Origin of the sequence: Streptomyces sp. NPDC087310 (assembly GCF_044744405.1) — a bacterium.
Classification (GTDB): Bacteria; Actinomycetota; Actinomycetes; order Streptomycetales; family Streptomycetaceae; genus Streptomyces.
The window spans coordinates 29,706-86,831 of record NZ_JBIUYF010000002.1 but is presented as its reverse complement, the minus strand read 5'-3'; the positions used below and the strand labels follow the sequence as shown (position 1 = coordinate 86,831).

Sequence of the window (57,126 nt, the reverse complement as noted above, 5' to 3'; positions counted from 1 at the left end):
GGTCGCCACCAGCCGCTCGATCGCGGCCCGGTCGTCCCCGACCGCCAGGATCACCCCGCCGTCGCGCGGGACCTTGCGGCCGGAGGCGATGAAGACGCCCGTCGCGTACGCGGCGTCCAGCCAGGCGACATGCGCGCCGAGGAGCGGCTCGACGCGTTCGACGGGGGCGCTGTAGGTCAATTCCAGTACGAACATGATCGCCAGGGTAGTCACCGTGACCGCCGCATAGGCTGTGGCCATCATGGAGACGATCAGGACACCCGCCGACGAGGCCGAGGCCCGCGCCGTCCAGGACGAACTGCGCGGGCGTGTCGTGCTCGGCGAAGCCGGTCCGCCGCCCGGAACGGGGCTGGTGACCGGCGTGGACGTGGCCTACGACGACGAGCGGGACATCGTCGCCGCCGCGGCCGTCGTCCTCGACGCCGCCACCCTCGCCGTGGTCGACGAGGCCACCGCCGTCGGCCGTGTCGCCTTCCCGTACGTCCCCGGACTGCTCGCCTTCCGGGAGATCCCGACCGTGCTCGCCGCCCTCGGCGCGCTCACCGCCGGACCGGGACTGATCGTCTGCGACGGTTACGGCCGGGCCCACCCCCGCCGCTTCGGGCTCGCCTCCCACCTCGGCGTGGTCACCGGGCACCCGGTGATCGGCGTGGCGAAGAACCCGTTCACGTTCTCGTACGCGCAGCCCGGCGCCCGGCGCGGCGACTCCTCGCCGCTCCTCGCCGACGACGGCGAGGAGGTCGGCCGCGCGCTGCGCACCCGGGAGGGCGTGAAGCCGGTGTTCGTCTCGGTGGGCCACCGCGTCGACCTCGCCACCGCCTGTGCGCACACCCTGCGGCTGGCCCCCGACTACCGGCTGCCGGAGACCACCCGGCGGGCCGACGCGCTCTGCCGCGAGGCCCTGCGCGAGGCGGTCGCGCGGGAGGCCGGCGGGAGCACGGCGGACGCGGGAAACCGAGCACGCGGAAACTGAGCACGCGGGAAACCGAGCGCGCGGAAACTGAGCACGCGGGAAACCGAGCACGCGGAAACTGAGTACGCGTACGGATACCGTCGCCCGCTCGCGGTCGACAGGATCTGATCATGACAAACAGCCGAACCGCGCTCAGGACGCCCCACGCCCCCGCCCGTACCTCCTCCGCCCCGTCCCCCGCGCGCGGCAGGTCGGCCGTGCTGCTGGTGGCCACGGTCGTCGGGGTGATCTGGCTCGGCTCGATGATCTACACCATCGCCGACTGGGCAGCCGGTCTCTAGGTCCTGTCCGCCACGCGGCCCGTCCGCCGCCCCCGTGGCCGGGAGCGGTGCCTCGCGCCGCACCGGCTTGGCCGAACACCCGGTGTACGGCATAGGCTCGGCACAGGGCTAAGCGCTTGCTCTGCCCCCCTCCGCGCAGGGCCCTGCGCGGAGCGGACGTGTTCTCGGCATCACCGGGTGTCTCCTCGGTGACGCCTCACCACTGGGGGTCGGATGACAGGGACGACGGACGGTCCGCTGACCGGCGTACGCGTGGTCGAGCTGGCCGGGATCGGGCCGGGCCCCTTCGCCGCGATGACACTGGCCGACCTCGGCGCGGACGTCGTACGGATCGACCGGCCCGGTGGCGCGGGGCTCGGTATCGACCCGGCGTACGACCTCACCAACCGCAACAAGCGGTCCGTGCTGATCGACCTCAAGGCCGAGGACGGCGCCGCCCGCGTCCTCGATCTGGTCGAGCGCGCCGACATCCTCGTCGAGGGGTACCGCCCCGGCGTCGCCGAGCGCCTGGGCATCGGCCCGAAGGAGTGCCTCGGCCGCAATCCCCAGCTGGTGTACGGCCGGATGACCGGCTGGGGCCAGGAGGGGCCGCTCGCCGACCGGGCGGGGCACGACATCGGCTACATCGCCGTCACCGGCGCCCTGTCCATGATCGGCAAGGCCGAGGAGGCGCCCGCGCTCCCCGCGAACCTGCTCGGGGACTACGCGGGCGGCGCGCTCTACCTGGTCATCGGCGTCCTCGCGGCGCTCCAGCACGCCCGTACCCCGGACGGCGCGGGACAGGTCGTGGACGCGGCGATCGTGGACGGAACCGCCCATCTGACCACCATGATCCACGCCATGATGGGCGCGGGCGGCTGGCAGGACCGGCGCGGCGCGAACCTGCTGGACGGCGGCAGCCCCTTCTACGGCTCGTACGAGACCTCCGACGGCGCGTACATGGCGGTCGGCGCGCTGGAGAAGCGCTTCTACAACGAGTTCATCGACCTGCTCGGGCTCTCCGGGGAGGTCCCCGACCGCCGGGACTTCGCGCGCTGGGACGAGCTGCGGGCCGCCGTGGCCGCCCGGTTCAGGACACGGACGCGCGAGGAGTGGACCGCCGTCTTCGCCGGCTCCGACGCCTGTGTGGCCCCCGTACTCTCGCTGCGCGAGGCGCCCGACCACCCCCACCTCGCGGCCCGTGGCACCTTCACCGACCACGCGGGGCTCCGCCAGCCCGCCCCGGCGCCCCGCTTCTCCGCCACCCCGGGGTCGGTGCGCCGCCCGCCCGCGCGGCCGGGGGCGGACGCCGCCGAGGTCGCCCGCGACTGGGACCTGCCCGACCCGTCCGACCCGTCCGACCTGCCGGAACGGCCGGGCGGGCACGAACCGGCCTGATCCGGCAGGACCAGGCCCGGTCCGCCGGACGGGCCCCGCCCCTCGCACTCCCCGCAACGGAAGGCAGCCGCCGTGAGTACCGAAGCGTTCGTCTACGAAGCGATCCGCACCCCGCGCGGTCGCGGCAAGGCCGACGGGGCCCTGCACGGCACCAAGCCCATCGACCTCGTCGTCGGCCTCATCCACGAGCTGCGCCGCCGGCTGCCCGGACTTGACCCGGCAGCCGTCGACGACATCGTCCTCGGCGTGGTGAGCCCGCTCGGCGACCAGGGCTCGGACATCGCCCGTATCGCGGCCCTCGCCGCCGGACTGCCCGACACGGTCGCCGGGGTCCAGGAGAACCGCTTCTGCGCCTCCGGCCTCGAAGCCGTCAACCTGGCCGCCGCCAAGATCCGCTCCGGCTGGGAGGACCTGGTCCTCGCGGGCGGCGTCGAGTCGATGTCCCGCGTGCCGATGGGCTCCGACGGCGGCGCCTGGGCGATGGACCCGATGACCAGCTTCGCCACCGGTTTCGTGCCCCAGGGCGTCAGCGCCGACCTGATCGCCACCCTCGGCGGCTACAGCAGGCGCGACGTGGACGAGTTCGCCGCACTCTCCCAGGAGCGGGCCGCCGCCGCCTGGAAGGAGGGCCGCTTCGCCCGTTCCGTCGTCCCCGTACGCGACCGCAACGGGCTCACCGTCCTCGACCGTGACGAGCACCCGCGCCCCGGCACCACCGCAGACTCGCTCGCCGCGCTGAAGCCGTCCTTCGCGGGCATCGGCGAGCAGGGTGGCTTCGACGCCGTCGTCCTGCAGAAGTACCACCGGGTCGAGCGGATCGACCACGTCCACCACGCGGGCAACTCGTCCGGCATCGTGGACGGCGCGGCCCTCGTCGCCATCGGCTCGGCGGAGACGGGGGAGCGGTACGGGCTCACGCCGCGCGCCCGGATCGTCTCCGCGGCGGTCTCCGGGTCCGAGCCGACCATCATGCTGACCGGACCGGCCCCCGCCACCCGCAAGGCCCTCGCCAAGGCCGGACTGACCATCGACGACATCGACCTGGTCGAGATCAACGAGGCATTCGCCGCCGTCGTCCTGCGCTTCGTCGACGAGATGGGGCTCTCCCTCGACAAGGTCAACGTCAACGGCGGCGCCATCGCGCTCGGCCATCCCCTCGGCGCCACCGGCGCGATGATCCTCGGCACCCTCGTCGACGAACTGGAGCGCAGGGACCAGCGGTACGGCCTCGCCACGCTGTGCGTCGGCGGGGGCATGGGTGTCGCCACCGTCGTCGAGCGTCTCTGACCGCCCGTCCCTTCTCTCCCGCTACGGATCTCTCCCGCCAGGGATCCCTCCCCCCTACGGATCTCTCCCGCTACGGAGCAACGGAGCAGCAGCATGAGCGAGCCCACCACCGCCCCTCCGCACCCCACGCCCGCCTCGAACCCCGCGCCGGCCGCCATCCGCTGGGAGCGGGACGCGAGCGGCGTCGTCACCCTTGTCCTGGACGACCCCGACCAGTCCGCGAACACCATGAACCAGGCGTTCAGGGACTCCGTCACGGCCGTCGCCGACCGCGCCGAGGCGGAGCGCGACACCATCCGCGGCATCATCGTGACCTCCGCCAAGAAGACGTTCTTCGCGGGCGGCGACCTCAAGGACATGATGGAGCTGGGCCCCGGCGACGCCCGGCGGGTCTTCGAGAGCGGCATGGCCGTCAAGCACGCCCTGCGCCGGATCGAGACCCTCGGCAAACCGGTGGTCGCCGCCATCAACGGCGCGGCGCTGGGCGGCGGTTACGAGATCGCCCTCGCCTGCCACCACCGCATCGCCCTCGACGCCCCCGGATCCCGGATCGGGCTGCCCGAGGTCACCCTCGGACTGCTGCCGGGGAGCGGCGGGGTCACCCGTACCGTACGGCTGATGGGCCTCGCCGACGCCCTGCTCAAGGTGCTCCTCCAGGGCACCCGGTACTCCCCGCGCCGCGCCCTGGAAAGCGGCCTGATCCATGAGGTCGCCACCACCACCGAGGAGATGCTGGCGCGGGCGCACGCCTTCATCGACGCACACCCCGAGTCCCACCAGCCCTGGGACGTCAAGGGGTACCGGATCCCCGGCGGCACGCCGTCCAGCCCGGGTCTCGCCGTCCAACTCCCCGCTTTCCCCGCCACCTTGAAGAAGCAGCTCGCCGGCGCCCCCTACCCGGCGCCGCGCAACATCCTCGCGGCGGCCGTCGAGGGCGCGCAGGTCGACTTCGGGACCGCGCAGACGATCGAGGCGCGCTACTTCACCGAACTGGTCACCGGACAGACCGCCAAGAACATGATCCAGGCGTTCTTCTTCGACCTCCAGGCCGTCAACTCCGGGGCGAGCAGGCCCCGGGGCATCGCACCGCGCGAGGTCCGCAAGGTCGCCGTGGTCGGCGCCGGGATGATGGGCGCGGGCATCGCCTACGCGTGCGCGCGTGCGGGGCTCGACGTCGTCCTCAAGGACGTTTCCGCCGAAGCCGCCGCCCGGGGCAAGGCGTACGCGGAGAAGCTGCTCGCCAAGGCGCTCGCCCGGGGCCGTACCACCGAGGCGGACCGCGACGCGCTGCTCGTCCGGATCACCCCCACCGCCGACCCGGCGCGCCTGGCCGGCTGTGACGCCGTGATCGAGGCGGTGTTCGAGGACACGGCGCTCAAGCACCGGGTGTTCCAGGAGATCCAGGGGATCGTCGAACCCGACGCGCTGCTCTGCTCCAACACCTCCACCCTGCCCATCACCGGGCTCGCCGAGGGAGTGTCGCGCCCGGCCGACTTCATCGGACTGCACTTCTTCTCGCCGGCCGACAAGATGCCGCTGGTCGAGATCGTCAGAGGGGAGCGGACCGGCGACGAGGCCCTCGCCCGCGCCTTCGACCTGGTGCGCCGTATCAAGAAGACCCCGATCGTCGTCAACGACTCGCGCGGCTTCTTCACCTCCCGGGTCATCGGGCACTTCCTCAACGAGGGCGTCGCGATGATCGGCGAGGGGCTGGAGCCCGCCTCCGTCGAACAGGCCGCCGCGCAGGCGGGCTACCCGGCCAAGGTGCTCGCCCTGATGGACGAGTTGACGCTCACCCTGCCCCGCAGGATCCGCGAGGAGACGCGGCGCGCGGTCGAGGAGTCCGGGGGGAACTGGACCGGACACCCCGCGGACGCGGTCGTGGACCGGATGGTGGACGAGTTCGGGCGCACGGGTCGCGCGGGCGGCGCGGGCTTCTACGAGTACGGCGAGGACGGCGCGCGCCTGCGGCTCTGGCCGGGGCTGCGGCAGCACTTCGGCACGGGCGACACCGACGTCCCGCTGCGCGACATGGAGGAGCGGATGCTCTTCGCCGAGGCGCTGGAGTCCGTCCGCTGCCTGGACGAGAACGTCCTGACCTCGGTCGCCGACGCCAACATCGGCTCCGTCCTGGGCATCGGCTTCCCGGGCTGGACCGGGGGCGTGCTCCAGTACATCAACGGGTACGAGGGCGGCCTGCCCGGCTTCGTGGCGCGCGCCCGCGAGCTGGCGGAGCTGTACGGCGAGCGGTTCGCGCCGCCGGCGGCGCTGGTCGCGAAGGCGGAGAAGGGTGAGACGTTCAGCGACACGTAGCGGGCCGCGCGAGCCGGGCCGGGCCGTGAACGAGCCGGGCCGTGAAGGCCCGGCCGTCGGGCGTCCGGCGTGGGCCGTCGGACGCCGGGGGTCACACCTCGGCCGTCAGATAGGCGATGACCATGTCGCCCAGCATGGTGCGGTAGTGCTCGCGCCGGTCCGGGGCGGTCAGGTCACGGCCGAAGAGGGTGCCGAAGGTGTGCCGGTTGGCGACCCGGAAGAAGCAGAACGAGCTGATCATCGCGTGCAGGTCGAGGGCGTCGACATCGGCGGTGAAGACCCCCTTCGCCCGGCCCTCCCGAAGGATGCGGCGGATGACGTCGATGGCGGGGGAGTTGAGCGAGCCGAGCGTGGCCGAGGCCCTGATGTGCTCGGCCTCGTGGATGTTCTCGATGCTGACCAGCCGGATGAAGTCCGGATGCGCCTCGTGGTGGTCGAAGGTGACCTCGGCGAGCCGCCTGATCGCGGACTCCGGGTCGAGATGCTCGACGTCGATGCCCTGCTCGATCGCGCGGATCACCCCGTACGCCCGCTCCAGGACGGTCGTGAAGAGCCGCTCCTTGCTGCCGAAGTAGTAGTAGATCATCCGCTTGGTGGTGTGGATGTGCGCCGCTATCTCGTCCACCCGGGCGCCCGCGAAGCCGACCCGGGCGAACTCCCGCGTCGCCGCGTCGAGGATCTCCTCGCGGGTCCGTGCCGCGTCCCGGGTCCGTGCGACGGGCGGGGGCGGCGGGGGGACGGCGGCTGCCATACGGCTCCTCGTGGCGTCGGGCCCGCGTCGGGCACGGTGCCCCCCAGTCTACCGAGACGCCCGTGCGCCGCCGGGGACCGTACCGGCCCGCCCTACCCGGTGGGGGCCCCGACGAGGTCGGCGAGATCGTCGAGCATCCGCTCCGTGTGCGGCTCCCGTCCCGTGAAGAGCCGGAAGGCGTCGGCCGCCTGGAAGACGGCCATGGCGCCGCCGTCCAGCGTCGGGCAGCCGATCTCCCGGGCCAGCCGCAGCAGTTCGGTGTCGAGCGGCCGGTAGACGACCTCCGCCACCCACATTCCGGGACGGAGCAGCCCGGCGGGCAGCGGCAGCCCCGGGTGTCCGGCCATGCCGGTGGGCGTGGCGTGGACGAGACCATCGGCGTCGGCGAGGCGCGCGGCGAGCCACGGCAGCGCGACGGCGCTCGCCCGCCCGGCGCCGAAGCGGCGGTTCAGCGCGTCGGCGAGCACGGTGGCCCGGACCGGGTCGGTGTCCGCCAGGGAGAGCCGGTCCACGCCGAGGGTGAGCAGGGCGTGCGCGACGGCGGCGCCCGCCCCGCCCGCCCCGAGCTGCACGACCCGCCGGGTGGCGACGCCGGGCAGGCCCCGGGCGAAGGACCGGGCGAAGCCGGTGACGTCCGTGTTGTGACCGGTCGCCCGGCCGTCGCGCAGGACGACGGTGTTGACCGCGCCGAGCGCCGCGGCGGCCGGATCCACCTCGTCCAGGTGCTCGATCACCAACTGCTTGCAGGGATGGGTGATGTTGAGCCCGTCGAAGCCCAGCGAGCGCGCCGCCCGCACCAGTTCACCGACCGCCTCGGGCCCGACCCCCAACGCGTCGATGTCGATGGTGCGGTAGAGCAGGCGCAGACCGTGCCGGTCGGCCTCCCGCTCGTGCAGCGCGGGGCTGAGCGAGGGGCCGATGCCCGCGCCGATCAGACCGGTGAGGTACGAGGTCCCGGTCATCGGGCGGCCTCCACCAGGTGGGCCAGGTGGGCGAGTCCCAGCGCGTAGCCGTGCGCCCCGGCCCCGCAGATCACGGTGTCGGCGACGGCCGAGACGTACGAGTGGTGCCGGAACGCCTCGCGCCGGTGGATGTTGGACAGATGCACCTCCACGACCGGCAGGTCCACGGCGGCGAGCGCGTCGCGCAGCGCCACCGAGGTGTGGCTGTAGCCGGCCGGGTTGATCAGGATCCCGCGGTGCGCGGTACGCGCCTCCTGCACGGCGTCGATGAGCACGCCCTCGTGGTTGCTCTGCCGGAAGTCGACCCGTAGGCCGTGTCCGGCCGCGGTGGTGCGGCACAGCGCCTCGATGTCGGCGAGCGTGTCCGTGCCGTACACCGCGGGCTCCCGCAGGCCGAGCAGATTGAGATTGGGACCGTTGAGGACGAGTACGGAGTGCTCCGGAGTCCGGTCGGACGAATGCGGCATCGTGTTCTTTCTTCCGGTGGGGGAGGGGGGTCAGGCATTGACCGACGTGGTGGCCTGTGGCTGCTCCGGGGCTGTCTCCCGCGGGGCGCCGAGTTCGGTGGTGGGCACCTTGAACGTCTCCCGGCCGGTCACGACCGCGAGCGAGCTGAGGGCGCAGAAGACCGCCGTGAAGATCGCGACACCGGCCCAGTTGTCCCCGTCGGGCCCCGCGATCCGCGCCGCGAAGCTGACGGCGAACCCGGCGACGGCGAAGCCGATCTGCGTACCGATCGCCATGCCCGAGAGCCGGACCCGGGTGGAGAACATCTCCCCGTACAGGGAGGGCCAGATCCCGTTGGCCGCGCTGTAGACCACACCGAAGAACGCGATACCGGCGAGGAGCACCAGCGGGTAGGAGCCGGTGGAGATCGCCCACAGATAGACGAAGATCATCACACCGGAGCCGAGCGAACCGATGAGGAAGACGGGCTTGCGGCCGATCCGGTCCGAGAGCCTCGCCCAGAGCGGGATGGCCAGCAGGGCCACGGCGTTGGCGGCGACACCGACCCAGAGCATGGCCGTCTTGTCCATACCGACGGCGTCGCTGGTCGCGTACGACAGCGCCCAGACGGTGAAGATGGTGGAGACGGTCGCGATCGTCGCCGCGGCGATCACACGCAGCACGTCCGCCCAGTGGTGGCGCAGGAGATGGACCAGCGGCAGTTCGGCCGGCGCCCGGCCCGCGGACTCCCGCTGGAAGACGGGGGTCTCCTCCAGGTTGCGCCGGATGAGATAGCCGGCCACCGCGACGAAGGCGCTCAGCAGGAACGGGATCCGCCATCCCCAGGTGTAGAGCTGGTCGTCGGGGAGAGCGGCGACCGGGATGAAGATCAGAGTGGCGAGGATCTGGCCGGCCTGCGTCCCGTTCAGGGTGAAGCTGGAGTAGTACCCGCGCCGGTCCTCCGGTGCGTGTTCCAGTGTCATCGAGCTGGCGCCGGCCTGCTCACCCGCGGCCGAGATCCCCTGGAGCATGCGCATCAGGACCAGCAGGACGGGGGCGGCGGCCCCGATCTGGTCGTACGTGGGCAGACACCCGATGAGGAACGTGGAGACGCCCATCAGGATCAGCGTCAGGACCATGACCCGGCGCCGGCCCACCCGGTCGCCGATGTGCCCGAGGAACAGCGCGCCGAGCGGCCGGGTCGCGTACGCCACGCCGAAGGTGCCGAGCGAGATCAGCGTCGCGGTCGCGGGGTGGTCGGGGTTGAAGAAGACCTTGGGGAAGATCAGGGCCGCGGCGCTGCCGTAGATGAAGAAGTCGTAGTACTCCAGCGCGCTGCCGATCCAGGCGGCCACGGCCGCCTTGCGGGGCTTGCCCTGCGGCGTCGGGGACGGTTGCGAGGCGTCGAGCGAGTGAGCGGACACGCGTGCTCCTCTGCGGGAGGGATCGGGCGGGGGCGAGGGATGGGACGGGGGGATGGGACGGGGGAGAAAGGACGGGTGGTCCGGCGCGCTAATTAACGCACTAGGTAGTTAATTACGTTGCCGAGGATCCTGGGACCGGCGTCCGTAACTGTCAAGACATCGCGCGGAAACTCCCCGCCGCCGCACACGCCCCGCACCCCCGGAAACGCGCTCACCCCCCGGACGGGTGGGTCCGGGGGGTGAGCGCGATGGGGCCGGAGAGGCTCAGGAGGGGGAGGCTCAGCCGATGCCGCCGCGCCCGATGACCTGCGCGTACCAGCGCGCGCTGTCCTTGACCGTACGGCGCTGTGTCGCGAAGTCGACATGGACGATGCCGAAGCGCTTGCTGTAGCCGTAGGCCCACTCGAAGTTGTCCAGCAGCGACCAGAGGAAGTAGCCGCCCACCGGCGCGCCGTCCGTGATCGCCCGGTGGACCGCGCTGAGATGGGAGTGGAGGTAGGCCACGCGCTCGGGGTCGTGGACCTCGCCGGACGGGTCCGCGTAGTCGTCGTACGCCGCCCCGTTCTCGGTGACCATGAGCGGGGTGCCGGGCAGTTCGTCACGGAGCCGGGTGAGCAGTTCGTACAGCCCGTCCGCGTCGACCGGCCAGTCCATGGCCGTACGCGGCCCGGGAGCCGGTACGAAGCGGACGCGGCCCTCGGCGGCCGGCCACGGCGACGGGGTCTCCGAGGAGCCCGCGGCGACGACGGTGGGGGAGTAGTAGTTGATCCCCAGCGAGTCGATGGGCGCGGAAATGGTCTCCAGGTCGCCGTCCTGGACGAACGACCAGTCCGTCAGCCCGGCCGTGTCGGTGACCAGGTCCTCCGGCAGCCGCCCGTGGAAGACCGGGTCGAGGAAGATCCGGTTGCCCACGGCGTCGATCCTGCGCACCGCGTCGAGGTCGGCCGGTGTGTCGGTGAGCGGCCGCAGCGCGTGCAGGTTGAGCGTCAGCGAGATCTCGGCCTTGCGCGGCAGTGTGTCGCGCAGCGCCCGGACGCCCAGGCCGTGGGCCAGGTTCAGGTGGTGCGCGGCGCGCAGCGCGGCGACCGGATCCGTACGCCCGGGGGCGTGCACCCCGGAGGCGTAGCCCAGGAAGGCCGCGCACCACGGCTCGTTGAGCGTGGTCCAGGTGGAGACGCGGTCGCCGAGCGCCTCGCCGACGAGGCGCGCGTACTCCGCGAACCGCCCGGCCGTGTCCCGCTGCGGCCAGCCGCCCGCGTCCTCCAGCTCCTGCGGCAGATCCCAGTGGTAGAGCGTGGCGACGGGCCTGATGTCCGCCGCCAGCAGGGCGTCGGTCAGCCGCCGGTAGAAGTCGAGGCCGCGCTGGACGGCGGGGCCGCGCCCGGTGGGCTGGACGCGCGGCCAGGACACCGAGAAGCGGTAGTCGGTGACGCCCAGCTCCTTGAGCAGTGCGACGTCCTCGTCCATCCGGTGGTAGTGGTCGGCGGCGATGTCACCGGTGTCGCCGTTGCGGACCCGGCCGGGCGTCCGGCTGAAGGTGTCCCAGATGGACGGGGTACGGCCGTCCTCGGTGGCGGCGCCCTCGATCTGGTACGCGGCGGTGGCCGTACCCCACCGGAAGCCGGCGGGGAAGCGGGCCTCCACGGCGGTCTGAGGGCGAGCGTCGACAGCGGTCATGAAGAAGGGCTCCCGTGAGTGAGCGACGGAACGGTGGGGGTTCGGGTGGTGCGGTGGGGGGATACGGGTGGTGGTGCGGGGCGGCGGTCCCGGCGGGTGCGGGTACGGATGCGGGTACGGATGCGGATGCCGGGGTGCCGGGCGGGGCTCAGCCCTTGACGGCGCCCTGCATGATGCCGCCGACGATCTGACGGCCCAGCAGACCGAAGACCAGCAGCACCGGCAGGGTGCCGAGCAGGGTGCCCGCCATGATCACGGACTGGTCGTGCACATAGCCGCCGCCGAGCTGGCGCAGCGCCACCTGGACGGTCGGGTTCTGCGAGGAGAGCGCGATGATCGGCCAGAAGAAGTCGTTCCACGCGGCCATGAAGGTCAGCATCCCGAGCACGGCCATCCCCGGCCTGGCGATCGGCACCACGACCGACCAGAAGATCCGCGCGGTGGACGCGCCGTCGACGCGGGCGGCCTCGATCAGCTCGTCGGGCAGCGACTGCACCAGGTACTGCCGCATGAAGAACACACCGAACGCGGAGACCAGTCCGGGCAGGATGACGGCCTGGAGTTGGTTCACCCACTGGAGCTCGGCGATCAGCATGAACAGCGGGATCACCCCGAGCTGCGGCGGGATCATCATCGTGCCGATGGTGACGGCGAGCAGCACACCACGGCCGCGGAAGCGCAGCTTGGCGAAGGCGAACCCGGCCAGGGTGCAGCACAGCACCGTCCCCACCGTGATCGACCCGGAGACGATCAGCGAGTTGAGGAGCGCCTTGCCGATGTCGGCCTCCTCCAGCACCGCCTGGAAGTTGTTGATGAGATGGGGGCCGGGCAGCAGGGTCGGCGGCACCTTCGCCAGATCGGCGTTGGAGCGGCTGGCCGCGACGATCGTCCAGTAGAACGGGAACGCGGAGAAGAGCAGCGCGACCGTCAGGATCGTGTACGAGAGCCATCCGCCGTGCATGGTGCGCCCGGCGCGGCTCCGGCGCCGTACCGGAGCGGGCCGCGGCTCCTTCCCGGCGGGCGGGGACGGTGGGGTCGGCGGCGCGGTGAGTGTGGTCATCGGCCGGCCTCCTTACGCGAACGGCGGCGCGCGACCAGGGCGTTGATGCCGACGAGGATCAGGATGAGCAGGAACATCACCCAGGCGATCGCGGCGGCCCGGCCGAGGTGGAAGAAGCCCCAGCCCTGCTCGTACAGGTAGAGGCCGAGCGTCTGGTACTGGTGCGAGATGCCGCCCGAGATGGACCCCTCGAAGAGCAGTGGCTCACCGAAGAGCTGGGTGGCCCCGATGGTCGAGACGACGACCGTGAAGACGATCGTGGGGCGCAGTCCCGGCAGGGTGATGTGGATGAACTGCCGCCAGCGCGAGGCCCCGTCGACCTCGGCGGCCTCGTACAGCTCGCCCGGGATCGACTGCATGCCCGCCAGATAGATCAGCGCGTTGTACCCGGTCCAGCGCCAGATCACGATGGTCGACACGGCGATCTGCGAGGCGACGGTGCCGGTCTGCCAGTCCACCGGGGAGACACCGACCAGCCCCAGCACGTAGTTGACCAGACCGAAGTCGCGGCCGAAGAGCTGGGCGAAGACCAGGGTCGCGGCGGCCACGGATGTCGCGTACGGCAGCAGCATCGCCGTACGGATGAAGGTCCGCCCGCGAAGCTTGTAGTTGAGGAGATGGGCCAGTCCCAGCGCCATCACGAGCTGCGGCACGGTGGAGAGCACACCGATGGTGAAGGTGTTGCGCAGCGCGGTCCAGAAGTACGCGTCGGTGAAGATCGCCGTGTAGTTGCCGAGGCCGCGCCACTCCATGTCGCCCGGCGTCTGCAACTCCACCCGGTAGAGCGAGACATACGCCGTGTAGAGCAGCGGGAAGAGCCCGAAGGCGGCGAACAGGGTGAAGAACGGGGCGAGATAGGCGTACGGCGAGAACGCGCGCCAGGAGCGGCGCAGGGCGGACGCCCGGGACGCCGGAGGGCCCGGCGCGGGCGGGGGCGCCGCCTTCGCGGTGGCGGTGAGGGTCATGGATCGGCCTTCGCAAGCGGGGGAGAGGAGAACCGGGGTGGGGGCGGAGGACCGGTCCCGGCCGGCCCCGGTCGGGACCGGCCGGGGAACCGTGTCAGCCGATGACGTTCTCGACGCCCTTCTTCGCCGTCGACCACGCCTTGTCGGACGCGACGCCCTTGCGTTCCACCTCGCTCAGCGCGTTGGTGATCTGCTGGGCGACATTGGCGTCATGGACACCGAGGACCTGGACGGGCGCGGCCTTGGCGGCGTCACCGAAGATCTGGCCGGTCGGCGCGCCGGAGAAGTACGGGTCCTTCGTGTCCGCGATCTGCTCGATGGCGCCGGTGGACGACGGGAAGATGCCCTGCTTCCGGAAGAGTTTGGCCTGCTGCTCGGGGGCGGTGAGCCACTTGATCAGCTCGTACGCCTCCTTCTTGTGCTCGGCGGCACGCGGCACGGAGAGGTACGAGCCGCCCCAGTTGCCGGCCCCGCCGGGCAGCGCGGCGATGTCCCACTTGCCCGAACCGGTCTCGCCCGCCTGGCCCTTGATGTAGCTGAGCATCCACGCCGGGCACGGAATGGTGGCGAACGAGCCCGCCGCGAACGCCTGGTTCCACTGCGGCGACCACTGGTCGAGCTTGGCGCTCAGCCCGGAGTCCGCGGCCTTGACCGAGGTGTCCCAGGCGGTCTTCACGGCCGGGTTCTGCTCGTAGACCAGCTTGCCGGAGGCGTCGTAGTACCGCTCCTTCTCCTGGCCGATCATGATCGAGTAGAGGCTGCCGACGCTGTCGAGCCAGGCGCTCTTCGCGGGCGCCTTCGCCATGTACTCCTTGCCGAGGGCGAGATAGCCGTCCCACGTGGACCACTTCTTCGCCAGCTCGGCGCGGTCGGTCGGCAGCCCCGCCTTCTTGAACAGGTCCGAGCGGTAGCACATCGCCTCGGGCCCGACATCGGTGCCGAGGCCCAGGATCCGGCCGTCCTGCGTCGTCGCCGCCGACCACTTGGCCTCGGCGAACTGGTCCTTGAGCGTGTCCGCGCCGTACCGCTTCAAGTCTTCGAACTTGTCGGACTGCTGCTGGGTGACCGAGGCGATCCGCCCGACCTCCACGCCCTGCACATCGGCGAGCCCGCCCCCGCCGGCCAGCCGGGTCTGGAGGGACTTCCAGTAGTCGGCCTCGTCCTCGGTGTCGCTCTGCTTGATCGTGATGTCCGGGTGGAGCTTCTGGTACTCCGCGTAGAGCCCGGCCTCCTTGTAGCCGAACGATCCGAAGAGGTCGACGGTCAGCGTGACCTTGCCTCCCGCGCTGTCGGAGGTCCCTGAGGAACCGGACCCGCAGGCGACGAGCAGTGCCCCGGAGAGCACGACCGCACCGAGACGGACCGCGGCCCTGCTGGCGGCTCGGGCGATGGGCATGAGAAGCCTCCCTTGGCTTCGGAGTACACACGAGAGCCGGTTGAGAGCGCTCTCAGAATCTGGGGTGGAGCGTGCCCCGGAGCGCACCGCCCCGTCAAGACTCGAACGCGTAACGGATGCCCGGGAGCGTTAACTCGCCTCTGTGTCCGACGTATTGACACTTCTGTTTCAGAAGTTTTACGTTTCCTGGCGTCTGAGAGCGCTCTCGAACGCTTGACGTCCCACCCCCACCCTCTCTGTCCCGTCACGACCATCCCCACGTCCCCCCACCACCCCCGTGAGGTGCCGCCCATGTCCGTCTCCCGTGCCAGACCAGCCGCCGCGCTGGTCCTGGTCAGCACCCTGGCCGCCATCGGCCTCGGCCCCGCCGCCTCCCCGGCCGTGGCCGCCAACGTTCCTGTCGGAGCGGGCAGTTACTCGGACACCCGGCCCGCCGGCACGTCCGGACCGACCACCAACACCGGCACCCCCGTCACCCCCAAGGTGACTGAGGCCGCCCGGGACAAACCGGTGCCCACCAACGACTGGTGGTCCTCCCTCGCCTTCCAGCGGTACGGCGACAACCCGTACTCCACCCCGATGTACGGCCACCCCCTCACCTACCAGGCGACCTCGGGCGGCCTGGAGGTCGGTTACCCGACCACCCCGGCGATCGTCGGCGAGGGCCGCCAGTACGAGTACGCCCACAAGGCCGATCTCACCCTGGGCCTGACCGGGCTCAACTCGCCCGACACCAAGGCCGACGACTGGTCGGACTGGACGGTCACGCCCTACTGGTCGGACGGCGCCCGCACCCTGCGGACCACCATCGGCCACGGGCTGCCCTACGTCTACGCCAAGGGCTCCGGCGGCGACGCGCGCATCACCACCGCCGCCGCGCCCACCGTCTTCGCCGACGACGGCAACGTCCTCGGCATCACCGTCGCCGGCCACCACTACGCCCTGTTCGCGCCCACCGGCAGCGACTGGTCGGTCGCCGGCTCCACCATCACGGCAGGGCTCGGCGCCAAGGACTACTTCTCCCTCGCCGTCCTGCCCTCCACCGACGCGCTCGCGACGTACCGGAAGTACGCGTACAGCTTCGTCACCGGCTCCCAGGTGAGCTGGAGCACCGACGCCGGTACGGTCAAGGCGACCTACCGGCTCACCACCGAGCCGAAGGAGGGCACCGAGACCGGCACCCTCCAGGCCCTTTACCGGCACCAGTGGCTGAACACCACCGACGCGCTGACCCCGTACACGTACGTCTCACCGCGCGGCACGATGAAGGTCCGCGAGGCCACCTCCTTCACCACGAGCCAGCGCTCCTCCGGGGTGCTGCCCGCACTGCCCGCCTCCAGCGGTGTGGACCGGGCGCGGCTCAAGGGATATCTGGACGAGGCGGCGGGTGCGGCCGATCCGTTCTCCGGCGCGACCGACACGTACTGGACCGGCAAGGCGCTGGGCCGGCTCGCCCAACTGGTGCCCATGGCCGACCAGATCGGTGAGACCGCGACCCGCGACAAGCTCCTCGGACTGCTCAAGGGCAGGCTGGAGGAGTGGTTCACGGCGGGCGGCGCGAGCGAGTTCAGCTACGACAAGCAGTGGAAGACACTGACCGGCTACCCGGCGTCGTACGGCAGCGACACCGAGCTGAACGACCACCACTTCCACTACAGCTACTACGTCTACGCGGCGGCGATCGTCGCCCAGTACGACCAGGCGTGGGCCGCCGACGGGGCCTGGGGCTCGATGGTGAAGACGCTGGTACGCGACACCGCCAACCCCAGCCGCACCGACACCGAGTTCCCGTTCCTGCGCGGCTTCGACGTGTACGCGGGCCACAGTTGGGCCTCCGGGCACCAGGGCTTCGCCGCGGGCAACAACCAGGAGTCCTCCTCGGAGTCCACCAACCTCAGCGCCGCCCTGGTGCTGTGGGGCTCCGCCACGGGCAACGCCGAACTGCGCGACCTGGGAAGCTACTTGCTGGCCACCGAGTCCGAGGCGATCGCCCAGTACTGGTTCGACGCCGACCAGGAGGTCTTCCCGTCCTCCTTCGGCCATGACACGGTCGGCATGGTGTGGGGCAGCGGTGGCGCGTACTCCACCTGGTGGACCGCCAACCCCGAGGAGATCCACGGCATCAACGTCCTCCCCGTCACCGGTGGTTCGCTCCACCTGGGCCGCGAGAAGGACGCCATCCGGCGCAATCTCGCCGAGATGGAACGGGAGAACGGCGGCCCCGCCGTCGAATGGCGCGACATCCTCTGGGAGTTCGAGGCGCTCGCCGACCCCGCCGCGGCCAAGGCCAAGTGGGACGCGGGCGGCGCGAACTACACACCGGAGGCCGGTGAGTCCAAGGCCCACACGTACCACTGGATCGGCACACTGGACGCGCTGGGCGCCCCCGACGCGACGGTGACCGGCTCCCTGCCCACCTCGGCCGTCTTCAGCAAGAACGGTGCACGGGTCTACGCGGCGCACAACTTCGGCGCCACCGCCACCACCGTCACCTTCTCGGACGGCACGACGCTCGACGTGCCGGCCCGGTCCACCGCGACGAAGTAGCGGTACGAGGAAGCCGCGGTCACGAGGAAGCCGCGGGCCCGACGAAGCCGCGGGCCCGACGAAGCCGCGGTCACGACGAAGCCGCGGACACGACAAAGTAGTGGACACACCGCCGGCGGACCTCACCGTCCGCCGGCGGATCCACCGGTACGGCCGGTTCGCCGGTGCGGCGGATCCACCGGTACGGCGGGACACGGCTCAGGCCGAGTCCCGCCGTACCAGTGTGGTCGGTGTGATCACCGAGGCGGGGGCGGCTGAGCCCTCCCGCTCCCGGTCGAGACCGCGCAGCAGGAGCCGCGCCATCAGCCGTCCCTGCCCGTCGACGTCCTGCTGGACGGTGGTCAGCGCGGGATCCGTGACGCCCACCACCGCGTCCATGTCGTCGAAGCCCACCACCGCCACATCACCGGGCACCGAGCGGCCCCGCTCCTTGAGCACCCGCAGCGCGCCCGCCGCCATCAGATCGTTCGCCGCGAACACCGCGTCCAGACCGGGGCAGCGGTCCAGCAGCTCCGCCATCGCCCGCGCCCCGCTCTCCTCGGTGAACGCGCCCGCCGCGACCAGCGCCGGATCCTCGTCCATCAGCACGTCCCGGTAGCCGTCGAGCCGGTCCGTGGCCGAGGTCTGGTCCAGCGGCCCCGCGATGTGCGCGATCCGCCGCCGCCCCAGGTCCCGCAGATAGCGCACGGCCTCCCGGGCGCCGCCGCGGTTGTCGGCGTCCACGTACGGCACGACCCGCTGGTCCGCGGCCGACGTCCAGCTCGGCCGGCCCCCGTACACCGTCGGGATCCCGGCCCGCTGGGTGATCGCCGGGATGGGGTCGTCGGTGTGCAGGGAGAAGGCGAGCGCGCCGTCGACATGGCCGCCCGCCAGATAGCGGGCGATCCGGTCGTAGTCGCCGGGCCCCTCCAGCAGCAGAAGCACCAACTGGGTGTCGTGTGCGGTCAGTTCCTTGCTGATCCCGCGGATCTGCTGGGAGAAGAACGGATCGGAGAAGATCCGGATCTCCGGCTCCGCGATGATCACGGCGACCGCGCCGGTGCGCCGGGTGACCAGGGAGCGGGCCGCGTGGTTCGGTACGTACCCCAGCTCGTCGACGGCCCGCCGCACCTTCTCCACCAGCGGGCTGCGCACCCCCGCGCCGCCGTTGACGACCCGGGAGGCCGTGGCCCGGGAGACGCCGGCGCGCGCCGCGACGGCTTCCAGCGTGGGGCGTGCCCCAGGGGTCGGCTCGGACACGACGTGCGCTCCTCGTCGGTGGATACGGCGGACCGTACGGCGGTGGCCGCCCGCGCGCAGGCGCGGCGCGGCAGCCGGACGGCCCCCAGAGTAGCCGCTGACCATGGCGTCTGAGAGCGCTCCCATTCGCCCACCGGTCCCTGATATTTCCCCCGGTGTCCTCCTGATGTCTCCCTGATCCCAGGACTGCCCTCTTTTGAACGGGAGTTGACCGGGGTAGCTTCCGCCCCATGGAGATCCGGTCGCGGGCTGCCCGCAGATCATTCGGACGCCGCTCGCGCGGAGCACTCGCCGCGGCGGCCTCCGCCGCGCTGTTCGGGGTCCTGCTCACCCCCGCCTCGGCGCAGGGCGCGGAGCCGGGCACACCACCGGCGGTGAGCGGTCAGCGGGTGCAGGAGAGCCGGCCGGTCCACTCCTACGAGGACGCCGTCAGGGAGTCCGTCTGGGTCGACACCGGCCTCGACGGCGACGAGGACGGCAGGACGGACCGCGTCGCCGTCGACATCGTCCGCCCGCACGAGCCGGCGCTCCGGGGCCGCAAGGTCCCCGTGATCATGGACGCCAGCCCCTACTACTCCTGCTGCGGACGTGGCAACGAGAGCCAGAAGAAGACCTACGACGCCCATGGCGACCCGACCGGCTTCCCCCTGCACTACGACAACTACTTCGTCCCGCGCGGCTACGCCTTCGTCGCCGTCGACCTGACGGGCACCAACCGCTCGGACGGCTGCGTGGACACCGGCGGGCGCTCCGACGTCCAGTCCGCCAAGGCCGTCGTCGACTGGCTGAACGGCAGGGCCCGCGCGTACGGCAGCCGCACCGGCACCGATGCCGTACGGGCGGAGTGGACCACCGGCGCCACCGGCATGATCGGCAAGAGCTACGACGGCACCATCGCCAACGGCGTGGCCGCCACCGGTGTCGAGGGGCTCAGGACCATCGTCCCGATCGCCGCCATCTCCTCCTGGTACGACTACTACTTCGCCCAGGGCGCGCCCCTCTACGGCTCGGGCCCCGACTGGCTCTCGAACTACGTGGAGAGCCCCGAGGCCCGCACCCGCTGCCAGGCGGTCCAGCAGCGGCTGGTCGACGGCGCCCCGCGCAGCGGCGACATCACCCCGCTGTGGACCGAGCGCGACTACGTGAAGGACGCGTCCAAGGTGAAGGCCAGCGTCTTCGCCGTCCACGGCATGCAGGACCTCAACGTCCGTACGAAACACCTCGGCCAGTGGTGGGACGCGCTCGGCGACGCGGGCGTGGAGCGCAAGATCTGGCTCTCCCAGACCGGCCACGTCGACCCGTTCGACTTCCGCCGCGCCACCTGGGTCACCACCCTGCACCGCTGGTTCGACCACTACCTCCTCGGCTACGAGAACGGCATCGACCGCGAACCCATGGCGGACATCGAGCGCGCCCCCGACCGGTGGACCACCGACCGGGTCTGGCCGCCGCGCACCACCGCCACCACCACCCTGCGCCCGGCGAGCGGGGCGCTGCCCGGCGTGGGCACGCTCGGCCGTACCCCCGCCGCGCCCGGCTCCACCGAGACCTTCACCGACGACCGGCGCCTCGGCGAGGGCGACTGGGCCGCCGCCGTCGACCGTTCCACCCCGGCCAAGACCGGCTTCATCACCCGGCCCCTCAGCCAGGATCTGCGGCTCTCCGGCTCCTCCGAGGTGACCGTCACCGCCACCCCGTCCACCTCGACCGCCCATCTCTCCGCCGTACTGGTCGATCTCGGCCCCGACACCATCCGTGACTACGGCGCGTCCGGCGAAGGCATCACCACCCTCACCGAACGCACCTGCTGGGGCCCGAGCACCACGGCGGACAGTTCCTGCTACCGGGAGACCGCGGCCCACACCGCGGACGTGGACCACAACGTCGTCAGCCGCGGCTGGGCCGATCTGGGCACCTACGCGTCGGCGGAGCAGGGGCGTCCGCTCACCCCCGGCACGCCGTACACGATCACTCTCGAACTCGCCGCGACCGACCATGTCGTCCCGGCCGGGCACCGGCTCGCGCTGATCGTCGCCGGTACCGACCGGGGTCTCATCGACCCGCCGTCCACCACGCCCACCCTCACGGTCGACCTGGCCCGCACGGCCGCGTACGTTCCGTTCGTCGGCGGCGCCAAGGCGTTCGCCCGCGCCACCACCGGCGCCGTACCCCCGCACAGTGCCCCGCGTGAGCCCCTGCGCGGCGGCGTGACCGAGCTCCGCCCGACCCCTCCGATCCCGGGAGACCACATCCGATGAGGACGACGATGGAGATGAAGACGGCCGCCCAGGCGGCCACGCGGACGACGCCCCGTTCCGTCCCCCGTACGCGCCGCGCCGCCCTGCTCCGCCGCGTCGTCGCGCTGCGCGCCCTCGTCCTGGCGGCGTCCTCGGTGGCCCTGGTCCTTCCGATGACCACCGTCCCCGCGCACGCCGTACCCACCGCCGCCGCCTCGGTCGCCTCCATCGCGCCCCGTACGGGCTTCGAGATCAGCGACGGCGCCGACTGGACCAGCCAGCCCCAGGAGCGGGAGTTCCTCTCCGCCGTCGCCCGGGGCGGCGACCGCGTCTCCCTGCGCACGATCGGCACCACCAAGCAGGGCCGCCCGCTCCAGCTCGTCGAACTCGGCGCCCGGCGCGCCCCCGTCACCGTCCTCCTGGTGTGCAGCCAGCACGGCAACGAACCGTCGGGGCGCGAGGCGTGCCTGACCACCGTCCGCGACCTCGCTTACGCCAAGGACCGGGAGACGCGGCGCTTCCTGGACCGTACGAGCGTCCTCGTCCTGCCCACCGCCAACCCGGACGGCCGGGCCGCCGACACCCGTGGCAACTCCGACGGCATCGACATCAACCGCGACCACATCGAGCTGGTCACCGCGGAGGCCCGCGCCATGGCGGCCGTCATCCGCGACCGCACCCCGGACATCGTCTACGACCTGCACGAGTACGGCGCCACCCCGCCCTACTACGACAAGGACCTCTTCGACCTCTGGCCGCGCAACCTCAACACCGCCCCCGGTGTCCACGACGCCTCACAGAGCCTGTCCGAGCGGTACATACGCCCCGCGGCCGAAGCCGCGGGCCACTCCACGGGCACCTACGGGATCTGGACCGACCCGGTGACCGGTGACCCCATCCGGCAGACCGCGGGCGACGGCCAGGAGCGCATCCTGCGTAACGCGGCGGGCGTCAAGCACTCCGTCAGCCTGCTCATCGAGAGCCGGGTGAACCCGCTGACCGACGCCGAGAAGGCCGACCCGTCCCTCAACAACCGGCGCCGGGTGACCAGCCAGCTCGACTCCCTGGGCGGCCTGTTCTCCTTCACCGACGAGCGCCGGGCGCGGATCGCGGCGGCCACCGCCTCCGCCCGGCTGGCCGGACTGAAGGACCGGGGCCCGATCTATCTCGGCGGCGCCGACAACGAGCCCGCGGCCCCCGACCGGATCATCCAGAACCCGCCCTGCGGCTACCGGCTCGACGCCGCGCAGTACGCGGAGGTCAAGGACGAACTCGCGCTGCACGCGGTGGTGGCGCTGCCCACCGGGAAGGGCGCGTTCGTCCCCCTGCGCCAGTCCCAGCGGGCCCTGGCGGCGCTGCTCCTCGACGAGCGGGCCGACTACCACCTGACCGCGGCCACCCCCGCCGCCTGCTGACCCCGTGAGCCGGGGGCCGTGAGCCGGGGCCGGGGGGTCGGCACGCGCCACAGGCCCCCGGCTCCGGCCCGGCTTCCGGCTCCCGTTCGGCCCCGCTCAGCCGACGGCCAGCGCCGCGGCCTCCTCGGCGCACCCCCAGGCCACGGTGACGCCCGCGCCCCCGTGCCCGTAGTTGTGCACCAGCCGCCCGCCGCCGGGCAGCGGTACGGCCTCCAGCCGCACCCGGGGGCGGGCGGGCCGCAGCCCCACCCGGTGCTCCAGCACCCGCGCGCCCGCCAGCGCGGGCACGGCCCGCGCGCAGTGCGCCACGATGGTGTCGGCCTCCTCCTGGTCGGGGCCCAGGTCCCAGGAACCCTCGGTCGCCGTCCCGCCGAGCAGCACGCCGTACGGCTGCGGCAGCACGTACGTCATCTCGCTCGCGCCCGGCAGCGCGCCCACGAACCACTCCTTGATCCCCGGGTTCTCCACGATCACCACCTGCCCGCGCACCGGATGGACCGACACGTCCGGCACCAGCTCCCGGGCGCCCAGCCCCGTGCAGTCCACCACCACGGGCGCCACGGCGGCCGGTTCGCCGAAATCCGTGACCGAGCGCCGCTCGACCGTGCCGCCCGCCGCCCGCAGCCGCGCCTTCAGGTACCGCAGATAGACCGGCATGTCGATCAGCGGGACCGCGGCCCGCAGCCCCTGCCCGACCCCCTCGGGCAGCTCGTCGGGGCGGGCCTCGCGCAGCCCCCGCACCCGGGACGTCCAGCTCCCCAGCCCGTCGAGCGGGGTGTGCGCCATCAGGCCCGGGACGATCCGTACCCCCGTACGCCCCGCGTCCCGCGCGAGCCCTTCGTACCGCTCCAGCGACAGCTCCAGCCAGGGACCGACCTGCCGGGCCGGCTCGATGCGGTACGGCCAGACGAGCGCCCCGGCCACCGCCGACGTGGTCCTGGCCACCGGATCACGGGTCCACAGCCCCACCCGCCGGCCGCTCTCCGCCAGCACCACCGCCGTCGTCAGCCCGATGACCCCACCGCCGACCACGACCACATCGCACGTTCCGCCACTCATGCACCGACCCTATAAGGCCGGAGGAGGGCCCTCGGACCCTTCAATATCCGCTGGACGGCGCCGTGTTGCCCGCGAGACCCTGCTTCCCCCCGCCCCCACCTGCGGGAGCGCCGCCCGGCGACGGCCCGGGGCGAGCCGCGACGGCGGGTCTGCCACGACCGGCACTCCGCTACGATCGGACGCTCTGATGACTGCCACACTTGTAGCCAAGAACCTCGCCGCGGGGCACGGCGACCGCTCGCTCTTCTCCGGGCTCGACCTCGTCGTCGCGCCCGGAGACGTGATCGGGCTCGTGGGCGCCAACGGCGCCGGGAAGTCCACCCTGCTCCGGCTGCTCGCCGGACTCGACACGCCCGAGGACGGGGAGCTGCGCCTCTCGCCGCCCACCGCCGCCGTCGGCCACCTCCCGCAGGAGCCGGAGCGGCGCGCCGGGGAGACCGTACGGGACTTCCTGGGCCGCAGGACCGGTGTCACCGCCGCGCAGACCGCCCTGGACGAGGCCACGCAGGCGCTCGTCGACGGCGCGCCGGGCGCGGACGACGCCTACGCCGCCGGCCTGGAGCGCTGGCTGGGCCTCGGCGGCGCCGACCTCGACGAGCGCGCCGAGGAGACCGCGGCCTCGCTCGGCCTGACCGTCGGACTCGACCAGCCCATGACCACCCTCTCCGGCGGCCAGGCCGCCCGCGCGAGCCTCGCCTCGCTGCTGCTCTCCCGGTACGACGTCTTCCTGCTGGACGAGCCGACCAACGACCTGGACCTCGACGGCCTCGAACGCCTGGAGAAGTTCGTCACCGGGCTGCGGGCCGGCACGCTCGTCGTCAGCCACGACCGCGAATTCCTCGTCCGTACGGTGACCAAGGTCCTCGAACTCGACCTGGCCCAGCAGAAGATCACCCTCTTCGGCGGCGGCTACGAGGCGTATCTGGAGGAGCGCGAGCGGGCGCGGCGCCACGCCCGCGAGGAGTTCGAGGAGTACGCGGACAGGAAGGCGTCCCTGGAGACCCGGGCCCACACCCAGCGCGCCTGGATGGAGAAGGGCGTCAAGAACGCCCGGCGCAAGGCGACCGACAACGACAAGATCGGCCGCAACCTCCGTACGGAGTCCACCGAGAAGCAGGCCGCCAAGGCCCGCCAGACGCAGCGGATGATCGAACGCCTCGACGTGGTCGAGGAGCCGCGCAAGGAGTGGGAACTGCGGATGGAGATCGCCGCGGCGGACCGCTCCGGCGCGGTCGTCGCGACCCTGAACGGCGCCGAGGTCACCCGCGGCGGCTTCCACTTCGGCCCCGTCACGCTCCAGGTCGACCGGGCCGACCGCGTCGCCATCACCGGCGTCAACGGCAGCGGCAAGTCCACCCTGCTCGCCGCTCTCCTCGGCCGGCTGCCGCTGGACACGGGCCACGCCACCCTCGGCTCCGGCGTGGTCGTCGGCGAGGTCGACCAGGCCCGCGCGCTCTTCCACGGCCCCGGGACCCTGCTGGACGCCTTCCGCCCGGCCGTCCCCGACACCGAACCCGCCGAGATCCGTACGCTGCTCGCCAAGTTCGGCCTCAAGTCGGACCATCTGCTGCGCCCCGCGACGACCCTCTCCCCGGGCGAACGCACCCGGGCGGCCCTCGCGCTCCTCCAGGGCCGGGGCGTGAACCTCCTCGTCCTGGACGAGCCGACGAACCATCTCGACCTGCCCGCGATCGAACAACTGGAGTCGGCTCTGGACTCCTACGACGGCACCCTCCTGCTGGTGACGCACGACCGCAGGATGCTGAACGCGGTCCGCACGACACGCCGTCTCGACGTGTCGGCGGGCCGCGTCACGGAGATCTGACCGCGGACCTCCGCCGTGGGGTGCCGGGCCCCGGCACCCCGCCGGGCGTCAGCCCCGCCGGCCGCCCCCGCCGCCCTTCGGGTCCGTCAGCCCGGCCCGCCGCAGGGCGTCCGCCATCGCGCTGTTCGCCGAGGGCGGCGCCGCGGCCTGGCGTCCGCCGCCGCTCCCGCCGGAGCCGCTCCTGCCACCGCCGCTCCTGCCACCGCGCTCGCCACGGCCGCCCTGCCGCTGCTGCGGCGGCCGGCCGCCGCCTCCCGACCGGTCCCGCTCCGGCTTCGCGGCCCCCGCCTCGTCGTCCAGACGCAGCGTCAGGGAGATCCGCTTCCGCGGGATGTCGACGTCCATCACCTTCACCCGGACCACATCGCCCGGCTTCACCACCTCACGCGGGTCCTTGACGAAGTTCTTGGACATCGCGGACACATGGACCAGCCCGTCCTGATGCACCCCGATGTCCACGAACGCGCCGAACGCCGCCACATTCGTGACCACGCCCTCCAGCACCATCCCCGGCGCCAGGTCGCCCAGCTTCTCGACGCCCTCCTTGAACGTGGCCGTCCGGAACGCGGGCCGCGGGTCCCGGCCCGGCTTCTCCAGCTCGCGCAGGATGTCCGTCACGGTCGGCAGCCCGAAGGAGTCGTTCACGAAGTCGGCGGGCCGCAGCGACCGCAGCACGGACCCGTTCCCGATCAGCGACGCGACCTCGCCGCCCGTCGCCTTCACCATGGACCGCACCACGGGGTACGCCTCGGGGTGGACGCTCGACGCGTCCAGCGGGTCGTCGCCGCCGAGGATACGGAGGAAGCCCGCGCACTGCTCGTACGCCTTCGGGCCGAGCCGGGCCACGTCCTTGAGCGCCCGCCGCGACCGGAAGGGGCCGTTCGCGTCGCGGTGGGCGACGATGTTCTCGGCGAGTCCCGCGCCGATCCCCGACACCCGCGAGAGCAGCGGCGCCGACGCGGTGTTGACGTCCACCCCCACCCCGTTCACACAGTCCTCCACGACCGCGTCGAGCGAGCGGGACAGCTTCACCTCGGACAGGTCGTGCTGGTACTGGCCGACGCCGATCGACTTGGGGTCGATCTTCACCAGTTCGGCGAGCGGGTCCTGGAGCCGGCGCGCGATCGAGACCGCGCCGCGGATCGACACGTCGAGATCCGGCAGCTCCTGCGAGGCGAACGCGGACGCCGAGTACACCGAGGCGCCCGCCTCGGAGACCATCACCTTCGTGAGCTTCAGCTCCGGGTGCCGGGCACACAGGTCGGCGGCGAGCTTGTCGGTCTCGCGGGACGCCGTGCCGTTGCCGATGGCGATCAGGTCGACCGAGTGCCGCTCGGCCAGCTTCGCCAGCTTGGCCAGGGACTCGTCCCACTTGTTCGCGGGGACGTGCGGATAGATCGTGTCGATGGCGACGACCTTGCCCGTCGCGTCGACCACGGCGACCTTCACACCCGTACGGAACCCGGGGTCGAGGCCCAGCGTGGCGCGCGTCCCGGCCGGCGCGGCCAGCAGCAGGTCGCGGAGGTTCGCCGCGAAGACCCGTACCGCCTCGTCCTCGGCGGCCGTCCGCAGCCGCAGCCGCAGATCGATGCCGAGATGGACCAGGACCCGGGTGCGCCACGCCCAACGGACCGTGTCCCCGAGCCACTTGTCCCCGGGGCGGCCCCGCTCCGCGATGCCGAAGCGCCGCGCGATCATGTTCTCGTACATGGTCGGGCCCGGCAGCTCGGAGGGCTCCTCGGGCTCCAGGACCAGATCGAGGACATCCTCCTTCTCGCCGCGGAGCATCGCCAGCACCCGGTGCGAGGGCAGCTCCGTGAAGGACTCGGAGAACGCGAAGTAGTCCGCGAACTTGGCGCCCGCCTCCTCCTTGCCGTCCCGTACCTTCGCCGCGAGCCGGCCCCGCGTCCACATCCGCTCGCGCAGCTCACCGATGAGATCGGCGTCCTCCGAGAACCGCTCCGTGAGGATGGCGCGCGCGCCCTCCAGCGCGGCGGCCGGGTCCGCGACGCCCTTGTCGGCGTCCACGAACGCGGCGGCGGCGGCGAGCGGCTCCACCGAGGGGTCGCTCAGCAGGCCCTCGGCCAGGGGTTCGAGACCGGCCTCGCGGGCGATCTGCGCCTTCGTCCGCCGCTTGGGCTTGAACGGCAGATAGATGTCCTCCAGCCGCGCCTTGGTGTCGGCGGCCCTGATCCGCGCCTCCAGGGCGTCGTCCAGCTTGCCCTGCTCGCGTACGGACTCCAGGATCGCGGTCCGCCGCTCCTCCAGCTCCCGCAGGTAGCGCAGCCGCTCCTCCAGGGTGCGGAGCTGCGCGTCGTCGAGCGATTCGGTGGCCTCCTTGCGGTAACGCGCGATGAACGGCACCGTCGATCCGCCGTCGAGCAGCTCGACGGCCGCCCTCACCTGCCGCTCGCGTACGCCGATTTCCTCGGCGATCCTGCCTTCGATGGACGTCGTCACGATCACGCTCCGCTGTTCTGTGGTCCGGCGCCTGCATTGTGGCAGGTGGCGCCGACATCGGCGGGCAGGCCGGAGCAGTCGTACGGCGGCGGGCGCGGCCCTGGGCACGGTCCGGGAGGGCGCGGAGGGGCGGGGGAGGGGCGAGGGAGCGGCGGCGGAGAGATGGCGGAGCGGCGGCGGGCAGGGCGCTGCGATGGCAGGAAAGGCGGGGTATTCGTCATTGCGGACATCCGCTCCCGGGCGAAGGATGAGCACCATGACAGAGCGATCCGTCCTGGTCGTCCTCTTCGACCAGGTGCAGAGCCTTGACGTGACAGGCCCCGTGGAGGTGTTCGCCGCGGCGAACACCTCGGCCGGCGACCCCGCCACGTACCGGATCCGTACGGCCACGCTCGACGGCGCGCCGGTCCGCACCTCCAGCGGGCTCACCCTCGTCCCGGACACCACGCTCGCCGCCGCCCCCGACCCGCACACCCTCCTGGTGCCCGGCGGCGCGGGCACCCGCGGCCCCGACCCGCGCCTGATCGACTGGGTGCGCGAGCACGCGCCCCGCGCGCGGCGGCTGGTCTCGGTCTGCACCGGCGCCCTGCTGCTCGCCGAGGCGGGGCTGCTCGACGGGCGCCGCGCCACCACCCACTGGGGCGCGACCGACCTCCTGGCCAGGAACCACCCGGCGGTGGACGTCGACCCGGACCCGATCTACGTACGGGACGGGGAGCTCTTCACCTCCGCCGGGGTCACCTCCGGCATCGATCTCGCCCTCGCGCTCGTCGAGGAGGACCTCGGCCGCGACGTGGCGCTCTCCGTCGCCCGCCATCTCGTGGTCTTCCTGCGCCGCCCCGGCAACCAGGCGCAGTTCAGCGCGCAGTCCACCGCCCGCACCGCGCTGAGCGCCCCGCTGCTGGAGGTGCAGAGCTGGATCGGCGAGCACCCCGGGGACGATCTGTCGGTCGAGGCGCTGGCCGGCCGCGCCCGCCTCTCGCCGCGCCACTTCGCCCGCGCCTTCCGCTCCGAGACCGGCACGACACCGGGCCGCTACGTCGAGCACGTACGGCTCGAACACGCCAGGCGGATGCTGGAGGAGAGCGCCGACGGGGTCGAGGCGATCTCCCGCTCCTGCGGCTACGGCACCCCGGAGGCCATGCGCCGCGCCTTCGTGAAGACCCTCGGCACGGCCCCCGCCGAATACCGCCGCCGCTTCCGCGCGGCCCCCTGACCTGACCTGACCTGTCCGACCTGACCTGTCCGACCTGTCGACCAAGAAAGCCGGCCCCCATGCAGATCGCCATCCTCCTCTTCGACGGCTTCACCGCGCTGGACGCCGTCGGCCCGTACGAGATCCTGCACCGGATCCCCGGCGCCGAGACGGTCTTCGTCGCCGAACGCACCGGACCCGTGCGCGACGAGCCGGGAACGCTCTCCCTCGTCGCGCGCAAGACGCTCGCCGAGGTCACCGCCCCGGACGTGGTGGTCGTGCCCGGCGGCCCCGGCCAGAGCGGTCAGATGACGAACGAGTCGCTGCTCGGCTGGTTGCGCGCGGTGGACGCCACCACCACCTGGACCACCTCCGTCTGCACCGGCTCCCTGCTGCTCGCCGCCGCCGGGCTGCTCACGGGACGCCGGGCCACCTCCCACTGGCTGGCCCTCGACACACTGCGCGCGTACGGCGCCGATTCCGTCGGGGAACGCGTCGTCACCGACGGGAAGTACCTGACGGCGGCCGGTGTCTCCGCCGGGATCGACATGGGGCTCACCCTGGTCGGTTCGCTCGTGGACGAACGGTTCGCGCAGTCGGTCCAGTTGATCACGGAGTACGATCCGCAGCCGCCCTACGACGCGGGCTCGCCCGCGAAGGCCCCCGCGGCCCTGGTCGAGGAGGCGCGCGGCAGGAGCCGCTTCACGGCCCGGCCGGCCAGGTGAACTCCGGCGCGCGGCGCTCCAGGAAGGCGGCGATGCCCTCCGCGGCGTCGCCGCTGCCGCGCGCCTGTTCCGCCCAGTACGGGGCGCGGCCGGCGCGGCCCGAGGTGAACTCCTTGGCAGCCGCCTGCGTCAGCCGCGAGCGGGAGAGCAGGACCCGGGTGAACTCGGCGACGCGCTTGGCCAACTGCCCGGCAGGCAGCACCTCGTCCACGAGCCCGGTACGCAGGGCCCGTTCCGTGTCGATCAACTCGGCCGAAAAAAGCAGGTATTTGGCCGTCGCCGGCCCCACCAGCGCGGCCAGCCGCCGGGTCGAGGACTCCGGATAGACGATCCCGAGCCGCGCCGGGGTCACCCCGAACGAGGCGCCCGCCTCCGCGAACCGCAGATCGCACGCGGCGGCGAGCTGACAGCCGCCGCCCACGCAGTGGCCGCGTACGGCGGCGAGCGTCGGCCTGGGGAAGGCCGCCAGCGCCTCCTCGGCCCGTACGGCCAGCGCCTGCGGGTCCTCGCCGGGCAGGCCAGGACCGCCCGGCAGCCCCGGCCCCCGCAGGGAGGAGATGTCGGCGCCCGCGCAGAACGTGTCGCCCGCCCCGGTCAGCACCAGCGCCCCGACGGCGGGGTCGTCCGCCAGCCGCCCGAGCAGCGGCGGCAGTTCCCGCCACATCGGCGCCGTCATCGCGTTGCGTTTGGCGGGGTGATGGATCACCACGGTCGCGACGCCGTCCTCGACCGTGTGCACAAGCTGGGGCTCCATGAGCCGGATGCTATCCCCGCGATCACCGGGAGCGCCGCGAGCCGATCTTCGACCGACAACGAGCGATCAGAACCGCGCACATGGTCAGCTTTCCGGCTCTCAGGTGATCACACTCCACCAAGTAGGGCTGACTTTTGTTCAGTAATCCGGTGCGGGGCACTTCCCTGCCAAGACTTGTCATCGATGAAGAACGACGGAGAGCACACCGGTCGATCCGAAGGTGGGAGCCACGGAATGGAGAGCCGCGGAAGTGTTCCGGTCAGGACCCGGTCGTACGAAGGGGTCTGGCGCTTCACCGTCCCGGCGCTCGACATCTCCGTGCCCCGGGCCAGACGCACCGTACGCGAACTGCTGGTGCGCCAGCGCGTACCCGTCAGGGGCGACACCGTGCACGGGGTGCTGCTCGTCCTCTCCGAGCTGGTCACCAACGCCGTACGGCACGCCGCCCTGCTCTCGCCCGAGATCGCCGTGGAGGTCGCCGTCGGCGCCGGCTGGATCCGGGTGTCGGTCGAGGACAACCACCCCTACCGCCCCACGGCGCTGGAGACCGACCACGCCAGGACCGGCGGGCGCGGGCTGCTGCTGGTCCGGGAGATCACCCGGGAGGCGGGTGGGGGATGCGCCGCCGAGCACACCGCCGGGGGCGGGAAGATCGTCTGGGCGGTGCTCCCCTTCGACGGGGGGCGGCCGGGCCCGGCGGACCGGAAGGACCGGGGCGACGCGGGAGACCCGGGAGACCCGGGAGACCGGGCGGGCCGGACGGATCCGGCCGGGCCCGGCGGTGTCACCAGCCCGCGGCCGGCCCCGTGAGCTCCCGTACCGCCGGACGGGCGGCGTCCAGCACGGTCATGAACCAGGCGGAGAACGGCGCCGCGCTGTGCCGCTCCGTCAGCTCCGCCGGGGTGACGAAGACGGTCTCGCAGACCTCCTCCGGGTCGGGCAGGGGCGCGGACTGCGCCAGCCCGACGAAGAGGTGGTTGTACTCGTGCTCGACCAGCCCCGAGGCAGGGTCCGGGTGGTTGTAGCGGACGGTGCCGGCCTCCGCGAGCAGGGAGGGCGAGATGCCCAGCTCCTCGTGGGTACGGCGGGCCGCCGCGGCGAAGGGCGCCTCGCCCGGGTACGGATGGCCGCAGCAGGTGTTCGACCAGACACCGGGGGAGTGGTACTTGCCCAGCGCGCGGCGCTGGATCAGCAGCCGCCCGCGCTCGTCGAAGAGGAAGACGGAGAACGCCCGGTGCAACTGTCCTGGCGGCTGGTGGGCCGAGAGCTTCTCGGCCGTGCCGATGGTGTTGCCGTCCTCGTCTACCAGTTCCAGCATGATCGTTTCTTGTGCGGCGGTCGACGAGCTGTTCGCCGCGGTGACTGGTGTGGTCGGCATAACCATCCTTCGCTTCGGGACTCGGCTGCCAAGTCTGCCGCACGAAGGTCCCGTGTCCGCACTCCGGGAGCGTGGCATGTCCGTTCCATGCCACGCCCCACGGTGTGAGCGGCGGACGGCTCAGTGGCAGAGCTTCGCCTCGTGCTCGGCGTGCCCGCGGGGTTCGAGCTGGAAGGTGCAGTGTTCGACGTCGAAGTGATGGCCGAGGCATCCTTGCAGGTCATGGAGCATCTTCTCGTGCCCCACCGCGTCCAGCGCGTCCTGGTCCACCACCACGTGCGCGGAGAGGACCGGCATCCCGGACGTGATCGTCCAGGCATGGAGGTCATGGACGTCCGCCACCCCGGGCAGGGCGAGCATGTGTGCGCGTACCTCACTCATGTCCACATCCTTGGGCGCCGCTTCCAGCAGGACGTTCAACGTCTCCCGCAGCAGCTTCACCGTACGTGGAACGATCATGAGCCCGATGAGCAGCCCCGCGATCGGGTCGGCGAGCTGCCACCCGGTGGCCAGGATGATCCCGGCGGAGACCAGCACGGCGAACGAGCCGAGCGTGTCCGCGAGGACCTCCAGATACGCGCCGCGCACATTGAGGCTCTCGCTCTGCCCCCGCGTCAGCAGGGAGAGGGAGACGAGGTTGGCGGCCATGCCGATCAGGGCGAAGACGATCGTCAGCCCGCCCCTGGTCTCGGGCGGCGTGATGAAGCGCTCGACGGCCTCGTAGAGCAGATAGCCGCCGACACCGAGCAGCAGCAGACAGTTGGCGAGGGCGGCGAGGATCTCGGCCCGCGCGTAGCCGAAGGTGCGGCTCTCGTCGGCGGGTCTGGCCGCGAAGTGGATCGCCAGCAGGGCCATGCCGAGCCCCACCGCGTCCGTCGCCATGTGGGCCGCGTCGGCGATCAGGGCGAGGGAGTCGGAGACGACGCCGCCGATGATCTCCACCACCATCACGGACAGCGTGATCCCCAGCGCGATCCGCAGCCGGCCGCGGTAGGCCGCGGTCGCGGTGCCGGCCGGCGGTCCGTGGCTGTGCCCGTGGTTGTGCCCTGCCCCCATGAGGACGCCTCCCGGTCGTCTGGACGAGTGCTGACCACGTCAGTGAACTACGGGTGGGGGGTATCCGGCAACACGGCAGTGAACACCGTTGTCATATGCTCTGACCTGCGGAAATGATGCCAGGTCAGAGCGGTGCGCCAGACGATGACCGCAGGATCGCCCAAGACGACGAGACCGTCCGAGACGACGAGACCGTCCGGGGCGACGACCGGATCATCCGATCGGGGCCACCGGGTGGTGCAGTCGCCAGCCCGCCCAGGCCGACGCGACCATCGCGCGTACGTCGCGGGTCGCCGTCCACCCCAGTTCCCGGGTGGCCAGCTCGACCGAGGCGACGGCCCGCGCGGCGTCCCCGGGGCGGCGGGCCTCGGTCACCGGCTCCGTACGGTCCCCGGTGACCTCCGCCACCAGATCGGCCAGCTCGCGCACCGAGACGCCCTCGCCGCGGCCGATGTTCACCGTCAGGTCCTGGCCGCCGGGGTGCCCGGTCAGATGGCGCGCCGCGGCGAGATGGGCCTCGGCGAGATCGGCGACATGGATGTAGTCACGGACACAGGTGCCGTCCGGCGTCGGATAGTCCGCGCCGAAGATCCGCGGCGCCTCGCCCCGGCTGATCCGGTCGAAGAACATCGGGATGATGTTGAACACCCCGATGTCCGACAGCTCGGGCAGGGCCGCGCCCGCCACGTTGAAGTACCGCAGGCAACCCGTGGAGATTCCGTGCGCCTTGCCGGCCGCCCGGACCAGCCACTCGCCCGCGAGCTTGGTCTCGCCGTACGGATTGATCGGGACCGCGGGGGTGCGCTCCGTGATCAACTCCACATCGGGCACCCCGTACACGGCCGCCGAGGAGGAGAAGAGGAAGCGCCGCACCTTCGCCGCCACGACGGCGTCCAGCAGCACCGTGAGCCCGTGCAGATTCTCCCGGTAGTACGTCAGCGGCTGCTCGACGGACTCACCGACCTGCTTCTTCGCCGCGAGATGGACCACACCGGTGACCTCGTGCTCCCTCAGGACCCGGTCGACGGTCTCCCGGTCCAGCAGCGACGCCCGGACCAGCGGGACCCCCTCCGGGAGCCGTTCGGCGAAGCCGCTCGACAGATCGTCCAGCACGACGACCCGTTCCCCCGCCGCCGTCAGGGAACGCACCACATGTGCCCCGATATATCCCGCTCCGCCTGTGATCAGCCATGTCATGCCGTCACCCTAGGCCCTGTCCTGCTCGTCGCCGGGGCCCCGTCCTGCCCGTCGCTGCCCGGCGCTTCCTCCGGTGCTCCCCGGGGCCACGGTTTGTGGGGCGGCCCCCGGATCGACAATGATGATCTCCGCATGGGCCGCTCCCGGCCCCGATGAGGGTGTCCGGGACATCCGTCCCGTACGGAACAGGGCGTAAACGGGCGATGAACTCGCCCTTTCGTTCATCCGATAGCCTCTGCCGACGTGCCGCCCCCCGGATCCCGGGGCCTGCCGCCGCGCACCCAGCCCTGTCAGCGTCAAGGAGTGAGTTCGTCTGTCGACCGCCATCCTCACCGGTGCTCCGGTACCCGGATCGCCGCTCGAAGGCGATCTGCGGTCCCTGGGCTTCGACGTACGGACCGCGCCCGGCGCCGAGGAGGCCCGGAGCCTGCTCGCCGCGGCCCCCGCGTCCGAGCGCGTCGCACTCGTCGACGCCCGCTTCGTCGGCCACGTCCACGCCCTGCGCCTGGCCCTGACCGACCCGCGCTTCCCCGCCGCCGCGGTCCCCGGGGCGCTCACCGCCCAGCCCGCGGCCCGGGGCGCGCTGCTGAGCGCGCTCACGGCCGCGGAGGCGGAGGACGACGCGCCCCTGACCGACCGGGTTGCCACCACGCTCGACGCCGGGGGCACCGCCGTCACCCGCCCCGAGCTGGGGTCGCTCGTCGCCGGCGTACCCGCCGACGCGCCCGCCCGCGAGCGGGCCGAGGCGGCCGTCGCCGCCGTCGACGACGAGGCCGTACGGCTGCGCTCCGCGGTGAAGGCCCGCGACGGCTTCTTCACCACGTACTGCATCAGCCCCTACTCCCGCTATCTCGCGCGCTGGTGCGCCCGCCGCGGTCTGACCCCCAACCAGGTCACCACCGCCTCGCTGGTCACCGCCCTGATCGCGGCGGCCTGCGCGGCCACCGGCACCCGCGGCGGCTATGTCGCCGCCGGGGTGCTGCTGCTCTTCTCCTTCGTCCTGGACTGCACCGACGGGCAGCTCGCCCGCTACTCGCTCCAGTACTCCACGATGGGCGCCTGGCTCGACGCGACCTTCGACCGGGCCAAGGAGTACGCGTACTACGCGGGGCTCGCCCTCGGCGCGGCCCGTGGCGGCGATGACGTCTGGGCGCTCGCGCTCGGCGCGATGGTCCTCCAGACGTGCCGGCATGTGGTGGACTTCTCCTTCAACGAGGCCAATGTCGACAGTACGGCCGTGAACGGCGGCGGCAAGGCCGTCGTCGGCACCCCCACCGCCGCGCTCTCCAGCAGGCTCGACAGCGTCGGCTGGACGGTCTGGGTACGCCGCATGATCGTGCTGCCGATCGGTGAGCGCTGGGCGATGATCGCCGTGCTGACCGCCCTGACCACACCCCGGATCGTCTTCTACGCGCTCCTCGTCGGCTGCGGCTTCGCCGCCTGCTACACCACCGCGGGACGCGTCCTGCGCTCCGTGACCCGCAAGGCCGTGCGGACCGACCGGGCCGCCGGCGCGCTCGCCGACCTCGCCGACTCGGGACCGCTCGCCGAACTCGTCGCCCGTGCGCTGCGGCGCCCGGCGCGCGTGCTCCCGGGGATCCTGCCCTTCCTGATCGCCCTGGTGGGCGGTGTCACGGTGGTCGCCGCCGCGGCCTTCGCCCCGCTGGGGATCGCGGGGTCCGACCACAGGTCCCTCGACGGCGCCGTGCTCGTCGGCGGCGCCCTGGTGTACGTCCTGACCTCGGGGTTCGCCGTCGCCCGCCGGATGGGCGGCGCGCTCGACTGGCTCATACCGCCGGTCTTCCGGGCGGCCGAGTACGGCACCGTACTGGTGCTCGCCGCCCGCGCCGACGCCCCCGGCGCCCTGCCTGCGGCGTTCGGGCTGGTGGCGGCCGTCGCCTACCATCACTACGACTCGGTGTACCGCATCCGCGGCGGCACCGGCGCCCCGCCCCGAGGGCTCGTCCGGGCGCTCGGCGGACACGAGGGCCGCACGCTGCTGGTCGCCCTGTGCGCCGCCTTCTCCACCCGCGCCTTCGACTTCCCGCTGGAACTGACGGTGCTCGCCGTCGCCGTGGCGCTGATCGCGCTCGTGGAGTCCATCCGGTTCTGGGTGTCCTCCGGAGCCCCCGCCGTACACGACGAAGGAGAACCCGCATGATCGGCCTCGTACTCGCAGCCGGAGCAGGACGGCGTCTGCGCCCCTACACCGACACGCTGCCCAAGGCCCTCGTGCCGGTCGACCCGGCGGGGGAGGGCACCACCACCGTCCTCGACCTGACCCTGGGCAACTTCGCCGAGGTCGGACTGACCGAGGCCGCGATCGTCGTCGGCTACCGCAAGGAGGCCGTGTACGAGCGCAAGGCCGCCCTGGAGGAGAAGTACGGCCTCCGGCTCACCCTGGTCGACAACGACAAGGCCGAGGAGTGGAACAACGCCTACTCCCTCTGGTGCGCCCGGGACATCCTGGCGCGCGGCGTGATCCTCGCCAACGGCGACACCGTCCACCCCGTCTCCGTCGAGAAGACGCTCCTCGCCGCGCGCGGCGAGGGCCGCCGGATCATCCTCGCCCTCGACACGGTCAAGTCCCTCGCCGACGAGGAGATGAAGGTCATCACGGACGGTGACCGGGGCGTACGCCGGATCACCAAGCTGATGGACCCGGCCACCGCCACCGGCGAGTACATCGGGGTCACCCTGATCGAGCCCGAGGCCGCCGCCGATCTCGCCGACGCGCTCAGGGCCACCTTCGAGAAGGACCCCGACCTCTACTACGAGGACGGCTACCAGGAGCTGGTGAACCGCGGCTTCACCCTCGACGTCGCGCCCATCGGCGACATCCCCTGGGTCGAGATCGACAACCACGCCGACCTCGCGAAGGGCCGTGAGATCGCGTGCCAGTACTGACCCGGCTCATCCCGTCACCGGTCGTCGTGGACATCAGGCCCGGCGCCATGGACGATCTCGCCGGGCTCCTCGCCGACCAGCGGATCTCCAGCTCGGGAAGGCTCTCGATCGCCGTCAGCGGCGGCTCGGGCCAGGCGCTGCGCGAACGGCTCGCGCCGGTCCTCCCCGACGCCGACTGGTACGCCGTGGCCGACGGCACGATCGACTCGGCGGTCAGGCTCGCCGACGACATCAAGGGCAAGCGGTACGACGCCGTGGTGGGCCTCGGCGGCGGCAAGATCATCGACGTGGCGAAGTACGCGGCGGCCCGGGTCGGGCTGCCCATGGTGGCCGTCGCCACCAACCTCTCGCACGACGGCATCTGCTCGCCTGTCTCCATCCTCGACAACGACAACGGCCGCGGCTCGTACGGCGTCCCGACGCCCATCGCCATGGTCGTCGACCTCGATGTCATCCGGGACGCGCCGGTCCGCTTCGTCCGCTCCGGCATCGGGGACGCGGTCTCCAACATCTCGGCCATCGCGGACTGGGAACTCTCCCACCGGGTCAACGGCGAGCCGGTCGACGGACTGGCCGCCGCCATGGCCCGTACGGCGGGCGAGGCCGTGCTGCGCCACCCCGGCGGGGTCGGTGACGACGAGTTCCTCACCGTGCTCGCCGAGGCGCTGGTCCTCTCCGGCATCGCGATGTCGATCAGCGGGGACACCCGCCCATCCTCCGGCGCCTGCCACGAGATCAGCCACGCCTTCGACCTCCTCTACCCGGGGCGCTCCGCGCTCCACGGCGAACAGGTCGGCTTCGGTGCCGCCTTCGCCATGCGGCTGCGCGGCGCCGAGGAGGAGTCACTGCTCTTCACCGAGGTGCTGCGGCGCCACGGGCTGCCCGTGCTGCCCGAGGAGATCGGCTTCACCGTCGACGAGTTCGTACGGGCCGTCGCCTACGCGCCGCAGACCAGACCGGGCCGTTTCACCATCCTTGAGCACCTCGACCTCTCCACCGACCAGATCAGGGACGCGTACGCCGACTATGCCTCGACCCTCAGTAGCTGAACTCCGCCCGGTCGTCCACCCGGAAGGAGTGAAGGACCGGCGCAGTGGTGAGCACTGGGCCGGACGTCTGTACATGCGGGAAATCTCGCTGCACATCGACCCGTACCTGGTGAACACCCGGATCACGCCCAACCAGCTCACCTACCTCATGGTGGTCGTGGGCGTCATCGGCGGCGCCGCGCTGCTCCTGCCGGGACTGCCGGGCGCCATCCTCGCGGTCGTCCTCTTCCAGATCTATCTGCTGCTCGACTGCGTCGACGGCGAGGTGGCCCGCTGGCGGGGGCAGACCTCCATCACCGGTGTCTACCTCGACCGCATCGGCCACTACCTCTGCGAGGCCGCGCTGCTGGTCGGCTTCGGGGTGCGCGGTGCCGACGTGTTCCACCAGAACGGCACCTCCACCAACTGGCTGTGGGCCTTCCTCGGCACGCTCGCCGCGCTCGGCGCGATCCTGATCAAGGCCGAGACGGACCTGGTGGACGTGGCCAGGCAGCGCAGCGGACTGCCCGCCGTCAAGGACGAGGCGTCCGTGCCGCGCTCCTCCGGTCTCGCGCTGGCCCGCCGGGCCGCCGCCATGCTCAAGTTCCACCGGCTCGTCGGCGGCATCGAGGCCAGCCTCTTCATCCTCGTGGTGGCGATCCTCGACCAGGTCAACGGCGACCTGTTCTTCACCCGGCTCGGGATCGCGGTCCTCGCCGGGATCGCCCTCCTCCAGACCCTGCTCCACCTGGTCTCCATCCTGGCGTCCAGCAGGCTGAGGTGAGTGACATGCGGCCAGGGTCTGTCCGTCGGACCGGACAGACCCTCGGCGCGGTGATCATCACAATGGGTGACCGCCCCGGCGATCTGCGTGCGCTGCTCGACTCCGTGGTCCGCCAGGACGGCGACCCGGTCGAGATCGTCGTGGTCGGGAACGGCGCCCCGGTGGGCGCCGTCCCGCCCGGCGTACGGACCGTGGAGGTGCCGGAGAACCTCGGCATCCCCGGCGGCCGCAACGTCGGCATCGAGGCGTTCGGGCCCGCGGCGTCCGAGGTGGACGTCGTGCTCTTCCTGGACGACGACGGGCTGCTGCCCCGGACCGACACGGCGGAGCTGATCCGCGACGCCTTCGCCGCCGACCCCGTCCTCGGCATCGTCAGCTTCCGGATCACCGACCCGGAGACCGGGCTCACCCAGCGCCGGCACGTGCCCCGGCTGCGCGCCTCGGACCCGATGCGCTCCTCCCGCGTGACGACCTTCCTCGGCGGCGCCAGCGCCGTACGGACGAAGGTCCTCGCGGAGGTCGGCCCGCTGCCGGAGGACTTCTTCTACGCCCACGAGGAGACCGACCTCGCCTGGCGGGCCCTGGACGCGGGATGGATGATCGACTACCGCGCCGACATGGTGCTGAACCACCCGACGATGCCGCCGTCCCGGCACGCGGTCTACCACCGCATGGTGGCCAGGAACCGGGTCTGGCTGGCCCGCCGTAACCTCCCCGCCCCCGTGGTCCCGCTCTACCTCGGCGTATGGCTGCTGCTCACCCTGGCGCGGCGTCCGTCCGGGCCCGCCCTGAAGGCATGGTTCGGGGGGTTCCGGGAAGGCTGGGCCACACCGTGTGGTCCGCGGCGCCCGATGAAGTGGCGTACGGTATGGCGGCTGACCCGGCTGGGCCGACCGCCTGTCATCTGACAAGCTCAGTTCTGAGAGCATCGGGATTACTTCCGGGGCCTGGCCGTCCGCGCCTGTGCCCGACCGGCTGCGCATCTTGAAGACGAAAGTTTCAACTTGTGAGTGACACAACCCATGAGGGTGCGATCGCTGTGAGCGCCCCCCCGTCGCCCGACGACGGTCTGTCCGCGGCGGAGCTCGCCGCCAAGTACGGCCTGTCGGTGAGCGGTGCCCGGCCAGGGCTGCGCGACTACGTCCGCCAGCTCTGGGGCCGCCGGCACTTCATCCTGGCCTTCTCCCAGGCGAAGCTCACGGCCCAGTACAGCCAGGCGAAGCTGGGGCAGCTCTGGCAGGTGGCGACCCCCCTGCTGAACGCCGCCGTCTATTACCTGATCTTCGGGCTGATCCTCCAGACCAAGCGGGGCATCCCGCAGGAGGTCTTCGTCCCGTTCCTGGTCACCGGCGTCTTCGTCTTCACGTTCACCCAGAGTTCGGTGATGGCCGGGGTCCGCGCCATCTCCGGGAATCTGGGGCTCGTCCGGGCCCTGCACTTCCCCCGGGCGTCGCTGCCGGTCTCCTTCTCCCTCCAGCAGCTTCAGCAACTCCTCTTCTCCATGGTCGTGCTGGTCACCGTGGCGGTCATCTTCGGCAGTTACCCGAGCCTGAGCTGGCTGCTGGTCCTGCCCGCCCTGGCGCTCCAGTTCCTCTTCAACACCGGCCTGGCGCTGATCATGGCGCGCCTGGGCAGCAAGACGCCCGACCTCGCCCAGCTCATGCCGTTCGTGATGCGTACGTGGATGTACGCGTCGGGTGTGATGTTCTCGATCCCGATCATGCTCAAGGACAAGCCGAGCTGGATCGCCGACGTGCTCCAGTACAACCCGGCCGCGATCTACATGGATCTGGTCCGGTTCGCGCTGATCGACGGGTACGGCTCGGAGAATCTGCCCGCGCACGTCTGGCTCGTCGCGCTGGCCTGGTCCGTGCTGATGGGCGTCGTCGGTTTCGTGTACTTCTGGAAGGCTGAGGAGCGGTACGGCCGTGGCTGAGGACAACAAGCAGGGACGCGTCCCCACGGTCATCGCCGACGACGTGCACATCGTGTACCGCGTCAACGGCGGTGGCGGCGGCAAGGGCAGCGCGACCGCGGCCCTGAGCCGCATACTCCGCCGCGACAAGGGGGAGTCGCGGGGCGTCCGCAAGGTCCATGCCGTGCGGGGCGTCACCTTCACCGCGTACCGCGGCGAGGCGATCGGCCTGATCGGCACCAACGGCTCCGGCAAGTCGACCCTGCTGCGCGCCATCGCGGGGCTGCTGCCCGCCGAGAGCGGCAAGGTCTACACCGACGGCCAGCCGTCCCTGCTGGGCGTCAACGCCGCGCTGATGAACGACCTGACCGGTGAACGCAACGTCATCCTCGGCGGTCTGGCCATGGGGATGTCGCGCGAGCAGATCCGGGAGCGGTACCAGTCGATCGTCGACTTCTCCGGCATCAACGAGAAGGGCGACTTCATCACGCTCCCGATGCGCACGTACTCCTCGGGCATGGCCGCCCGGCTCCGGTTCTCCATCGCCGCCGCCAAGGACCATGACGTGCTGATGATCGACGAGGCCCTGGCCACCGGCGACCGCAAGTTCCAGATCCGCTCCGAGCAGCGGATCCGCGAGCTGCGCAAGGAGGCCGGCACGGTCTTCCTGGTCAGTCACAGCAACAAGTCGATCAGGGACACCTGCGACCGCGTGCTGTGGCTGGAGAAGGGCGAGCTGCTGATGGACGGTCCCACCGACGAGGTCATCAAGGCATACGAGAAGGAGACCGGCAGGTAGGCCGGGACGCCCGAGAGACGGACCAACGCCCCCGCCGGAGCGATCGGACGGGGGCGTTGGCATGATACGAACTGATCATCGTTGGTCAAGGATCGGTCAAGTCCGGTGGGTCGGGGGAAGGTTGGCAGGTATTGCCACGTTCTTGTCATACGACCAACACCCCGACGTGTTCCTCTTGGTTGTACAACGTAAGCTGGGCCGGGCCGATTCGCGGCAAGTGGGGCGATACCCACGGGCGACCCGGCTGCCAGCGGGCCTCCTGTACTCGGAGGGGCGGGCGGCGTGTCCGAAATGGGATGTATTGGGTCGGCAGTGTAGAACGGGAGATGTGACGGCAATGACGGAAAATCTCCAGCTCCGCGAGGATTCCGCCGTCCCCGTAACGGGTAGCGCGCAGTGACGGGCACCCCGGATGTGCGCCCCGACCACTCCTCGCGCACCACGCTCGACAAGGCCGCGGACGAGAACTTCCCCGTGGCCCCTTTCTTCCTGCCGCGCGCCTGGCGCGACGACCTGATGGCGGTGTACGGGTACGCCCGCCTCGTCGACGACATCGGTGACGGCGATCTCGCCCCCGGCGGCGCCGACGCCCGCCACCTGGGCGTCGCCCCCGGCCTCGCCGACGACAGGACCGCCGTGCTCGACGCCTTCGAGACCGACCTGCGGCGGGTCTTCGACCTCCACGGCCCCGCCCCCGGCCATCCGCTGCTGCGCGCCCTGGCCCCGACCGTACGGCGCCGCTCACTGCCCCCCGAGCCGTTCCTCGGACTCATCGGGGCCAACCGCCAGGACCAGATGGTGCGGCGGTACGAGACCTACGACGACCTGCTCGCCTACTGCGAGCTCTCCGCCAACCCGGTCGGCCGCCTCGTCCTCGGGATCACCGGCACCGCGAGCCCCGAGCGGCTGCGCCGCTCCGACGCCGTCTGTACGGCGCTCCAGATCGTCGAACACCTCCAGGACGTGACCGAGGACCTCGGCCGCGACCGGATCTACCTCCCCGCCGAGGACATGAAGCGCTTCCGTGTCACCGAGGCGGACCTGGCCGCTCCCACCGCGAACGCCTCCGTACGCTCCCTGGTCGCCCACGAGGCCGAACGCGCCCGGCTGCTGCTGGACGAGGGCACCGCCCTGGTGGGCAGCGTCCACGGCAGGCTCCGTCTCCTCCTCGCCGGATTTGTGGCGGGAGGGCGCGCCGCCCTCGCTTCGATCGCGGCGGCCGGGCACGATGTGCTCCCCGGGCCGCCCAAACCCACCAAGCCACGTCTGCTGCGTGAAGTGGGAGCTGTCTTGCGAAGTGCGCACAGAGAGGGGTGAGCCGGAACGTGGAGGGACAGACGCCCATGTCCGCGCCGGTACTGGCGGCCTACAGCTACTGCGAGGCCGTCACCGGGCAGCAGGCCCGTAATTTCGCCTACGGCATCAGACTGCTGCCGACCGACAAGCGGCAGGCCATGTCCGCGATGTACGCCCTCTCCCGGCGAGTGGACGACATCGGCGACGGCACGCTCGCGCCCGAGGTCAAGCAGGCCCGGCTCGAAGAGACCCGGGGGCTGCTGGACCGGGTCAGGGCGGGCGAGGTGGCCGAGGACGACACCGACCCCGTGGCGGTCGCCGTCGCGGACGCGGCCCGCCGCTTCCCGGTGCCCCTCGACGGGCTCGACGAGCTGATCGACGGCGTCCTCATGGACGTCAGGGGCGACACGTACGAGACCTGGGACGACCTCAAGATCTACTGCCGGTGTGTCGCGGGCGCCATCGGCCGGGTCTCCCTCGGCATCTTCGGCACCGCGCCCGGCGCCCCCGGGGCCGAGCGCGCCGCCGAGTACGCCGACACGCTGGGGCTCGCCCTCCAGCTCACCAACATCCTCCGCGACGTCCGCGAGGACGCCGCCAACGGCCGTACGTACCTGCCCGCCGACGACCTCGCCAAGTTCGGCTGCTCCGCCGGGTTCCACAGCGCGTCCCCGGCCCCCGGCGCCGACTTCGCCGGACTGGTCCACTTCGAGGTCCGCCGCGCCCGCGCGCTCTTCGCCGAGGGCTACCGGCTGCTGCCCCTGCTCGACCGGCGCAGCGGCGCCTGCGTCGCCGCCATGGCCGGTATCTACCGCCGGCTGCTCGACCGTATCGAGCGCGACCCCGAGGCCGTGCTCCGCGGCCGGGTCTCGCTCCCCGGCCACGAGAAGGCGTACGTCGCCGTGCGCGGGCTCTCCGGGCTCGACGCCAGGACCATCTCCCGGCAGGCCGTCAGGAGGCGCGGCTGATGCGGGAGCCGAGGCCGGTCGCCCCCGCTCCTTCGCACGCATATCCGCACGAAGGATGCTCAACCTCACGTGGACATGACGCGTCCCTGACTACGGAGGGCCCGGCGGCACCGAACCGCCCCACGGGTCCGACGACAGGGGGGAACGCATGACAGCGGCCGAAGGAAGCCGGGCCCGCCACGCCGTGGTGGTCGGCGGCGGGCTCGCCGGCATCACCGCCGCCCTCCAGCTCGCCGACGCCGGGGTACGGGTCACCCTCCTCGAAGGCCGGCCCCGCCTCGGCGGACTCGCCTTCTCCTTCCGCCGCGGCGACCTCACCGTCGACAACGGCCAGCACGTCTACCTGCGCTGCTGCACCGCGTACCGCTGGTTCCTCGACCGGGTGGACGGGGCCGCGCTCGCCCCCCTCCAGGACCGCCTCGACGTGCCCGTCCTGGACGTCGGCGGGGACCGGCCCCGCCTCGGCCGGATCCGCCGCACCGCCCTGCCCGTACCCCTGCACCTCGCGCCCGGACTCGCGGCGTACCCGCACCTCTCGCTCGCCGAGCGCGCCTCCGTGGCCCGCGCCGCGTTCGCCCTCCAGCGGCTCGACCTCACGGACCCAGCGCTGGACGGCACCGACTTCGCCACCTGGCTCCACCGCCACGGACAGTCGGCCCGTACGATCGAGGCCCTCTGGGACCTCGTCGGGGTGGCCACCCTCAACGCCACCGCGCCGAACGCCTCCCTGGCGCTCGCCGCGATGGTCTTCAAGACCGGGCTGCTCTCCGAGCCCGGCGCCGCCGACATCGGCTGGGCCCATGTCCCGCTCGGCGACCTGCACGACACCCTGGCCCGCAAGGCCCTGGACTCGGCGGGCGTACGCACCGAGGTCCGCACCCGGGTCGGCGGGGTCTCCCGCGCCGACGACGGCGGCTGGCACGTCGACGTGGACGGCGAACGGCTCGACGCGGACGCCGTCGTCCTCGCCGTACCCCAGCGCGAGACCCACGCCCTGCTGCCCGAGGGCGCGCTCGACGCCCCCGACCGGCTGCTGGAGATCGCCACCGCGCCCATCCTCAACCTCCATGTTGTGTATGGCCGCCGGGTGCTGCGCCGCCCGTTCTTCGCCGCGCTGGGCTCGCCCGTCCAGTGGGTCTTCGACCGCAGCCACGCCTCGGGACTGACGGACGGCCAGTACCTGGCGGTCTCCCAGTCCGCCGCCCAGGACGAGATCGACACGCCGGTCTCCGAGCTGCGCGAGCGCTACCTCCCCGAACTGGAACGGCTCCTGCCCGCCGCGCGCGGCGCGGAGGTACGGGACTTCTTCGTCACCCGGGAGCGGACGGCGACCTTCGCTCCCACCCCCGGCGTGGACCGGCTGCGCCCGGGGGCCCGTACCCGCGCCCCCGGCCTCTTCCTGGCCGGCGCGTGGACCGCAACCGGCTGGCCCGCCACGATGGAGGGCGCGGTGCGGAGCGGTTTCGACGCCGCGGGCGCCGCGCTCTCCGCACTCGGCCACCGCCGTCAATCCCCCTTGCAGGAGGCGGAATGAGCCCGAGTACCGCACCGACGAGTACTGGAACAAGAGGAGAGACCGTGCCGACTGTGCCCCCGGCCCACCCGGTTGTCGACACCGCGGACGTCTACGCGCTGCTGGAGCGGGGACGGACGCTGTCCACCCCCGTCCTGCGCGCCGCCGTCGACCGGCTGGCCACCCCCATGGACACCGTCGCCGCCTACCACTTCGGCTGGATCGACGCCGAGGGCCGCCCCGCCGACGGCGACGGCGGCAAGGCCATCCGCCCGGCGCTCGCCCTGCTCTCCGCCGAGGCGGCCGGTGCCGCCCCCGAGAAGGGCGTCCCCGGCGCCGTCGCCGTGGAACTGGTCCACAACTTCTCGCTGCTGCACGACGACCTGATGGACGGCGACGAGCAGCGCCGCCACCGCGACACCGTGTGGAAGGTGCACGGCCCCGCGCAGGCCATCCTCGTCGGTGACGCCCTGTTCGTGCTCGCCAACGAGGTGCTGCTGGAGCTCGGCACGGTCGAGGCGGGCCGCGCCACCCGCCGGCTGACCACCGCCACCCGCAAGCTGATCGACGGTCAGGCCCAGGACATCTCCTACGAGCACCGCGAGCGGGTCACCGTCGAGGAGTGCCTGGAGATGGAGGGCAACAAGACCGGCGCCCTGCTCGCCTGCGCCGTCTCCATCGGCGCCGTCCTCGGCGGCGCCGACGACCGTACGGCCGACACCCTGGAGTCGTACGGACACCACCTCGGACTCGCCTTCCAGGCCGTCGACGACCTGCTCGGCATCTGGGGCGACCCGGAGGCCACCGGGAAGCAGACCTGGAGCGATCTGCGCCAGCGCAAGAAGTCCCTGCCGGTCGTCGCCGCGCTCGCCGCGGGCGGACCGGCCTCGCGGCGGCTCGGCGAACTGCTCGCCGCCGACGCCAAGAGCAGCGACTTCGAGAGCTTCTCGGAAGAGGAATTCGCGACCAGGGCGGCGCTCATCGAGGAGGCGGGCGGCCGGGAGTGGGCCTCCCAGGAGGCCCGCAGGCAGCACGCCATCGCCATCGAGGCCCTGGATCACGTGGACATGCCGGAAAAGATCCGCGCGCAGCTCGTCGCGCTCGCGGACTTCGTCGTCGTACGAAAGAGATGATCACCATTCCCATATAACCGCGTCGCCGTCCTGCGCCACCGGCACCGGACGACGGAGACCCCAGGCACAGCAGAAGAACACCACTGCACGAAGGGGAAGCCATGACAGCGACGACCGACGGAAGCCCCGGGGCCATGGGACCCCGCGCAGCCTCGGCCAGCGGACCGACCGACACCACCACCCTCCCCGCGGCGGGCGGTGACCTCCGGGTCGCCGCCGAGCGGGCCACCGCACGATCCGTCGAGCACCTGCTCGGCCGGCAGGACGCCCAGGGGTGGTGGAAAGGGGATCTGGCCACCAATGTGACGATGGACGCCGAGGATCTGCTGCTCCGTCAGTTCCTGGGTGTGCAGGACCCCCGTACCACCGAGGCCGCGGCCCTCTTCATCCGCGGCGAACAGCGCGCCGACGGCACCTGGGCCACCTTCTACGGAGGCCCCCCCGAACTCTCCGCCACCATCGAGGCATATGTCGCGCTGCGGCTGGCCGGGGACCGGCCCGATGACCCGCACATGGCCCGCGCCTCCCAATGGGTGCGCGAGCACGGCGGGATCGCCGCGAGCCGCGTCTTCACCCGGGTCTGGCTGGCCCTCTTCGGCTGGTGGAAGTGGGACGACCTCCCCGAACTGCCGCCCGAACTGATCTTCCTCCCCAAGTGGTTCCCGCTCAACATCTACGACTTCGGCTGCTGGGCGCGGCAGACCATCGTGCCCCTCACCATCGTCTCCGCGAAGCGGCCCGTACGGCCCGCCCCCTTCGCCCTCGACGAACTGCACTCCGACGCGGCCCGCCCCCGCCGGCCGCTCCCGCCCATGGCGAGCTGGGACGGCGCCTTCCAGCGCCTCGACAAGGCCCTGCACACCTACCACCGCTTCGCGCCGCGCCTGCTGCGCCGTACCGCGATGAACGCCGCCGCCCGCTGGATCATCGAACGGCAGGAGAACGACGGCTGCTGGGGCGGGATCCAGCCACCCGCCGTCTACTCGGTCATCGCCCTGCACCTGCTCGGCTACGACCTCGACCACCCGATCATGCGGGCCGGACTCGAATCGCTCGACCGGTTCGCCGTCTGGCGCGAGGACGGGGCCCGGATGATCGAGGCGTGCCAGTCCCCGGTCTGGGACACCTGCCTCGCCACCATCGCGCTCGCCGACGCGGGCCTCAGCCCGGACCACCCGGCCCTGGTCAAGGCGGCCGACTGGATGATCGGCGAGCAGATCGTCCGCCCGGGGGACTGGGCCGTACGCAGACCCGGACTCACCCCCGGCGGCTGGGCGTTCGAGTTCCACAACGACAACTACCCCGACATCGACGACACCGCCGAGGTCATCCTCGCGCTGCGCCGCGTCGGGCACCCCGACCCCGAACGGCTCGACGCGGCCGTCGACCGCGGCGCCCGGTGGAACCTCGGCATGCAGTCGCGCAACGGGGCCTGGGGAGCCTTCGACGCCGACAACACCAGCCCGTTCCCCAACCGGCTGCCCTTCTGCGACTTCGGGGAGGTCATCGACCCGCCGTCCGCCGACGTGACCGCGCACGTCGTCGAGATGCTCGCCTACGAGGGCAGGTCCCACCACCCCGCCACCCGGCGCGGCGTCGAGTGGCTGCTCGCCGAACAGGAGACCAACGGCGCCTGGTTCGGCCGCTGGGGCGTCAACTACGTCTACGGCACCGGCGCGGTGGTGCCCGCCCTCACCGCCGCCGGACTGCCGCCCTCCCACCCCGCGATCCGGCGCGCGGTCACCTGGCTCGAATCCGTCCAGAACGAGGACGGCGGCTGGGGCGAGGACCTGCGCTCCTACCGCGAGGAGGAGTGGATCGGGCACGGCGCCACCACCGCCTCCCAGACCGCCTGGGCGCTCCTCGCGCTCCTCGCGGCGGGGGAGCACGGCAGCGAGGCCGTCGAACGGGGCATCGCCTCGCTCGCGGCGACCCAGCGCGAGGACGGCTCCTGGGACGAGCCCTACTTCACGGGCACCGGCTTCCCGTGGGACTTCTCCATCAACTACCACCTCTACCGGCAGGTCTTCCCCCTGACGGCCCTCGGCCGCTATCTCCACGGGGAACCCAAGGCCCTCGCCACCCGCTCCGGCGTCCGACAGGGCGTCTGATGGAGCGGCCCCAGGGGCCGTCCTCCGGTCCCGGTACGCCGCTGCTGATCGCCTGCGCGCTCTCCATCGAGCGCTTCGCCCTGCGCGGCTCGGGACGGGGCGCCGCCGCGGGCCCCGTCACCGTGCTCCGTACGGGCATGGGCCCCAGGAACGCCGAGCGCGCCGTGGCGCGCGCGCTCGGCGAGCCCCGGCACGGGGACGCGGCCGTCATCGCCGCCGGATTCTGCGCCGGGCTCACCCCGGGGATGAACCCCGGGGACCTGATCGTCGCCGACGAGACCCGCGACCGGAACGGCGCCACCCCCTGTACGGGCACCGGCCTCCTCGTGGCGGCGCTGACCCGGGCCGTACCGGGACGCACGGTCCACACCGGCCCGCTGACCGGCTCCGACCACGTCGTACGCGGTCAGGAACGGGCCGCGCTGCGCGCCACGGGGGCGCTCGCGGTAGACATGGAGTCCGCCGCCACGCTGCGGTGCGCCCTTGCCGCGGGCCCACGCGCGGTTGCGGCCGTCCGGGTGGTCGTGGACGCTCCGGAGCATGAGCTCGTCCGTATCGGCACAGTAGGCGGTGGAATATCAGCCTTCCGTGTTCTTCGTGCCGTCCTTCCAGCTTTCTATGAATGGCACCGTTCTTTGCTGCTCCCCAGGAGGTGAGCTAGATGGCCATGCCACTCCGTCAGACCATCAGGGTCGGGACGTACCTCTTCGAACAGAAGCTCCGCAGGCGTGAGAAGTTCCCGCTCATCGTCGAGCTGGAACCCCTCTTCGCCTGCAATCTGGCATGCGAGGGCTGCGGCAAGATCCAGCACCCCGCCGGGGTGCTGAAACAGCGCATGCCCGTGGCCCAGGCCGTCGGGGCGGTGTTGGAGTCCGGGGCGCCCATGGTCTCCATCGCCGGCGGCGAGCCGCTGATGCACCCCCAGATCGACGAGATCGTCCGGCAGCTCGTGGCCAGGAGGAAGTACGTCTTCCTCTGCACCAACGCGATGCTGCTGCGCAAGAAGATCGAGAAGTTCACCCCGTCCCCCTACTTCGCCTTCGCGGTGCACATCGACGGGCTGCGCGAGCGGCACGACGAGTCCGTGGCGAAGGAAGGGGTGTTCGACGAGGCCGTCGCCGCGATCAAGGAGGCCAAGCGGCGCGGATTCCGGGTGACCACCAACTCGACGTTCTTCAACACCGACACCCCGCAGACCGTCATCGAGGTGCTCAACTACCTCAACGACGACCTGAAGGTGGACGAGATGATGATCTCGCCCGCCTACGCCTACGAGAAGGCCCCCGACCAGGAGCACTTCCTGGGCGTCGAACAGACCCGGGAGCTGTTCAAGAAGTCCTTCGCCGGCGGCAACCGGGCGCGCTGGCGCCTCAACCACTCGCCGCTCTTCCTGGACTTCCTCGAAGGCAAGGCCGACTTCCCCTGCACCGCGTGGGCCATCCCCAACTACTCGCTCTTCGGCTGGCAGCGCCCCTGCTACCTGATGAGCGACGGATACGTCCCGACGTACCGCCAGCTCGTCGAGGAGACGGACTGGAGCAAGTACGGCCGCGGCAAGGACCCGCGCTGCGCCAACTGCATGGCGCACTGCGGCTACGAACCGACCGCCGTCCTCGCCACCATGGGCTCCCTCAAGGAGTCCCTGCGCGCGGCCCGCGAAACGGTCGTCGGGACGCGGTGACGGCATGACCACGGGAGAGCCGGCGGCGCTGGGGCTCCCCACGCCGCCGGCCCGGCCGGTCGCGAAGGCGAACGAATCCGAGAGGGGGACGGGCGTGTCTGTTCTGGAGCACATCCGCGGGCCGCACGATCTCAAGGCACTGACGGCGAGCGAACTCGGCGAACTGACCGAGGACATCAGAGCGTTCCTGATCCAGGCGGTGGCGCGGACCGGGGGCCATCTCGGCCCCAACCTCGGGGTGGTGGAGCTGACCGTCGCCCTGCACCGGGCCTTCGACTCGCCCGCCGACCGCATCCTGTGGGACACGGGCCACCAGAGTTACGTCCACAAACTCCTCACCGGCAGGAAGGACTTCTCCAAACTGCGCGGCAAGGGCGGCCTCTCCGGCTACCCCTCCCGCGAGGAGTCGGCGCACGACGTCATCGAGAACTCGCACGCCTCCACCGTGCTCGGCTGGGCCGACGGCCTCGCCAAGGCCCGGGACGTGCTCGGCGGGGACGACCATGTCGTCGCGGTCATCGGGGACGGCGCCCTCACCGGCGGCATGGCCTGGGAGGCGCTCAACAACATCGCCGCCGCCAAGGACCGCCCGCTGATCATCGTCGTCAACGACAACGAACGGTCGTACGGGCCGACGATCGGCGGCCTCGCCGACCATCTCGCGACGCTCCGCACCACCGACGGTTACGAGCGGTTCCTCGCCTGGGGCAAGGAGGTCCTGCACAGGACCCCGGTCGTGGGCCGGCCCTTGTACGAGTCGCTGCACGGCGCCAAGAAGGGGTTCAAGGACGCCTTCGCCCCCCAGGGGATGTTCGAGGACCTCGGCCTCAAGTACGTCGGACCGGTCGACGGCCATGACATCGCCGCCCTGGAGTCGGCCTTCCACCGGGCCAAACGCTTCCACGGCCCCGTACTGATCCACTGTCTCACCGAGAAGGGGCGCGGCTACGCCCCGGCCCTGGAGGACGAGGCGGACCGCTTCCACACCGTCGGCGTGATGGACCCGCTGACCTGCGAGCCGCTGGTACCGGCCGCGGGCCCCTCCTGGACCTCGGTGTTCCGCGACGAGATCGCCGAGATCGGGGCGGAGCGCCCCGACGTCGTGGCGATCACGGCGGCCATGCTGCACCCCGTGGGGCTGACGAAGTTCGCCGAACGGTTCCCCGACCGCGTCTGGGACGTGGGGATCGCCGAACAGCACGCGACGGTCTCCGCCGCCGGACTCGCCACCGGCGGACTCCACCCCGTCGTCGCCCTCTACGCCACCTTCCTCAACCGCGCCTTCGACCAGCTTCTGATGGACGTCGCCCTGCACCGCTGCGGAGTGACCTTCGTCCTGGACCGGGCCGGGGTCACCGGTGTGGACGGCGCCTCGCACAACGGCATGTGGGACATGTCGATGCTCCAGTGCGTGCCCGGGCTGCGGATCGCCGCGCCGCGCGACGCCGGCCAACTGCGCGCCCAGCTCCGCGAGGCCGTCGCCGTCGACGACGCGCCGACCGTGCTGCGCTTCCCCAAGGAAGCGGTGGGACCGGAGATCCCCGCGGTCGGGCGCGTCGGCGGCATGGACGTCCTGCGCCGGGCGCCGGACGGCGACGGCGCCCCGGACGGCGTACTCCTCGTCGCGGTCGGCGCCCTCGCGCCGGTCTGCCTCGGCGCCGCCGAACTCCTCGCGGAGCGCGGCATCGGCTGCACCGTGGTCGACCCGCGCTGGGTCAAACCCGTGGACGAACAGCTCGCGCCGCTCGCCGACCGGCACCGGCTGGTCGCGGTCGTCGAGGACAACTGCCGCAGCGGCGGCGTGGGTTCGGCCGTCGGCCAGTCGCTCCGCGACGCGGGCGTCGACGTACCGCTGCGTACCTTCGGCATCCCGGAACAGTTCCTGGCGCACGCCAAACGCGGCGAGGTGCTGGCCGACATCGGCCTCACCCCGGTCGAGATCGCGGGACGGATCAGCGCCGCCCTGACAGGCGAGGAGAGCGAGCGATGAACGGATCCCCCCGGCCGGCACCGTCCAAGGGGTTCGATCTGCCGAGCCTGCTCGCGGAGCGCGGCGCCGAGCGCTATGAGCTGCACACCAAGCACCTCAACCACCAGCTCCCGCGCATGCTGCACACCATCGGCTTCGACCGGGTCTACGAACGGGCCGAGGGCGCCTACTTCTGGGACGCGGACGGCAACGACTACCTGGACATGCTCGCGGGCTTCGGCGTGATGGGCCTCGGCCGGCACCACCCCGTCGTCCGCAAGGCGCTCCACGACGTCCTGGACGCCTCCCTCGCCGACCTCACCCGCTTCGACTGCCAGCCGCTGCCCGGCCTCCTCGCCGAGAGACTCCTCGCGCACAGCCCGCACCTGGACCGGGTGTTCTTCGGCAACAGCGGTACGGAGGCCGTCGAGACGGCCCTGAAGTTCGCCCGGTACGCCACCGGCCGCCCCAGGATCCTCTACTGCGACCACGCCTTCCACGGGCTGACCACCGGCTCGCTCTCCGTCAACGGCGAGGACGGCTTCCGCGACGGCTTCGCCCCGCTGCTGCCCGACACCGCGATCGCCCTCGGCGACCTCGACGCGCTGGAGCGGGAGCTGGCCCGCGGCGACGTGGCCGCACTCGTCGTGGAGCCGATCCAGGGCAAGGGCGTGCACGCCGCGCCGCCCGGCTTCCTGCGCGCCGCCCAGGAGCTGCTCCACCGCCACAAGGCCCTGCTCATCGCCGACGAGGTGCAGACCGGCCTGGGCAGGACCGGCGACTTCTACGCGTACCAGCACGAGGAGGGGGTGGAGCCGGACCTCGTCTGTGTCGCGAAGGCGCTCTCCGGCGGCTACGTGCCCGTCGGCGCGACCCTCGGCAAGGACTGGATCTTCCGACGCGTCTACTCCTCGATGGACCGGGTCCTGGTCCACTCCGCGAGCTTCGGCTCCAACGCCCAGGCCATGGCGGCCGGGCTGGCCGTCCTGTCGGTGCTGGAGGACGAGGAGATCGTCGCGGGCGTACGGGCCACCGGCGAACTGCTCCGCTCCCGGCTGGCCGCCCTCGTGGACCGCTACGAACTGCTGCACGAGGTACGCGGCCGGGGGCTGATGATCGGCATCGAGTTCGGCCGGCCCGACTCGATCAAGCTGCGCGGACGCTGGGCGATGCTCCAGGCCGCGCGCAAGGGTCTCTTCGCCCAGATGGTCGTCGTACCGCTGCTCCAGAAGCACCGCATCCTCACCCAGGTCTCCGGCGACCACCTTGAGGTGATCAAGCTGATTCCGCCCCTGATCATCGGGGAGCGCGAGGTGGACCGCTTCGTGGCCGCCTTCACGGCCGTGATGGACGACGCACACGCCGGGGGCGGACTCATGTGGGACTTCGGCAGGACACTGGTGAAACAGGCCGTCGCCAACCGGTAGCGGTCACGGCGGCCGGCCCGGCCGGTCGGTGCGGACCGGCCCGTCCTGGTGCGGACCGGTCCGGCCGGCCCGCACCGGATTCTTTTGCCTCCGGGGCAAGAAATTTGCCCCGGAGGAAAGTTCCTGGCGCAATGGACGTATGAGCACACCTCCTGCCGGAGAGGCGGCCGACGAGCTGCCCGACCAGCTTCCCGACGTCGCGCCGCGCCTGCGTGAGCTGCGCCGTGGCCGCCGGCTCACCCTGGAGGCCGCCGCCCGGCGGGCGGGGCTCTCTCCCGCCCATCTCTCCCGGCTGGAGACCGGCCGCAGACAGCCCTCCCTGCCCATGCTGCTGGGGCTGGCCCGGATCTACGGGACGACCATCTCCGAACTGCTCGGCGAGGCCCCGCCGGAGCGCGAGCCGATCGTTCGGGCCGGCCGGGCCGAACCCGTCGAGGCCGACGGATGGACGTACCACCAGGCGGGCGGCTCCGGCCGCGCCATGCAGCCGCTGCGGCTGGAGGTGCCGTACGGGGCGCAGGGCGACCTGGTCCGGGTGCACCCCGGCGAGGAGTGGCTGTATGTCCTCGACGGCCGGCTCAGGCTGAGCCTGGGCGACACCCTGCATCTGCTGGGCCCCGGCGACAGCGCGCACTTCGACTCGCTCACCCCGCACCGCATCGCGGCGGCCGGACCCGAGGGGACCGAGCTGCTCTTCGTCCACACCCTGCTCCAGAGCCCGACCGCCGACCTGTGCCTCGGCGGCCCGGCCCACCGTGTCTGACCTGACGAGAGAGGCCCCCACCATGTCGGAGACCGAGCACCCGGTGCCTGGTGACGGAGCACCGCACCATGTCATGGACGAGGAGAAGAGGTTCCCGCGCGGGCTGGTGATCCGGCTCTTCGCCTATCTGGTGGCCGGGCACATCTTCGCGGGCTTCCTCTACCTCCTCTTTCACCTCGGAGCCCAGGGGCAGTGACGACCGGCCCGCGGAGGAGCCCCGGCGGCGTCAGCCCTCGTCCAGGAGGCGGGCGCGCAGCCGTTCGCGGGTCCCGGGCGTGAGGCCGAGCCCGTCGGAGAGATAGCGGTCGGTGGAGCCCCAGGTCTTCTCGATGGCCTCGAAGGCGGCGCGCAGGTAGTCGGCGCGGGCGTCGAAGAGCGGGCTGAGCAGCGCCGACGCCTCGTCCGACACCGCGGCGGGCGTGCGGTCGGCGCGGCGGAAGAGATAGCGGCGGTGCGGGTCGTTCGACTTGACGTAGTCCGCCTCGATCGCCTCCGGCCCGACGCCGACCGCGAGCAGCGCCACGGCGACCGAGATCCCGGCGCGGTCCTTGCCCGCCGCGCAGTGCAGCAGCGCGGGGAGGCTGTCCTCGGCGAGCGCGTGCAGCAGGCGGCCGTGCTCCGCGGTGCGCTCCGTGACGATCGCGGCGTACGAGCCGGTCATCCTGGCCGCGGCCCTGCCGTCCCCGAGGAGCGAGCGGAGCTGGTCGATGTCGCCGTACCGGACCATCCGCCAGAACTCCGCGCCGTCGGCCGGGTCGGAGAGCGGGATGTTCACATGGCGTACGCCCGCCAGCGCCACGTCCGCGCCGTCCAGCCGCAGATCGGCGGAGTTGCGGAAGTCGAAGATCGTGTGCAGACCGAGGCCGGTGAGGAAGGCGGCGTCCTCGACGCTCGCGTGGGCGAGATGCCCGCTGCGGTAGAGCGCGCCGTACCGCACCCGCCGTCCGTCCACGGTCGGCAGGCCGCCGACATCACGGAAGTTGCGCACCCCGGACAGCTCCGGCTCGGTGGACGGGACCTGCGGCGACTGCTGCGTCACGCCTGCTCCTCCGTGTCTGCCGTCGGCGTTGCTCGCCGGCGGAGTCGATTTCCGACCCTACGACATCTGTTCGTGCGCTCGTCAGTGCCGAGGAGTGGCTGAGGAGCGGCCGAGGGGCGCGCGCATTCGGACAGCGCGTTCGGACGGCGCACGCGGGGAGGAAACGCCCAAATACCCCTCTGTCCGGATTGACTGATTCCGTACAACCTGCCCCGTTCGTGGGGGAGATGGGTGGCGTCTGGTGAGCAGGATCATATCCGTGACGTTCCGTGGTGACGGCGCGAAAGGGAAAGGCCACCTCGAAAGGGAATTGGGGAGCGGTCTCCACACAGGGTGACGGGCAATCCTCCGGTAAAGGGACGTGTGCGTCGCCGAAGGAAAAGGGTGGCTTGTTCCGGCCGTCCCACTCGCCTACGTTCACCCTCAATCCGAGCGGAACGCCGAATCCTGCCGCCGCCTCGGGGACACCATCCACCCATTCACGCGTGGCAGGAGCGGGGGACCCAGGTAGTACGCCGTTCCGGTGCTCCGGCATCAGGGACGGCTCGGGGTGAAGTCGCGCACCACGCGCGGCCGGGCAGCTCCAGCCCGAACCCGACAGCTCACCTCGTAGGCGCCGGAGAGGACATCGCCATGCCCGCGAAGGGTAAGCACCGCCGCCCGAGGACCAACCCGTTCTCGCGCGGATTCATCGCCGCCGGCACAGGTGGCGCCGCCATCGCGCTGCCGCTCATCGGCGCCACCGGCGCACACGCGGCGCAGCAGGCCGCGCCCGCCGCGGCCCCGCAGGCCGCACCCGCCACCGCGCACACCGCCCAGAACCTGCCCGCCGCCGCGCCGCAAGCGGCTGCCGCGACGCAGGTGACGCGATCGGCCGCCACGAAGGTGCGGACGTACGCGGTGGTCGCCGGTGACTACCTCTCCAAGATCGCCGACGAGCAGAACGTCCAGGGCGGCTGGCAGCGGCTGTACGAGGACAACCGCCAGGCCGTCGGCGGCGATCCCGCGCTGATCCACCCGGGCCTGAAGCTCACCCTCGGCGGCAAGGGCGCTTCCGCGCGCTCCGAGGCGCCCACCGCCTCGAAGTCGTCGAAGTCCTCCGGGGCCTCCGAGTCGAAGTCCTCCGGGTCGTCGAAGTCCTCGAAGTCGTCCTCGTCGTCCTCGTCCGCCTCGTCCTCCTCCGGGGCCAAGAGCGCGGCCCCCGCCGCCAACTCCGCGGCGCGGAGCAGCGCTTCCGGCTTCACCCTGCCGGTCGACGGCGTCGGTGTCGGTACGGCGTACCGCGCCGCGGGCGGAAGCTGGTCCAGCGGCTACCACACCGGTGTGGACTTCGTGGCCTCCACCGGCACCACCGTGAAGGCGGTCGGCGCGGGCACCGTCGTGTCCGCCGGCAACGGCGGCTCGTACGGAAATCAGGTCGTCATCCGGCACGAGGACGGCATGTACTCCCAGTACGCCCACCTCTCCTCCCTCTCCGTCTCGGCCGGCCAGAGCGTCGGCTCGGGCCAGCAGATCGGTCTCTCCGGGGCCACCGGCAATGTGACGGGACCGCACCTGCACTTCGAGATCCGGACGGGACCGGACTACGGCTCGGACGTCGACCCGCTGGCCTTCCTCCGGCAGAACGGCGTCTCCATCTGATCCGTCCGGCGGCGCTCTGACGCCTTTCGTCTCCTCCGCGCGGCGCCGCCCCCCCCGGGGGGGGGCGGCGGGGGGGGCCCGACAGACCCAGGGGGCGGGGCCGGGGGGGGCCACCCCGCCCCGGGGCGGTGCGGGCGCCGCGGCGTCCACCG

General features: G+C 72.0%; 46 protein-coding genes, 2 pseudogenes and 1 riboswitch (1 of these 49 cut by a window edge). Of the genes and pseudogenes, 31 read left to right on the top strand and 17 right to left on the bottom strand.

Translation table 11 applies throughout. From position 1 onward, the window contains the following. Nucleotides 1–195, bottom strand: the 5' portion of a protein-coding gene (locus ACIO3P_RS06460; RefSeq protein ID WP_401848766.1) for a YciI family protein. It extends 102 nt beyond the left edge of the window; only the first 195 of its 297 coding nucleotides appear in the window; it begins with the start codon at nt 193–195; its stop codon lies off the left edge, out of view. Nucleotides 196–241: 46 nt separating this feature from the next. Between ACIO3P_RS06460 and ACIO3P_RS06455 the strand changes: the two genes are divergently transcribed. The 5 genes from ACIO3P_RS06455 (at nt 242) to ACIO3P_RS06435 (ending at nt 6,231) form a co-directional block, all read left to right on the top strand. Continuing rightward, complete coding sequence (locus ACIO3P_RS06455; RefSeq protein WP_401848768.1) at nt 242–973, top strand: endonuclease V; 732 nt, start codon at nt 242–244, stop codon at nt 971–973. Nucleotides 974–1,083: 110 nt separating this feature from the next. Further along, complete coding sequence (gene mmpA / locus ACIO3P_RS06450) at nt 1,084–1,254, top strand: morphogenic membrane protein MmpA (RefSeq protein WP_401848770.1); 171 nt, start codon at nt 1,084–1,086, stop codon at nt 1,252–1,254. Between the two features lie 213 nt (nt 1,255–1,467). After that, nucleotides 1,468–2,631, top strand: a complete 1,164-nt coding sequence (locus ACIO3P_RS06445; RefSeq protein ID WP_401848772.1) for a CaiB/BaiF CoA transferase family protein — start codon at nt 1,468–1,470, stop codon at nt 2,629–2,631. Nucleotides 2,632–2,703: 72 nt separating this feature from the next. Continuing rightward, nucleotides 2,704–3,918 carry an acetyl-CoA C-acetyltransferase gene (locus ACIO3P_RS06440; RefSeq protein ID WP_401786218.1) on the top strand — a complete coding sequence of 405 codons (1,215 nt, stop codon included), beginning with the start codon at nt 2,704–2,706 and terminating at the stop codon, nt 3,916–3,918. A gap of 93 nt (nt 3,919–4,011) precedes the next feature. Continuing rightward, complete coding sequence (locus ACIO3P_RS06435; protein ID WP_401848774.1) at nt 4,012–6,231, top strand: 3-hydroxyacyl-CoA dehydrogenase NAD-binding domain-containing protein; 2,220 nt, start codon at nt 4,012–4,014, stop codon at nt 6,229–6,231. Between the two features lie 91 nt (nt 6,232–6,322). Here the strand turns inward: ACIO3P_RS06435 and ACIO3P_RS06430 are convergent, their stop codons facing one another. The 8 genes from ACIO3P_RS06430 to ACIO3P_RS06395 form a co-directional block, all read right to left on the bottom strand. Next, the gene (locus ACIO3P_RS06430) at nt 6,323–6,982 is read right to left on the bottom strand and encodes a TetR/AcrR family transcriptional regulator (RefSeq protein WP_329827680.1); all 660 of its coding nucleotides are present in this window, start codon (nt 6,980–6,982) and stop codon (nt 6,323–6,325) included. 92 nt (nt 6,983–7,074) lie between these two features. Next, the gene (locus tag ACIO3P_RS06425; protein ID WP_329827679.1) at nt 7,075–7,944 is read right to left on the bottom strand and encodes a shikimate dehydrogenase; all 870 of its coding nucleotides are present in this window, start codon (nt 7,942–7,944) and stop codon (nt 7,075–7,077) included. Further along, the gene (gene aroQ, locus ACIO3P_RS06420; RefSeq protein WP_329827678.1) at nt 7,941–8,411 is read right to left on the bottom strand and encodes a type II 3-dehydroquinate dehydratase; all 471 of its coding nucleotides are present in this window, start codon (nt 8,409–8,411) and stop codon (nt 7,941–7,943) included. Before aroQ ends, ACIO3P_RS06425 begins: the two co-directional genes overlap by 4 nt. Nucleotides 8,412–8,441: 30 nt before the next feature. After that, the gene (locus tag ACIO3P_RS06415; RefSeq protein ID WP_401848776.1) at nt 8,442–9,815 is read right to left on the bottom strand and encodes an MFS transporter; all 1,374 of its coding nucleotides are present in this window, start codon (nt 9,813–9,815) and stop codon (nt 8,442–8,444) included. Between the two features lie 279 nt (nt 9,816–10,094). Next, on the bottom strand, nt 10,095–11,492 hold the full coding sequence (locus ACIO3P_RS06410; protein ID WP_329827676.1) for a GH1 family beta-glucosidase: 1,398 nt from the start codon (nt 11,490–11,492) through the stop codon (nt 10,095–10,097). 148 nt (nt 11,493–11,640) lie between these two features. Next, nucleotides 11,641–12,552, bottom strand: coding sequence for a carbohydrate ABC transporter permease (locus ACIO3P_RS06405; RefSeq protein ID WP_401848777.1), 912 nt, complete (start codon nt 12,550–12,552; stop codon nt 11,641–11,643). After that, entirely contained in the window at nt 12,549–13,517 is a 969-nt protein-coding gene (locus ACIO3P_RS06400; protein WP_329827674.1) for a sugar ABC transporter permease, read from the bottom strand. Before ACIO3P_RS06400 ends, ACIO3P_RS06405 begins: the two co-directional genes overlap by 4 nt. Nucleotides 13,518–13,611: 94 nt before the next feature. Continuing rightward, nucleotides 13,612–14,913, bottom strand: coding sequence for an ABC transporter substrate-binding protein (locus tag ACIO3P_RS06395; protein WP_401786233.1), 1,302 nt, complete (start codon nt 14,911–14,913; stop codon nt 13,612–13,614). Nucleotides 14,914–15,204: 291 nt separating this feature from the next. Between ACIO3P_RS06395 and ACIO3P_RS06390 the strand changes: the two are divergent. Next, nucleotides 15,205–17,454 (top strand): annotated as a pseudogene (locus ACIO3P_RS06390) (glycosyl hydrolase); the annotation flags it as partial. A 204-nt stretch (nt 17,455–17,658) separates the two neighbouring features. On the opposite strand, the gene ACIO3P_RS06385 reads toward ACIO3P_RS06390, so the two are convergent. Beyond that, nucleotides 17,659–18,699, bottom strand: coding sequence for a LacI family DNA-binding transcriptional regulator (locus tag ACIO3P_RS06385; protein ID WP_401786235.1), 1,041 nt, complete (start codon nt 18,697–18,699; stop codon nt 17,659–17,661). Between the two features lie 230 nt (nt 18,700–18,929). On the opposite strand from ACIO3P_RS06385, the gene ACIO3P_RS06380 reads away from it, so the two are divergent. Both ACIO3P_RS06380 and ACIO3P_RS06375 read left to right on the top strand, forming a co-directional pair. After that, complete coding sequence (locus ACIO3P_RS06380; RefSeq protein WP_401848779.1) at nt 18,930–20,957, top strand: Xaa-Pro dipeptidyl-peptidase; 2,028 nt, start codon at nt 18,930–18,932, stop codon at nt 20,955–20,957. A 152-nt stretch (nt 20,958–21,109) separates the two neighbouring features. After that, nucleotides 21,110–22,351 (top strand): M14 family metallocarboxypeptidase, encoded by a 1,242-nt coding sequence (locus tag ACIO3P_RS06375; RefSeq protein ID WP_401848861.1) that lies wholly within the window; start codon nt 21,110–21,112, stop codon nt 22,349–22,351. Nucleotides 22,352–22,447: 96 nt separating this feature from the next. Here ACIO3P_RS06375 and ACIO3P_RS06370 read toward each other — a convergent pair whose 3' ends face one another. Further along, nucleotides 22,448–23,410, bottom strand: coding sequence for an FAD-dependent oxidoreductase (locus tag ACIO3P_RS06370; RefSeq protein WP_401848780.1), 963 nt, complete (start codon nt 23,408–23,410; stop codon nt 22,448–22,450). Between the two features lie 187 nt (nt 23,411–23,597). Between ACIO3P_RS06370 and ACIO3P_RS06365 the strand changes: the two genes are divergently transcribed. Further along, complete coding sequence (locus ACIO3P_RS06365; RefSeq protein ID WP_329827669.1) at nt 23,598–25,235, top strand: ABC-F family ATP-binding cassette domain-containing protein; 1,638 nt, start codon at nt 23,598–23,600, stop codon at nt 25,233–25,235. A gap of 48 nt (nt 25,236–25,283) precedes the next feature. Here ACIO3P_RS06365 and ACIO3P_RS06360 read toward each other — a convergent pair whose 3' ends face one another. Beyond that, nucleotides 25,284–27,695 (bottom strand): Tex family protein, encoded by a 2,412-nt coding sequence (locus ACIO3P_RS06360; RefSeq protein WP_401848781.1) that lies wholly within the window; start codon nt 27,693–27,695, stop codon nt 25,284–25,286. Nucleotides 27,696–27,951: 256 nt separating this feature from the next. Between ACIO3P_RS06360 and ACIO3P_RS06355 the strand changes: the two genes are divergently transcribed. Next, complete coding sequence (locus ACIO3P_RS06355; RefSeq protein ID WP_329827667.1) at nt 27,952–28,911, top strand: GlxA family transcriptional regulator; 960 nt, start codon at nt 27,952–27,954, stop codon at nt 28,909–28,911. Between the two features lie 59 nt (nt 28,912–28,970). Continuing rightward, entirely contained in the window at nt 28,971–29,615 is a 645-nt protein-coding gene (locus ACIO3P_RS06350; protein ID WP_329827666.1) for a DJ-1/PfpI family protein, read from the top strand. On the opposite strand, the gene ACIO3P_RS06345 is transcribed toward ACIO3P_RS06350, so the two are convergent. After that, a complete protein-coding gene (locus ACIO3P_RS06345; RefSeq protein WP_329827665.1) occupies nt 29,593–30,369 on the bottom strand; it encodes an enoyl-CoA hydratase/isomerase family protein in 777 nt (258 codons plus the stop codon). The genes ACIO3P_RS06350 and ACIO3P_RS06345 overlap by 23 nt on opposite strands. A 234-nt stretch (nt 30,370–30,603) precedes the next feature. Here ACIO3P_RS06345 and ACIO3P_RS06340 point away from each other — a divergent pair. Continuing rightward, nucleotides 30,604–31,041, top strand: a pseudogene (locus ACIO3P_RS06340) (ATP-binding protein); the annotation flags it as partial. A 112-nt stretch (nt 31,042–31,153) separates the two neighbouring features. Here ACIO3P_RS06340 and idi read toward each other — a convergent pair. The 3 genes from idi to galE all read right to left on the bottom strand — a co-directional run bounded on the left by idi (nt 31,154) and on the right by galE (nt 34,000). Further along, nucleotides 31,154–31,747, bottom strand: a complete 594-nt coding sequence (idi, locus tag ACIO3P_RS06335) for an isopentenyl-diphosphate Delta-isomerase (RefSeq protein WP_329827664.1) — start codon at nt 31,745–31,747, stop codon at nt 31,154–31,156. A 120-nt stretch (nt 31,748–31,867) separates the two neighbouring features. Beyond that, nucleotides 31,868–32,803, bottom strand: a complete 936-nt coding sequence (locus ACIO3P_RS06330) for a cation diffusion facilitator family transporter (protein ID WP_329827663.1) — start codon at nt 32,801–32,803, stop codon at nt 31,868–31,870. Nucleotides 32,804–33,016: 213 nt separating this feature from the next. Next, entirely contained in the window at nt 33,017–34,000 is a 984-nt protein-coding gene (gene galE, locus ACIO3P_RS06325; RefSeq protein ID WP_329827662.1) for a UDP-glucose 4-epimerase GalE, read from the bottom strand. A 313-nt stretch (nt 34,001–34,313) separates the two neighbouring features. Between galE and ACIO3P_RS06320 the strand changes: the two genes are divergently transcribed. The 18 genes from ACIO3P_RS06320 to ACIO3P_RS06235 all read left to right on the top strand — a co-directional run bounded on the left by ACIO3P_RS06320 (nt 34,314) and on the right by ACIO3P_RS06235 (nt 54,490). Next, complete coding sequence (locus ACIO3P_RS06320) at nt 34,314–36,161, top strand: DUF5941 domain-containing protein (RefSeq protein ID WP_401848863.1); 1,848 nt, start codon at nt 34,314–34,316, stop codon at nt 36,159–36,161. Beyond that, nucleotides 36,158–36,907, top strand: a complete 750-nt coding sequence (locus ACIO3P_RS06315) for a phosphocholine cytidylyltransferase family protein (RefSeq protein WP_329827661.1) — start codon at nt 36,158–36,160, stop codon at nt 36,905–36,907. Before ACIO3P_RS06320 ends, ACIO3P_RS06315 begins: the two co-directional genes overlap by 4 nt. Beyond that, on the top strand, nt 36,895–37,956 hold the full coding sequence (locus ACIO3P_RS06310) for an iron-containing alcohol dehydrogenase family protein (RefSeq protein WP_329827660.1): 1,062 nt from the start codon (nt 36,895–36,897) through the stop codon (nt 37,954–37,956). Before ACIO3P_RS06315 ends, ACIO3P_RS06310 begins: the two co-directional genes overlap by 13 nt. Beyond that, complete coding sequence (locus tag ACIO3P_RS06305) at nt 37,934–38,719, top strand: CDP-alcohol phosphatidyltransferase family protein (protein WP_329827659.1); 786 nt, start codon at nt 37,934–37,936, stop codon at nt 38,717–38,719. Before ACIO3P_RS06310 ends, ACIO3P_RS06305 begins: the two co-directional genes overlap by 23 nt. Before the next feature lie 5 nt (nt 38,720–38,724). Next, entirely contained in the window at nt 38,725–39,627 is a 903-nt protein-coding gene (locus ACIO3P_RS06300; RefSeq protein ID WP_329827658.1) for a glycosyltransferase, read from the top strand. A 98-nt stretch (nt 39,628–39,725) separates the two neighbouring features. Continuing rightward, nucleotides 39,726–40,655, top strand: a complete 930-nt coding sequence (locus ACIO3P_RS06295) for an ABC transporter permease (protein ID WP_329827657.1) — start codon at nt 39,726–39,728, stop codon at nt 40,653–40,655. Then, nucleotides 40,648–41,433, top strand: a complete 786-nt coding sequence (locus ACIO3P_RS06290; protein ID WP_329827656.1) for an ABC transporter ATP-binding protein — start codon at nt 40,648–40,650, stop codon at nt 41,431–41,433. The genes ACIO3P_RS06295 and ACIO3P_RS06290 overlap by 8 nt, the downstream gene beginning before the upstream one ends. A 396-nt stretch (nt 41,434–41,829) precedes the next feature. Next, a complete protein-coding gene (hpnC, locus tag ACIO3P_RS06285) occupies nt 41,830–42,750 on the top strand; it encodes a squalene synthase HpnC (RefSeq protein WP_401848784.1) in 921 nt (306 codons plus the stop codon). Further along, nucleotides 42,747–43,697, top strand: coding sequence for a presqualene diphosphate synthase HpnD (hpnD, locus tag ACIO3P_RS06280; RefSeq protein ID WP_401848786.1), 951 nt, complete (start codon nt 42,747–42,749; stop codon nt 43,695–43,697). The genes hpnC and hpnD overlap by 4 nt, the downstream gene beginning before the upstream one ends. A 148-nt stretch (nt 43,698–43,845) precedes the next feature. After that, complete coding sequence (hpnE, locus tag ACIO3P_RS06275; protein ID WP_401848787.1) at nt 43,846–45,231, top strand: hydroxysqualene dehydroxylase HpnE; 1,386 nt, start codon at nt 43,846–43,848, stop codon at nt 45,229–45,231. Beyond that, nucleotides 45,228–46,343 carry a polyprenyl synthetase family protein gene (locus tag ACIO3P_RS06270; protein WP_329827652.1) on the top strand — a complete coding sequence of 372 codons (1,116 nt, stop codon included), beginning with the start codon at nt 45,228–45,230 and terminating at the stop codon, nt 46,341–46,343. The genes hpnE and ACIO3P_RS06270 overlap by 4 nt, the downstream gene beginning before the upstream one ends. Before the next feature lie 101 nt (nt 46,344–46,444). Continuing rightward, nucleotides 46,445–48,454, top strand: a complete 2,010-nt coding sequence (gene shc / locus ACIO3P_RS06265; RefSeq protein WP_329827651.1) for a squalene--hopene cyclase — start codon at nt 46,445–46,447, stop codon at nt 48,452–48,454. Next, nucleotides 48,454–49,110, top strand: a complete 657-nt coding sequence (locus ACIO3P_RS06260) for a 1-hydroxy-2-methyl-2-butenyl 4-diphosphate reductase (RefSeq protein ID WP_329827650.1) — start codon at nt 48,454–48,456, stop codon at nt 49,108–49,110. The genes shc and ACIO3P_RS06260 overlap by 1 nt, the downstream gene beginning before the upstream one ends. Nucleotides 49,111–49,115: 5 nt before the next feature. Then, nucleotides 49,116–50,135 carry an adenosyl-hopene transferase HpnH gene (gene hpnH, locus ACIO3P_RS06255; RefSeq protein WP_329827649.1) on the top strand — a complete coding sequence of 340 codons (1,020 nt, stop codon included), beginning with the start codon at nt 49,116–49,118 and terminating at the stop codon, nt 50,133–50,135. 94 nt (nt 50,136–50,229) lie between these two features. After that, nucleotides 50,230–52,125 (top strand): 1-deoxy-D-xylulose-5-phosphate synthase, encoded by a 1,896-nt coding sequence (gene dxs, locus ACIO3P_RS06250; RefSeq protein ID WP_401848788.1) that lies wholly within the window; start codon nt 50,230–50,232, stop codon nt 52,123–52,125. Beyond that, nucleotides 52,122–53,531 carry an aspartate aminotransferase family protein gene (locus ACIO3P_RS06245; protein ID WP_401786267.1) on the top strand — a complete coding sequence of 470 codons (1,410 nt, stop codon included), beginning with the start codon at nt 52,122–52,124 and terminating at the stop codon, nt 53,529–53,531. Before dxs ends, ACIO3P_RS06245 begins: the two co-directional genes overlap by 4 nt. A gap of 139 nt (nt 53,532–53,670) precedes the next feature. Next, the gene (locus ACIO3P_RS06240) at nt 53,671–54,294 is read left to right on the top strand and encodes an XRE family transcriptional regulator (protein WP_329827647.1); all 624 of its coding nucleotides are present in this window, start codon (nt 53,671–53,673) and stop codon (nt 54,292–54,294) included. A gap of 22 nt (nt 54,295–54,316) precedes the next feature. After that, nucleotides 54,317–54,490, top strand: coding sequence for a DUF6126 family protein (locus ACIO3P_RS06235; protein WP_329827646.1), 174 nt, complete (start codon nt 54,317–54,319; stop codon nt 54,488–54,490). A 30-nt stretch (nt 54,491–54,520) separates the two neighbouring features. Here ACIO3P_RS06235 and ACIO3P_RS06230 read toward each other — a convergent pair whose 3' ends face one another. After that, nucleotides 54,521–55,333 (bottom strand): tyrosine-protein phosphatase, encoded by an 813-nt coding sequence (locus ACIO3P_RS06230; RefSeq protein ID WP_329827645.1) that lies wholly within the window; start codon nt 55,331–55,333, stop codon nt 54,521–54,523. A gap of 462 nt (nt 55,334–55,795) precedes the next feature. Then, nucleotides 55,796–55,962: riboswitch (cyclic di-AMP (ydaO/yuaA leader) on the top strand. A 4-nt stretch (nt 55,963–55,966) separates the two neighbouring features. Here ACIO3P_RS06230 and ACIO3P_RS06225 point away from each other — a divergent pair. After that, on the top strand, nt 55,967–56,974 hold the full coding sequence (locus tag ACIO3P_RS06225) for a peptidoglycan DD-metalloendopeptidase family protein (RefSeq protein WP_401848790.1): 1,008 nt from the start codon (nt 55,967–55,969) through the stop codon (nt 56,972–56,974). Nucleotides 56,975–57,126: the final 152 nt, after the last annotated feature.

What these genes read in the sequence shown, in the direction of transcription:
- ACIO3P_RS06405 (WP_401848777.1), bottom strand. Translation starts at nt 12,552, where the DNA reads ATGACCACACTCACCGCGCCGCCGACCCCACCGTCCCCGCCCGCCGGG.
- mmpA (WP_401848770.1), top strand. Translation starts at nt 1,084, where the DNA reads ATGACAAACAGCCGAACCGCGCTCAGGACGCCCCACGCCCCCGCCCGT.
- ACIO3P_RS06370 (WP_401848780.1), bottom strand. Translation starts at nt 23,410, where the DNA reads ATGAGTGGCGGAACGTGCGATGTGGTCGTGGTCGGCGGTGGGGTCATC.
- ACIO3P_RS06235 (WP_329827646.1), top strand. Translation starts at nt 54,317, where the DNA reads ATGTCGGAGACCGAGCACCCGGTGCCTGGTGACGGAGCACCGCACCAT.
- ACIO3P_RS06345 (WP_329827665.1), bottom strand. Translation starts at nt 30,369, where the DNA reads ATGGAGCCCCAGCTTGTGCACACGGTCGAGGACGGCGTCGCGACCGTG.
- ACIO3P_RS06330 (WP_329827663.1), bottom strand. Translation starts at nt 32,803, where the DNA reads ATGGGGGCAGGGCACAACCACGGGCACAGCCACGGACCGCCGGCCGGC.
- ACIO3P_RS06410 (WP_329827676.1), bottom strand. Translation starts at nt 11,492, where the DNA reads ATGACCGCTGTCGACGCTCGCCCTCAGACCGCCGTGGAGGCCCGCTTC.
- ACIO3P_RS06350 (WP_329827666.1), top strand. Translation starts at nt 28,971, where the DNA reads ATGCAGATCGCCATCCTCCTCTTCGACGGCTTCACCGCGCTGGACGCC.
- ACIO3P_RS06375 (WP_401848861.1), top strand. Translation starts at nt 21,110, where the DNA reads ATGACCACCGTCCCCGCGCACGCCGTACCCACCGCCGCCGCCTCGGTC.
- hpnH (WP_329827649.1), top strand. Translation starts at nt 49,116, where the DNA reads ATGGCCATGCCACTCCGTCAGACCATCAGGGTCGGGACGTACCTCTTC.
- ACIO3P_RS06430 (WP_329827680.1), bottom strand. Translation starts at nt 6,982, where the DNA reads ATGGCAGCCGCCGTCCCCCCGCCGCCCCCGCCCGTCGCACGGACCCGG.
- ACIO3P_RS06425 (WP_329827679.1), bottom strand. Translation starts at nt 7,944, where the DNA reads ATGACCGGGACCTCGTACCTCACCGGTCTGATCGGCGCGGGCATCGGC.
- ACIO3P_RS06305 (WP_329827659.1), top strand. Translation starts at nt 37,934, where the DNA reads ATGCCTCGACCCTCAGTAGCTGAACTCCGCCCGGTCGTCCACCCGGAA.
- shc (WP_329827651.1), top strand. Translation starts at nt 46,445, where the DNA reads ATGACAGCGACGACCGACGGAAGCCCCGGGGCCATGGGACCCCGCGCA.
- aroQ (WP_329827678.1), bottom strand. Translation starts at nt 8,411, where the DNA reads ATGCCGCATTCGTCCGACCGGACTCCGGAGCACTCCGTACTCGTCCTC.
- ACIO3P_RS06455 (WP_401848768.1), top strand. Translation starts at nt 242, where the DNA reads ATGGAGACGATCAGGACACCCGCCGACGAGGCCGAGGCCCGCGCCGTC.
- ACIO3P_RS06445 (WP_401848772.1), top strand. Translation starts at nt 1,468, where the DNA reads ATGACAGGGACGACGGACGGTCCGCTGACCGGCGTACGCGTGGTCGAG.
- ACIO3P_RS06395 (WP_401786233.1), bottom strand. Translation starts at nt 14,913, where the DNA reads ATGCCCATCGCCCGAGCCGCCAGCAGGGCCGCGGTCCGTCTCGGTGCG.
- ACIO3P_RS06355 (WP_329827667.1), top strand. Translation starts at nt 27,952, where the DNA reads ATGACAGAGCGATCCGTCCTGGTCGTCCTCTTCGACCAGGTGCAGAGC.
- ACIO3P_RS06225 (WP_401848790.1), top strand. Translation starts at nt 55,967, where the DNA reads ATGCCCGCGAAGGGTAAGCACCGCCGCCCGAGGACCAACCCGTTCTCG.
- idi (WP_329827664.1), bottom strand. Translation starts at nt 31,747, where the DNA reads ATGCCGACCACACCAGTCACCGCGGCGAACAGCTCGTCGACCGCCGCA.
- ACIO3P_RS06365 (WP_329827669.1), top strand. Translation starts at nt 23,598, where the DNA reads ATGACTGCCACACTTGTAGCCAAGAACCTCGCCGCGGGGCACGGCGAC.
- ACIO3P_RS06240 (WP_329827647.1), top strand. Translation starts at nt 53,671, where the DNA reads ATGAGCACACCTCCTGCCGGAGAGGCGGCCGACGAGCTGCCCGACCAG.
- ACIO3P_RS06270 (WP_329827652.1), top strand. Translation starts at nt 45,228, where the DNA reads ATGAGCCCGAGTACCGCACCGACGAGTACTGGAACAAGAGGAGAGACC.
- ACIO3P_RS06260 (WP_329827650.1), top strand. Translation starts at nt 48,454, where the DNA reads ATGGAGCGGCCCCAGGGGCCGTCCTCCGGTCCCGGTACGCCGCTGCTG.
- ACIO3P_RS06400 (WP_329827674.1), bottom strand. Translation starts at nt 13,517, where the DNA reads ATGACCCTCACCGCCACCGCGAAGGCGGCGCCCCCGCCCGCGCCGGGC.
- ACIO3P_RS06300 (WP_329827658.1), top strand. Translation starts at nt 38,725, where the DNA reads ATGCGGCCAGGGTCTGTCCGTCGGACCGGACAGACCCTCGGCGCGGTG.
- galE (WP_329827662.1), bottom strand. Translation starts at nt 34,000, where the DNA reads ATGACATGGCTGATCACAGGCGGAGCGGGATATATCGGGGCACATGTG.
- ACIO3P_RS06315 (WP_329827661.1), top strand. Translation starts at nt 36,158, where the DNA reads ATGATCGGCCTCGTACTCGCAGCCGGAGCAGGACGGCGTCTGCGCCCC.
- hpnE (WP_401848787.1), top strand. Translation starts at nt 43,846, where the DNA reads ATGACAGCGGCCGAAGGAAGCCGGGCCCGCCACGCCGTGGTGGTCGGC.
- ACIO3P_RS06380 (WP_401848779.1), top strand. Translation starts at nt 18,930, where the DNA reads ATGGAGATCCGGTCGCGGGCTGCCCGCAGATCATTCGGACGCCGCTCG.
- ACIO3P_RS06245 (WP_401786267.1), top strand. Translation starts at nt 52,122, where the DNA reads ATGAACGGATCCCCCCGGCCGGCACCGTCCAAGGGGTTCGATCTGCCG.
- ACIO3P_RS06435 (WP_401848774.1), top strand. Translation starts at nt 4,012, where the DNA reads ATGAGCGAGCCCACCACCGCCCCTCCGCACCCCACGCCCGCCTCGAAC.